Here is a 57,671-nt window from a genome sequence, read left to right as displayed (position 1 = left end):
GCTTCTCGCTGGAATCTTTCTTGTACTAATTGGTAAATTTGCGGATTATTTTGAATTGGTTTTAATTGTTTAACTACACATAAACGCTCTGAAGGCATATTTACATCTTTAGCGAGAAAGGTTTCCCCAAAACCACCAGATCCTAGAGTGCGGATAACTTGATAACGATTATTTAATAGCATTGTTTTGATAATTGATAAATAGTTTAGATGCTGCATTTAATTTAGCATACTAACAGATTTAGACCCCCGACTTTTTGAGGAAGTCGGGGATCTTTTGATAGTATATCTCACTGAATATTTTCTGATCAATCAGCCATTTTGTTGAAAAATGATCTCCTCTAATTTTTTTAATAATTCCTGTTCATTATAAGGTTTAGAAAAATAGGCTTTTGCTCCTAATTTCATTGCTAACTCTCTATGTTTACTACTACTACGAGAGGTTAACATAGCCACAGGAATATGTTGTAAATTACTATCAGCATTAACCCTTTCTAAGAAAGTATAACCATCAATTCGTGGCATTTCAATATCACAAATTACTGCTTGAATTGGGAGGCCACTGGCTAATTTTTCTAAAGCATCTTGTCCATCTTTTGCTTGTTCTACTTGATAACCTCCTTTTTCTAAAGTTAATGCTAAATAACGTCGCACATTAATAGAATCATCTACTACTAAAATTGTTCCTTTTTCTAAAGTTACTGGTTTGGGTTGGGGAGTTTTTTGTGGTTGTAAAAAAGCCGTTGTTAATCTTGCAGTTGCTAATTTATTACTAAGCTGTGGACGTTTACCTGTAGTTACCCACAACACTAAATCATTAGTATTAACTAAGGGTACAACTCGTCCATCTCCTAAAATTGTGCAACTATGTAAACCGCTAGGTAACGGAATATTTCCTTCCACTTGACGTACTGCAACTTCTTGTTCTCCCCAACAACGTTCTACTTCTACCGCTATTTTTTGCTGATCATTTTTAATAATTAAAACACTAGTATTATTAATAATTGGACTAGCTTCTAATTCTAAACGATGATATGCAGAACAATTAAATTGAAAATAACGATTTAACCTTAATAATGGTACATGATGATCTTGCCATTTAATCATTTCTTGACCATTTTCTGATAAAATTTCTTCCGGTTTTAATAAGAATATTTCCGCAACTACATCTGTAGAAAATGCTAAAAATAAGCGATCGCTTTCTATTAATAATACTCTCTCTACAGATAAGGTAAATGGTACAGTTAAAGTAAATGTTGTTCCTACCCCCAATTGAGTATCAACATTCACATCTCCCCCCACTAATTTTAACTTATTTCTGACAATATCCATACCCACACCACGACCGGATAAAGCTGTAACTTTTTCAGAAGTGCTAAACCCAGGCTCAAAAATTAATGATAATAATTCTTCTTCACTGACACTATCTAATAATCCCTGTTCTAAACCCATTTTTAAAGCTCGTTGATAGATTCTTTCTAAAGAAATTCCCCTACCATCATCCTCAATAGTAATAATAGTTCTATTACTATGATATGCAGCTTTAATACTAATTAAACCCTGTTCTGGTTTACCCACAGATAAACGAGTTGCAGGATCTTCTATTCCATGATCAAAAGCATTACGTAATAAATGCAATAATGGTTCATTAATAGCTTCTAAAATACTTCTTTCTATTAATGTATTACCCCCTTCAATTTTTAATTGGACATTTTTGCCATATTCTAAATTCAAATCGCGTATTGCTCTAGGAAATCTTTCTACTAAATCAGAAAATGGCCGCATTCTCACTTGTGTAATTTGTCTTTGTAACTGTTTGGAAGTTTTATTAAATTTACGTGCTATTTGCTCTGCATCATTCACACTTAATTCAATATCGCTAGTAACTTCTGCAACTTGGACAATAGTTTCCATAGCATCTTGAGATAATGAGTGAAATTTTTGCCCAATTTTTTCTAGCTCATGATGATCATTAATCATTTTACTATAAGCTGTTCGCATTTCTTCATGTTCTTGATCAAGGATTTGCACTCTTTGACTCAAACTAGCAGCTAATTTTCTTAATCTTTCTATTTGCACATTTAAACCATTTTTCTGCACAATAATTTCGCCAAATAAATCATTAATTTTCTCTAAATGTTTGCTAGGAACTCTCACAGTATTTTCCTGGTTATCTCGTTCTTTATATTGATAATTATTGGCATTTTTTTGTTCAATATATTCATTATTTATATCTTCTTCAGGAAAAATAATACTATCTAATATTACTGAACTGGGAAATTCTGTATGATCTTCTAAATAATTATCATATTTTGTTAATATATTAAGATCGGGATTTACTAATTGAATATCATCCTGATCAACAGATTCATCTATTTCAGTAATATTAATCTTATTGGGTAATTTATCCCATTGATTATTTAATACTAAATTGTGGGATAATTGCCATTTTTCTAAGGCTAATTTAGCAATTTCTACACTACGTTCATCTGCCACTTCTAAATGATAATGTACTGATTCACATAGTTGAGTAAAAGGAGTTAATTCCAGCATTTCTCCTAAATTAGCTAATTCTTTCGACATAATCATTAATTGCGATCGCACTAATGATTCATTCTCAGAATTAACTAATAAATTTTCTACCTTTTGTAAATATTCTTGTACCTCTGTTTGAAATAATAAATGAGCGGTGCTGTGAGCAAGCGTAGCTATCGCATGACTATCTTCCCCAGATACGAAAGTTGTAATATCTTCTGGAGTAGGATCACCTAAACGATCATATAATTGATCAAAAATTGGGCAACAAGCATTTTTTAACCAATTATTATCTAAACTTTTACCCTGAGAAAGTACCTCCACAATTTTTCTTAATCTATCCACACTTGCTAACAATAAACTCTGTAAATCTGTATCAATTACCAGAGAATTATTTTGATTTTTCAACACCTTAAAAGCATCTTCTAAACGATGGGAAAAATCACTTAAAACTCGAAAACCCATCATTGCTGCACCACCTTTAATAGAATGGGCAGCACGCATACCAGAATTAATCTGTTTAACATCAATCCGTTTATTAGGATCTACTTTTAACCATATTCCTTCTAAAACATTCAAATGATCATTAACTTCTTCTAAAAACTGCATCTTAATTTCTGTTTCTTTATCCTTACTCATTTGTTGATAATTCCTGATTTACTAATGATTAATTACCCAAAAATAACAAGACTAATTATTATTAATCAATTATAATCAAATCAATAAACAATGGTTTTTATTTTTTCATAGATTGCTAAAGTTTCTTCTAAAGATTGATGAATTTCCTCAGTGTTACATGATACTGTAGCCATTTCCTTGAGATTTATATCTAAAATTTGTGATGTTTGTAATTGATAGGTTTTAGTATTAAAAATGGATGTAATCACTGCATCTAACTGCTGTAATATATCCATAATTTCTTCTACATTATTCTTGCCATCATTGATTTTTAAATCACTAGCAACTAGCTGATTATTTGTGATATTCACTACTTCTAAAACTTCACTAATTCCTCCTTGTAATTTCCCTAAAATCTGTTCAATTTCTTGAGTTGTCGTAGCATTCCGTACTGCTAATTCTCCCATTTCTTCTGCTACTACCGCAAAACCTTCTCCATCTTCCCCAAATCTTGCAGCTTCAATACCTGCATTAATTGCTAACAAATTAGTTTGCATAGCAATTTGACTAATTGATGCAACCATCCTAGCAATTTGTTGAGCATATTCCCCTAAATACTTAATCTTTTTAGTGGTTATTGATAATGATTCTTCAATCACAACAGTATTTTCAATATCTTCTATTAATTTTCTACTCTTATTTCCTAGGCCATTAGCATCATTAATTAAACTTACTGCTAATTGCAATTTATCAAAGATAAATCGTATATTTTCTATTATTTCTCCACACATTTCTACATTTTTCATCATCTCCTCTGGTTTTAATAATGATATCATTCTCACTTTTTCTAATTTTTCTATAGATAGATGAATATCACTAATAACTAATTCTAAATCTTGATTAATATTGTCAATATTGTATGGTAAATCTCTAACTTTTATATCATTTTTATCAATATTACCAGTTAAATTACTTTTCATGTTCTGATTTTCTGCATCTGAAATTACAGACTTTGCTAAAACTTCCATTGTAATTAACTGAATTAACCAAGCAACCAATAATGTCATACATAATACCATTAATGGAGTAGCCATAATAATAAATATTAAAAATTCCCTTTGGTTTTGAAATGCAACACTCGCTGACTGTGTGACAATTAACCGTAAATTCATCTTTGCTAAATCATCTGGTACATCTGTGGTTAATGCTACATAACTAACTAATTCCTGGTTTTGACTATTTTGGGAAAATGTGCTAAAAGTCTCAATATTATTACTAGCTATTATCTGTGATAATTTGGGATAGATAGTTTGAGCATCTTTTCCTAATACATTATTACCTTGGGAATTTGTTGAAGAATTTGCGATAATTTTTCCTGCACTATCTAGTAAAAGATATTGTTTATTATTATCCAGATATCCAGTTAAACCTTGTTGTAAATTATTTATAGGTATGCGAGTTTTTACAATATTCACAATATTGTTATTTTCATCTTTAATTGGTGCAATTATATAAATTACCGTTCCTACATTTTCTACTTTTTCTAGAGGAGTAATTATAGGATAATTGTGCTGAATTACCTGGTTTAAATCTGTCAGATTTAGTTGTGTTTCTAAATATTCTCCTCCATATTTAATCAAGTTACCATTAATATCAAATACTGATACGCTATCATACATCTTACTGCTTTTAACTAAGTTATCTAATGATTGTTGTCCATTATAATTATTGGTATTGTTGGGGAAGTTGGCTAAATTAGATATAATTCCCATATCTCGATAACTATCTGCTATCAAACTTTTAACTTTGTTGCTTAAACCCATTACTTGAGTTTCTTGAAAATCTCTAATTTGCTTACTAATTAATTTATTACCAAAAGAATAAGTAAGACAACTAATAACTAATACTGGTAAAGTTCCAACCACTATTGATAAAATTGTATATTTTGTACTGAGGTTAAATTTATCTAAGAGTTTTACCCCATTTAACCAAGACTTATTTTTCTTAGTATTAGTCTTTTCTTGATGGCTTAGAAATAATGATGTTTGATTCTGGACATTATTATTATTTTGAGTATTGGTTTCATGGAACATTAGTTTTTATCCTTATATATAACCAGATTTTTTGCTGTTTGTTATGTCGAAATTCAAGCATTCTCAGAGATGAGAATATTAGATTCTAAAATGTTTTTAGCATCTAGTACTAACAATATTTCTTCTTGTTGCACTATACAACCACATAAATAAGGAACTAAACTAGATGCAACTTGTCCTAAAGGTGAACAAATATCATCTATATTAAGTTTAGTTGTACCTTTAATTTCTTGGACAACTAACCCTAAAATCATCGCCTCTATTTGTATAACAATAATATTGTATTGCCGCAACCGATGATCAAAACATTCTAAATTAAACATCTTAGGTAAATCAACTACCCAAATTATATGACTTCCCCAGTTCATTAACCCTAATATACAATTAGGCATATTTGGTATAGCTGTAACTGATGTTATAGGAATAGCGATCGCTTCTTGAATATGATTAATTGATAATAGCGCACCTGTTTGTTGATTTAACTTAAACTCCAGATAGCTATTTTCTCTGTTCTTAGATATACTTTGATTTTTAAGTGAATTATGCTGTTGATTCATGTCTAAATTTTAACAAAATATAATTTTTATCCACAGGATATCCCCAGAAATCAGGCTAAAAGCCTAATCTACTGTAATATAATTGTCATTATTGCATTAATCTTGGATAGCTATTGGCGATGTCTATTTTACCAGACAAGCTCGCTCTAACCGACTTTATGATTTACTAAATTAGTGAAGGGCGAACGATGGGACTTGAACCCACGAATGGTAGAACCACAATCTACTGCCTTAACCACTTGGCCACGCTCGCCATTTATCATTGATAAAACCACTATAACATCTTTTTCTAAAAAGATCAACTTTTTTCGGAAATTTAAATATTTTTCTTGTTAATCTTGGCAAATAAGGTTTTTAGTCATTTTGAGACAGATGTAAGGAAAGTGATCATGTTAAAAATTCAGGACTTACCCAATTGGAACATTGCTAGGGTGCGGTTCGCCAAGCTCACCAACCACGTCAAACTGCATAAATCCCACAAATAAACAAATTGTTCATATCTGACGCACAGTACAAAAGATTTTTGGTGTGACACTTGCTTAAGTCCTAAAATTAACAAAATTACAGATTTCTGGTAAGTTTTGTTGTCAGATATCTCTAAAACGTCTTTATTCTCACTTAAATCCTATTATCCCTAGAATTATGAAACCATTAACTGTTGTTGGACTTTTAGGATCTGCTAGTTTAGCTATTTTAGGAATAGTAATGTTTCAAACTAATCCTAAACAGGATAGTTATGAAAATTACACAATGCAACAATTGAATACATACTTAAAAACGGATGTTTGTCAAAAAACGCCTAATTTTCTGCAAAGTTTAGTTAAAGTTGATTGTAATGAGTTAATAACGCGATTCAATCCACAAATTAAGGATTTAATTACTTCTACTACAACAAGACAAGATTATATAATTTTTAGTGTATATCGTACAGAAATCAATGTTAGTTCTTGGATACCAGGGATACCAGGATATAAATTTGAAACTTTGGGAGCATTCAATCAATTTTATACTTACAGTGCTGTAAAACAATAATGTAGTCAGTATAGACCAAGCACTGCTAAGACCGTATGTGTACAGTTTTAGCAGTGCTTTTGGGAAAGTCCAAACCCAACCCATGCTTAGGATGCAGTACTCCTTGCACCTCACTTGAATGGCTATTATATTGGTTTTTAAAACTAATGCCAGGAACCAGACTTGAACTGGTGACACGAGGATTTTCAGTCCTCTGCTCTACCGACTGAGCTATCCCGGCATTTAACTGTCTTGGTGTTTTTTCTTCACCACGATTACTAACTTTAACAGAAGAAAAAAGATATGTCAAGGGGTTAACCAGGAATTTTTTGTGAATAATTTTTTCTGAATTAATTTATGTATGATATGTATGACTTCATGCAAGACTAATTTCTATGAAATAGAGCAAATATTTTTTGTACCCCTGATTTTACCCCTGCGAAAACTGTGATAAAGCCCAAAAACTGTACCAAAACAATACTAGGACCAGAGGGTAGGTTAAACAATCCAGAAACTATAATTCCTGTAATGCTACTAAGACAACCGATAATTACTGCTCCTAGCAAAAAGCGGCTAAAATGATGCGTGATAAGTTTAGCAGTGGACGCAGGAATTACTAAGAAAGCGTTAACAAGTAAAATACCTACTGCTTTAATTGCTACTGCGACGGATAAAGATAATAAAACGACAAATCCATAACGATATAATCGTACTGGTATACCTTGTACTTTTGCCACATCACTATTAAGAGTTAAAAGTATTTGTTGAGGTAGAGTTGATAGTAGAAAAATTCCACTACTAAATAAGATGAAAAGTGTCAAGACTAAATCTGTGTTATCTATGGCTAAAATATCACCAAATAACACACCCATTAAATTGCCATGATATCCTTGAATAAAACTAGTGAGGATAATACCGATCGCTAATGAACCAGATAAGACTATACTGAGAATACTATCACTAGCCAAATCGGTTTTATCAATAAAATAGAGGACAATTACTCCAAAAATCATGGTAAAAGCTAATAACATCCATCTGGGATTAGTGTTGAGTAATATACCTAATACTATTCCTACTAATGCAGCATGGCCAACAGCATGGCTGAAAAAAGATAACTGACGCAAAGTGACAAAACTACCTAATAAACCGCCCATAATTCCCATTAATACAGCGCCAATAATAGCACGCTGCATGAAAGGAAATTGAAATAAGTTGATCAAGTCATAATAGTTAGTAACTGCTAACGAGGTATCTTGATAAATGGGAACTAAGGACATCATAAACTTCTGTATTTTGTGTATTTTGTGTTTTTGCGTGATTTTTGTTGATAAATAAGTGGATATAACAATAACAATGATTCAGTCTACTCCCTTTCATAGTTTAGAAAATAGTTAGAGAATAAATCTTTGCAAATCTTATTATAAGATGCTTTAACTACAGAAAAAGCGCAACGGATGGCAGAGTTTTTTTAGTTTTTTAGGGGATCCTAATCCTTTACGTATTCTGTCACTTTTAGCAAATCAAGAATTATGTGTGGGAGATTTGGCAGGATTATTGGATATTAGTGAATCTGCGGTTTCTCATCAGTTGAGAAATTTAAGAACTATGTGATTAGTGACTTATAGAAGACAGGGAGGAAATATATTTTATCGTCTGCATGATTGTCATATTTTACATCTTTATCAATCTGTGGCTGAACATTTGGATGAGAAAAATTGAATTGAGTAATTATTTAGTAATCAAGCAATTACCGCCTACCTACCGTCAATTAATTATCAATTATGATGATGTTGATAACGACTAAAACTCGGACCGTATGTAGCTAATAAATTTTGTGGAGAAAGGGCAATTTCTGGTTGTCCAGAACAAACTAAGGTTTGATTAATACATAGCACGCGATCGCAATATTTACTCACCATATCAATATCATGAGAAACTTGTAAAATAGTCCAACCTTCTTCTTGTTTTAATCTACTTAATAACTGATGAAAGTCCGCAGCACCTTGCATATCTACTCCTGCAAAAGCCTCATCTAACACTAACAATTTTCGTGGTACTACTAAACAATAGGCTAATAAAACTCGCTTGAGTTGACCACCACTTAAAGTCCCAATAGCTTGATTTCTTAAATGATAAGCATCTGTACGTTGTAATGCTAGTTTGATCATGGTTGATTTTTCTCGGTTGTCTGGCAAAAATTGCAGCAAACCAGGTTTACTATGATCGCTAATTCCTAAAGCTACTAACTCACCGACAGAAATAGGAAAACTGCGATCAAAAATGAAGTTTTGTGGCATATATGCCAAATTTTTACGTAATTTTCCTAACCGAGAAATTGGTCTACCAAAAATCTCAACTTGTCCGCTATTTTTAGGAATTAAATCTAAAATAGCTTTTACCAATGTACTTTTACCAGCACCATTTGGACCGACTATGGCTGTATTTGTTCCTGGCAATAACTCAAAATTTACATCTCTAATAGCTAAATAATTACCTTGATAAACAGTTAAGTCTGCAACTTTTAGTGTTGGTAATATTGATGAAATATCTTCTGTTTTTTTGGTGTTCATAAAATTCAGGATTGGCAGATTTTCCAAGATATGATAACTTTAATAATATGAGTGACTTATTGACAATTATCAGCTAATGTTTTTAAATTTTTTTGCATTACTTTAAAATAGTAATCTGGATTAGTTTCACCATTTTCTAAAGAGTCTAAAGTATGCACAGTCAACTTCAAATCTTTAGCAATACTTTCTAGTAATTTATTATTGATTCCTGGTTCACTAAATAAAGCGTTAACTTGGTATTTTTTCACTGTTTTAATCACTTTTTGAATATCCGTTGGTGAAAGTTGCCTTTCGGGAATTGTAATTACTGCAACCTGTTTAAGATTATAGCGTTTAGCTAGATAGGGAAAAGCATCATGAAAGGTAATAAATGTGCAATTAGGTGTTTTTTTCAATGTTTCTTGAAACTGATTATTCAAATTATCTAATTTTTGAATATATGCAGCAGCATTACTTTCATATTTACTCTTGTTTTGCGGATCGGCAACTATTAAACCATCCCGAATATTTAATACTTGTTGTTTAGCTAAAACTGGATCTAACCATACATGAGGATTACCATTTTTGTGATTATGATTATGATCGTGTTCATCATCTCCTTTGCTAATATTATCTACAGGAGAAATGGCATTGATAGGTTTAATTCCTTTACTAGCATCAATTGTTAATAATTTAGCATTTTCAGAATTTTTAATAGTATTTTCCAAAAACTCCTCTAACCCTAAACCATTTTTTACTAATACATTTGCTGTAGCGATCGCTTTTACATTATCTGGTGTTCCTTGATATTCATGTACATCTGTTCCTGGTTTAACTAATATCTCTATATCAGCAATATCTTTAACTACTGCTTTCGTAAATAAATAAACTGGTAAAAACGTTGTTACTACTTTAGTTGTGGCTATTTGAGTTTTTTTCTCTGTCACTGGTGCTGTGGTTTCACTAACTATCTTTTGATTATTAGTGCCATTACAACTATATACAAACGATAGTAAAAACATCACTATTAGTACAAATTTGTTGCTTCTTTTCATGTATTTTTCTCCCCCACTTTTTCAGATGTTGTTGTATTATGATATCATAATGAGACTTATTCTCATATTTTTTTGACAACAAAAAAAACCTGTATTTGTAACTAAAGTTACATATATTTTCTCTATTTTGAGTAGTATTACTCTATGCTAGATTTTCTAGCATGACTTACGTAATTAGCACATTAGTAGGTTGCGTTAAAGAAGTTATGCTATCTGACGTAACCGACAACTAGGAGTAGATTAATAATCCTTAATAGTTATTAAGTCATACTCTTCTATAATCGTGTAAATGTTTCATAGGGGTGTAAGTGAAAATGCTGAAAAGTCTCAAAATTGCTAGTAGTTCTATACTGTTTTCTGCTATAGTATTAATGAATTGTGGAGTGTCAGCTGAAGAGTTATCACAACAAAACGTTGAATCAAAAAATACTAATGATTCTACTCAAGAAGAGTCAGTATCACAAGTTACGTCAGTATCTCAACTTTCTGATGTACAACCCAATGACTGGGCATTTCAAGCATTGCAATCACTAGTAGAACGTTATGGCTGTATTGCAGGATATCCTAATGGTATATTTCGTGGCAATAGAGCATTATCACGATATGAATTTGCAGCTGGTTTAAATACTTGTTTAGATCGAGTAAATGAACTAATTGCCACTGCTACAGGGGATCTACCTAAAAAAGAAGACGTAGCCACAATTCAGAAGTTATATGAAGAGTTTAGTGCAGAATTAGCTACTTTAAGAGGTAGAGTGGACGCATTAGAGGTGCGAACTGCTGAACTAGAGGCAAGTCAATTTTCAAATACTACTAAACTACAGGGACAAGTAGTAACGGTTGTCAGTGGTATTCTATCGAGTGATCAAGTTGATGGTGCGAGTATTACGGATAAGAATACTACATTAGGCGCAAGGGCGCGAGTGGAATTAGTAAGTAGTTTTACGGGTAAAGATACTTTATTCACCAGAATCCAAAGTAACAATATTAGCAGTCCTGGTTTCCTGAGTACCACAGAAGGTAACTTGTTTTTTCAGGGTAGTGGCAATGCCATCCTAGATGCTTTATGGTATAACTTTCCTCTAAGTAAAAATACTCAAGTAAAACTGATTGCTAATGCTGGTGCTGCGGATGATGTTACTAGTACCGTAAACCTTTTTGATGGTGATGGTGCTTTTGGTGCATTATCTACCTTTGGTACAAGAAATCCCATTTATGGACAATTAGGTGATAAAGGTATAGCAATTAACCATCAATTTAACAAAAAGCTAGGATTAAGTTTAGGTTATTTAGCAGGTACAGCCAATGATCCTCAGCCTGGTAATGGGTTATTTGATGGTAAGTATGGGGCTTTAGCACAGTTGAATTTAAAGCCAAGCGATCGCATTTCAGTAGGTTTAACTTACATCAACTCCTATAACCAACCATTACTAACAGGTAGTAATAACGCTACCACAAGTTTTGCAGGTGAAGCATTTTCTAGTAATTCCTACGGTGTGCAAACATCCATAGGTATTAGTGATCAATTGGTACTTGGTGGTTGGGCGGGATATACCAATAGTCAGGTATTAACTGGTACTAAAGGAGATGTGGATATTTGGAATTATGCTGTTACTTTAGGTTTTCCCGACTTGGGTAAAAAAGGTAACTTAGCTGGTGTGATCTTGGGTATGGAACCAAAGGTAACTAGTGCTACAGTAGGATTACCAGTAACAGCAGACCCCAATACATCCTATCACATAGAGGCATTTTATCAGTACAAAGTTAGCGATAACATCACTATTACACCCGGTTTAGTGTGGTTGACTGCACCAAATCATGACAATAATAATGATGATATAGTTATTGGTGCTTTGAGAACTACCTTTAGTTTTTAGGGTATAAGGGTATAAAAGTTGGGTTGCGATGCAGCTTAACCCAACCTACGGTTAATTAGTGGAGTTATTCACTGAAATTCTTTTTGTATTTTGGGGAATTACTCCACTGGTTAAACTGCGGAAATATAACGCACCAATAATAGTTAAAAACATTAAATATCCTATGGCTTGCACTAAGAAAATTTGATCTCTATAACCAAATAATGATTTAAAAATAATCCCTGGAAAATTATCATCAGGAAGTATTTTTTCTAAATTCCAAACTAATGGACCAAGAATACAAGAATGTACTTTACTAAAGTGTTGATAATAGAAACAAATATTTTCTGATGCACGACTACTAAGAGAAAAGTTAGCCATAGCTTCATCAAAATGATGTAATGAAGAAACTACTAAACCAGCCACAATTAAAATTAAGAAAATGCCCATAGTTTGGAAAAACTGGCGAATATTAATTTTCACACCCCATTTAAACAATAAAACACCAATTGCTGCGGCTGTAGCTAAACCCAATAAAGCCCCTATTGTGGGTAATAAACCTTGTTGAAAATTAGCAGCTATAAATAAAACTGTTTCAAAACCTTCACGAGTAACAGCAATTAATATCAAGGTAAAAACTCCCCAACCAGCATGACCATTTTTTGCTAATGCTTCATTAACTGCACCTTCAACTTGTGCTTTCATTAATTTGGCTTGTGTTGTCATCCAAATTAACATCCAACTCAGCATAATTATGGCTAATATACCAAATAAAGATTCTAGTGTTGGTTCAACTACAGGAGTATATTCTGGGTTAATATTGCCTAAGAATTTAATCAGAAATGTAAATAAAATGCCAATTAAAGCACTGACAAAAATACCCACAGCAACACCACCAAAAACCCAAGATTTTAGATGAGATTGTTTGGCTTTATGTAATAATGCTAATACAATTCCTACCACCAGGGCAGCTTCTACTCCTTCCCGGAGAGTAATGACAAAAGTAGGTAAAAGAGTACTAAAGTTCATAGTTTTTAATGATTTTCTGTTAGATGTAGATGTAGGGTGCGTCAGACAGCATAAATCACGCAAATAAACAGATTATTGATATCTGATGCACCATACTAATTTGTTAAAATTTGTCAGGGGATTATACACTTTTATAATTTAATCTTAGTAGGGGTTTAGCACTGCTAAACCCCTACTAATTTCTCATGATATACTAGCTAAAATCCCGTAGCATTTTCTTGAGTTCTAAGTTGTGCATTTCTTCTTGACCTATCATACCACGAGTAAATTCTTCTAGGTAAATACTGGCATCTGCCACAGTTTCTAGGAGACTTTTGTACATATCTAGGGCTTTTCTCTCGTGAGATAAACTTTCTTGCAAAATATCTTTAACTGTATGTTTGAAAGTTTCTTCCATTGGTGCAATTCTCAAGGTAGGATGGCCATCTAAACCTGTTAAAATTTCTCCTACTTGTTGTGCGTGTAATAAAGATTCACTGGCTTGGGCTTTGAAAAATGCGACAATAGGAATACGGTTAGGTCCTGTTACCATCAGGGAATAATGAGTATAACGTACTACTCCTGCTAATTCAAATTCCATGATAGCATTAAGGAGATCAATGGTTTTTTGGTGGTCGAGTTCTCGCATTTTTTGTTAAGTTTGGCAAATTACAATTTCAGGGGCTGTTTGAGAGAATTTTTGTGAGGTGTTATACCAATATTATCTATTGGTTTATCTATTGGCATCCTGGAGTTTTTTTGATGTTTAAGTTTTCACTATTTCCTCTCTTTTGATTTATTTTAAGCTGTTTTTTGTTGATTTCCAAGGGTGTGAGATGATTAATTTTGTACGTTGGTATTACTGTTATTCATTACTAACGTAAGTTGCCAGTTAGATGAAGTAAGGTGCGTCAGAATCTTAAAATTGGTAATTTTAACCCAAATTATTCTGTCTGACGCACCCTACACACTACAAAATATCCGAAAATTAATAACTAGCAACTTGGGTTACTATTAATTTCCTTTAATGATTTTTTGTGCGTTTTCTTCGATGGTTTTAATAATTTTACTCACTTGTTCGGGGGTTTTAACTGCTTGTGCTGGAGGTATAGCTGTTGGCCAAGTTTTCACTAGTTCTGCTAAGTTGGTTTCTATGGTTTTGTTGATTTCAGGATTTTTTTGATTGATTTGGGTAGCAATAGTTTTGTATAATTCTTGAGAATAAATTACAAAACCACGAGAGTCTTGATATTCTATGGGTTCGGTAATTTTGCCCTTGGCTATAGCTGCACCATATTCAGAATTAGCAGCATCTAATAAGCTATTTATTACTTGAAAAATAAATGTAGGTTTGCTGATTTCTTCTTTTGGCAATGAGGCGATCGCTTTATCTACTGCTACCATAGAATTACTAAACTCACTCTTAATTTTTTCACTCTTAGGGTTACTTTTCACTAATTCTTGTAATCTTACTAAATTACTCTTAAATTGTGTAACTTTTCTGTCATTTAACTGTTCTTCCACATCAATATATATTTCCTCTACTGGATGTCCTATATGGGGTTCAGCTTGTTTAGGTTCATTTTGGTCTAATAGTTCTTTGGCTACTAAAAGATGTCCTTTCATTAACCCTAATTTGGTCATGAAGTCTATATCTTTGGCTTCTCCTGTTAATACTATATCTTCCACTGTCACCATATCTTTAATTTGGTCAAATTGGCCTTGACTAATAACTTTTTTTGTGACTAAATCTTGAGCAGAACCATAAGGTCTACCAGCTTGAATTTTATTAGATAATGCGGGTACTCCTAATTTAGCTTCTAGTTTATCTAATTGGGATAAAATGGCATTATTAATATTGATTTTTGGTTTATTACTGTGGCCACTGTGGGCGCTTATTTCTGTCACTTGTGCTGTATTTGGTGTGGTTTTAATATCTGCTGTTGGTGTGCTGTTGGTGCAGGAACTCAGGGAAATAATGATACACGCACCAATAGATAGAAATATATAACGAGATTTAATCATTGTTGCTCCTGGATTGAAAATGGGATAAACAGTGTTTTCTGAATGTCTAGTGAAAAAAACTAATAAGTATTCGCAATAGATATTCATAAATATTTATCATAAATGAAAGTATTTATCAACTAATTTTTTGTGTTCTGGGTATAATTTAGATTTTTTTAGATTTTTTAAATTTATGTTCTCAATTCAAAGCATTAAAGCTTATAATTAGCACAGGTACTCATTCCCAGGTGGCCGCCTGGAAATGAGAAACTAAAATAAGAAAAACTAATTAGACTCCATTGCAGATACTTGTATCAAAAAAGCATGGGGTCTTTACTTTGCTAAACCCAAGTCATATTTGCCTTCAAAACTTAAAGACTTAACATGAAAGCCTTTAAACTTTTCCATCTGACTAACGCGCATCATAGATGTAGGATAAGTAACGGCTAAGAGAGAAAAAACACCAATTAATACCCAGACATATTTCTGTAATTCTCTATCTGATATTTTTTCTTTAGCTAAATTTTCTGTTCTTTGTATTTGCATAACTCACATCCTTGGTTGATTTATTATGTCAATGGTAAATAGGGGAATAAGGGGTGCCAACTCATTGCAGTAGCGGCAATCATTAAGGTGAACATCCAGAAAAATATGGTTCTGGACTTAATTTTTTTGTTTTTCCAAACTACCGAAAGAATAGCCCAGCTGACAAGCCAACCTATAAGTAACACTGTTTCTTTCCCAGAATAACTCCCAATATTACCCCAAACTTTACTAGGGTTATGACTACCTGGTATCCAACTGCCAAGTGACCAAAGCATTTTTTCAATGTTTTTATTCGTATCCGATAAATGGTGTGCCACCATCATTGTAAAACAGCCAATTGATGCACTAATCAAAGCTGCGGCTGCTGGTCCAGAAACAGTTGGTGGGTTATTTGAACCTTGATATAGAAACACAGGAAAGCCTTTTAATTTTTGCCAAAGGTGACTATAAAAAGGTTCTAATTCCGTGGTAACTTGAGATGACTTTGGGTATTCAGTCATAGAAATGATCCTCAAATATTTAATTACAAATTAATTACAAGGCATGGACTTTAGCAATACCAAGTCCAGTAACTAACCCGCCCATGGCATAAAACATCATTGCCATTAAAGCCACACAGGTAGCAGTAAGAACGGGGCGGTTTTGTTTTTCCAAAATTGAGTCACCATATTGCCATAAAATCCAGGTACAAGCTACCCCTAATGGCAAGGTAAATAAAACGCTAAATTCGTGGTACTCCATGAGTACATATTGAACTAAAGGGGAGTTTTCTTTAAGCCAAGCTCTTGCACCACCAAATTCGATTCCTGCACGGTAACGCATATAGACTAAATTACCTGTAGCGATGCCCAAAAATGCGATCGCACTTGACCAAAATGTTAAGGTACGCATTTGGGGTAATATTTTGCTTGATCCTCGCAGTAAGGGAAAAGCTAAATGTCCTGTATACACAGCAACAACCATTGCTAATAATGCTCCCACGCCATGAATTGTTCCTAGTGAACGCTGCCAGGGGCTAGGATGTAAAAGATTAAAAAATGGCAAAAATAAAAACATTCCTGCTGATAAGATGCTCAACCCATATACAGAAGTTTTAGCAATATCTAGCTGTTTAGGAAAAGTCCTCGAACCTGAATCAATACCTGAATCTACCATGATAGATACTCCTGCTTTGCAATTATATAAATTACATTTCCATGAAATAATCTAGCGATTTTTCCGAGAGGTTTGCACTCTTTTAATTGATCATAAAAATGTAATTTTTAGAACAATTAGCTAAATTTACTTGCGGTGAATAATTCCGCAAATAAATATTTTACTTTATTAACAGTGCCTGCTTGATGACAGCACTTATTAAATAATACATATTTTTAGTTAAAAAATAAACCTTAACTGAACTAAAGTTTTTATTTTTCGACTTAATGGTGATAACCATAACTTATGTTTCAAATTAAAAAATTGTATTTACTTTTGTAGAGAGAAATCTTTTTTATTTAACTCATTAGATTTTATTTGTTGATTGACATGATTAATAATATTCTTGACCTGTTGAATACTAATATTTTCCTGCTTACTGACTTGATCAATACTGGAACTATTAACTAAATAGCAAATCATCTCTTCATATCTTTTAGTGTAATTTCTCCGCCAATTAATAAATTCTAATTGTTCTGTTATGTAACGTTGACATAACCGACAATAAAACTGACGACGGGGTAAATTTAAGTAAACTTGTTGACCACAAGTGGGTAAATCTCTCACTAAAATTGGCCTAACTTGATGTAATTCTGCTGTATATTTATGGCAATAAGGACAGTCAATTCCCGACGCTAAAATGCTTAAATTGAAACAAAGAGAATGATCTGAATTATGCCAAGATTCTACTTGTACTTCTGGTAAATTAAGTAACTTAGTTAAATGTTCATCCATTGGCAAATATACCCCACTGATAATTAGCTAGTTAATTAATTGAGATTATCTAGTTATGGCTCCATAAAATAAATGATAAAAATTGTCAAAATTTAGTGAAACAATAATCTTAATAGCATATCAATACGTACAGTAAGTATGATTACGATTTCTTGACTAGATTTTGGTAGTCATTTGCAGCAATGACTTCAAACTGTCCCATACAGCCATTTTCGGCAATTACATCCTGATGCGGATGAAACATATACTTTCCTGGATACTTAAAAGCAAACTCTAAAATGTGTCGTTCTGCTACTCCCATGGTTAAAACATCCGTTTTTTCACTGGGAGTCATAGTCATTCCTGAACGGTAAACATCAAAAAAGTTAGCGTGAATATGAAACGTCACTGCGGGATCAAATTCAATAATGTTCAATACATGGACACGAATTAATTGATTCTGATAAATTTTGACAGGATTGTGCATAAGATAATGGGGAAGACCATTAAAAGCATAAAACTCATTTTTGTCATCATCATTTATGTCATATCCAGACATAATTAATACTATTTCATCGGCGGGAGGACGTGGTTTAGGTGGATCAATGATAAACATTCCATATAAACCTTTAGCAATGTGCCGGGTAACAGGTGCGACATGACAGTGATATAAATGAACGCCGTAGGGTTCAGCATCAAATTCATATATAGTCGCTTTACCGTTACTAACTGGTTTTACTCCATCCATTTCTGCGGTATGAATACCATGAAAATGTAATGAGTGAGAATGTCCAGCTTTATTGAGAAAAAGTATTCTTATTCTTTCCCCTTGCTTTGCCCGTAGGGTTGGTCCAGGAATACGTCCGTTTAAGTCCCAGATGTTATAAGACACAGCAGTATTAAGCTGTATTTGGGAAGTACCAGCAACTAACTGAAATTCTCGAATTATTCGCCCATTTTCCCGTTTAATTGTCCCGTATTCAAAATTTCTCAATACTTGAGTTGGGTTAGCAGCACCATGAGAATGTGGCATTTCTACTAAGGGAGGAATTTTTACGGTGTGATTATTTTTGGTTTTGAGAAGTTGCCAAATTCCTGCGGTAGTTGATATTACAGCACCAAATAAACCCATTTTTAAGAGTTCTCGACGCTGGATTTTATCTTTACTGATGGTAAAGTTATGAAACATGAAGTTACAAGGGAAATGATTGAACAAAAATTAGGAATAATGGACAAATAATGATAATTGTTTGCAATTAGTTGTATGTATCCTACAGGAGTTAAGAATTATTGTCAATAAGTTGAAAAAATAATTTTTTGTGGATGATCTTACGTGAAGTATGCAAAATATGTAGCTGTTTACTCAAGTATGGATTATAGATGCAAGCATCTTGCTTGCACTGCTTTAATTCTAGGTTTTTTGATTATACAATTTATTTACACATCAACTGAATCCGATTCCTAGCTAAATATCTTAATTTATATCACAACATATTTAAGCGAATTTACTGAAGTAGTTAAGAGAATCAGATTAATGGTATAATGATGGTAACACCCAAAATTTGCTGGAGGATCTCTAGCAACAATAGCTCAGTTGTGTAAGTCCTGAATTTTTATCAAGTGATCAGGTTTAATGAACCATAGAATTATTAAACTTCTGTAATTTTTCCTTTGACAGTTAAATAATCGTGCTACAAATCATGTTCCAGGGATATAAAAATCATCATTACTACCATTACTACTATGCGAGTTTTTCACTATTCTCCACCGGCTGAAGCACAGACACGCCAGCGTATCTTAGAAGCGGCTCAACATTTGTTTGCCGTGCATGGTTTTGATGGTACTACAACTCGTGACTTAGCGCAGTCTGCGGGTATTGCGGAGGGTACTTTATTTCGCTATTTTCCTAATAAAAAGGCGATTTTGGTGGAAGTGGCCACTAATGGTTGGGTAGAAATTCTTACAGATTTATTAACGGAATTAAGTGAAATGGGAAGTTATAAAGCTGTAGCCCAGGTGATGCGGAGACGGATGTGGAATTTGCGAAAAAACGCTGATATGATGCGTGTCTGTTTTATGGAGGTGCAATTTCATCCTGATTTGCGCGATCGCATCCAAACAGAAGTTATTGATAAAATGACTAATGTAGCGGAAGCGTTTTTTCAAACGGCTATGGATAAGGGTATTTATCGCCAAATGGATGCCAAACTGGTAGCCAAGGTATTTTTAGGAATGTTTGCTATTGCTGGCTTTTCTGATAATACTCTAATTAATGCTAATGCTTCTCCTGAAGAAATGAAAGAAATGGCTGAAGGTTTAGCGGATATTTTTCTGAATGGGGTATTAGCAAAAGAATAATTGATAATTGATAATTGACATACCTATCTATTGCCAATTATTTTCGCCTGATGACTCCATTGTTTCACTAATTCAATACTAGGAGATAAATCAGAACGTTGTAAAGTAGCTACTTGTAATTTGATAATTTGTTTGTGTAATTTATAGGTAGGAATTTCTGCTAATTGTTGTACAGAAATAACTCCAGAATGCAACAATAAACCACAATATTGTGTACCTACGGTGGGAATACGAGATAAATTTGCTAATGCTACCCATTTGTTAATATGTTGAATATTTATTTTCAATTGGTTAGCTAAATTTAATCTAGTTTCTGGTGTTTTTCCTTGTTGAAATAGGTTCATTGTGGTGTTAATTCCTATTTCTTGTAATTGGGTTTTTTCTGCTACACTTAAACCCGGTAATTCTGAAATTGGCCAATTAGACTGCATAAGATAATGGATAGTGGATAATTGATAGCTAATTACTGAATAATTCACCTTGCATCACGGTAACTGCTTGTCCAGATATTATCACGCGATCGCCTCCATTATATCTTACTTTTACCACTCCTCCCCGAGTTGATGCCTGATAGGCTAAAAACTCATCTTTCTTTAATTTATCCCGCCAAAATGGTGCTAAACAACAATGGGCTGCCCCTGTAACCGGATCCTCATCAATACCTAATTCTGGGGCAAAAAACCGAGATACAAAATCATAATCATGATAACAAATACTTGTCACTATCACATTACCAATGGTCAAATTTTTCATCTTCTGGAAATTGGGTTTAGTATTTGTTACTAAATCTGCTGATTTTAATTCTACCAAATAACCTAAAGAATTGATCGCCACTGATTGAATAGATGTCAATTCCACATCTAAAACCTCCGCAATTATTTCTGTAGAGTCTATAATTACTTGAGAATAATTCACAGGAAAATCTAATTCTATCCAATCATCTTGTAATTTAGCAATTAAAATACCACTTTTTGTGTAAAATTTTGCTATTTCATCTGGTTTTAAATATCCTTGTAGCCATAATACATGACTACTAGCTAAAGTTGCATGGCCACACAAAGGAACTTCTACCGATGGAGTAAACCAACGCAGTCTAAAACCATCATTTTCACGAAGTAAAAAAGCTGTTTCTGATAAGTTCATTTCCTGGGCAACTTTTTGCATCCAGTCATCAGTTTTGGCAGTATTTAATAGGCATACAGCCGCAGGATTTCCTTGAAATGGTATATTAGTAAAAGCATCTACTTGAGTTATTTTAATCATTTGATTCATAATTATTGATAATTTCTAAGATCGATATTATCATAGCGGTTTCCAGTCTAATGAAGTACAAAATCATCTGCGTTTATCTACGTTCAATTATTATGGAAATAGCTGTAGTATTTTATTAGCATTCATTCAGCATTCAGCTTTTTTTCAGTAAATTTAATTTTGTACCTGATAAAGAGTACATATCGCTATATTGTCTTTGAGAATAATGTCCTCAAATAATAGCTGAACGCTGATAACTGAATGCTGAATGCTGATAAACTTACTTAAAAGCCGCTTCTACCTGTGCTGGAACTGCGATTTTTTCTGTGGTTTGTAAACTAGAACCTTTTAACCACAATGTTACAGCAGGTATTACTCCTAAAAACACACCTAAGAGTACAGGAATAGAAAAACCCGCAGCTAAACTCATAACTGTAGCAAAACCGAAGTTACCTAAATACACTATCAAAGGTAAATTTAGGGGTAAATTTTCGATTTTAATGGGGTTTTTACTCCATAAGAAAGCTGATACAGTCATAAATATTGAACCTGTTCCCATCCAACCCGCAAAATTTTGATAAGGCATTCCAAAAAACGCACCTGGTTGATGCCAGTACCAAAAAGGCAAGGATGTTTGACTCATGGCTGGGTCCAATACAAAATCCCATGATGTTAATAATAATGCACCTAAAGCGATCGCTCCTGCATGACGCAATAATGTGGGTTTATTATCTACTTTTAAACCTACACGAGCCAATACATAAGCAACACATCCTAAATAAAACCAAGATAAGGGAATTGTAAAAGGTACTAAACCAGCAATTTTATAACCTAAACCACTTAGATAATTATAGTGACCAAAAGGAAATCCTGTGCTAGTTCCCAATAACTCACTACTCAGGGAAATTGACAAAGAAGGAATTAAAAATGCTAAGGCCTTTCCTAAACCTAAATGGCGATAAGCATAGATGAAAACTGCTAATGCACCCAGAATCATGTATACCACACCACCACCTGCCATACTCCACTGCATGACATTTTCACTAAATTCGGAAACACCGACAATTGCTTCAGCGTTAGGAATAACTATCAATATCCCTATCAGTCCAAATATCATAGATACAATGTGGCCGATAAGGGACACACGCTCAAAAATCGCAAGCTGTCTCATGATCAATCCTTAATAATATGCCAGATGGCTACTCAACTGCTAATAGTTTACAAATATTTATGAACTTATTTAACCAAATATTTAATTTTATTGCAAAATTTTTATAAATCATGTAATTAGGAATGAGAATACAGAAATTTATACCGACACTTCGTACTCAATAACTACTTTATTTAGCCGCAATACAGGGTAAAATAATTAATATACCGAATTGTCGGGAATGCCAAAATTATGATGATCCTGAAAAAAATACCTTGGTTTTCCCTATCACTAGTCCTACTAACTTACACTGCACTAGGTTGGGTAATTTCTGATACTAAGCCTCCTGTTTACATTTGGATTGTTACCGTAGTTTGTACTTTGATATTTGTTAGTTTCTTGACAAATGTATTTTCTAAGATAAGTAACTATACTAACGTTTTATTTAAGACAAACTTTAGAACATTTGGTGTGACAGTGTTAGCTGCTTTTCTGTTTTTTCTGATGATTGCTTGGTTTAAAGTATTTCTTGATACTTTATTAATTTTATCAGCTACAGTTTTAGCGAAAATAGATTTTCAAACAGCTAACTTAAATAAACAATATACCTTTTTATTAACGTCTTTAAGTTCTTTATTAGGTTTAGTATTAGGTATATTTATCCATTATCGTATTAGCAACGTTTAAAAACAAATAAAAAACAAATAAAATAGGAGATTGCAGGTTTAGCGACTAAATAATACTAAACCCGCTTTCCTACAAATTAATTGTTAATTATCCATTATCAACTAACTTTTTAGCTTGCAGCAGCAGCAACAACAGGATAAACGCTTACCTTCTTCTTGCTTTTACCTTTTCTTTCAAAAGAAACCACACCATCAACTAAAGCGAATAAAGTATCATCACTACCAATACCAACATTATTACCAGGATGTACTTTTGTGCCACGTTGACGTACTAAAATATTACCAGCGCGGACAGTTTGACCACCATAGCGTTTTACGCCTAAACGTTGAGCATTAGAATCACGACCGTTCCGTGTACTACCTGTACCTTTCTTATGAGCCATAATTTCCTCTTGTTATTGTAATTTTGCACTTTTGGGAATTTTAACTTATTCCACTGCTTTTACTTGTTACTAATAGTTTTAGGGTGTGTCAGATATTAATAATCCGTTTATTTGCGATTTTTATACAGTTTGATCCACCCTAAAAATATGCCAGTTGCGTCAGTCCTAGCTAAATTATTCCGCAGCCTGTTCTACTTCTTCCTCGACATATTCAACAATAGCACCAGAAAGATTAAGAGCAGATTCTTCGTAAGCTAGAACTTCATCATTGAGTTTAATGGAATTAATCAACAATCTAGTAATTTCTTGACGATGACCCCGTTTTTTGCGAGTTTTCTTTTTAGGCTTCATCTTATATACTAGGACTTTACGGCCTCTAAAGTGCCGCATCACAGTCCCTTCCACTATAGCACCATTTACTGTAGGTTGGCCGATGGAAACTGTGTCATTATGTTGAAGCAGTAATACTGAGTTAATGGTAACTTTATCATCAGGTTCGGCGTGTAGTAATTCAATATCGTAAAAGTGGCCTGCTTCTACTTTAATTTGTTTACCGCCAGTTTGAATAATTGCGTAGGTCATGATTTATGTTGATAGTGCCGTACAGGTAGCTGGTTTATGTCTAAATTTGATGTGATTTAGTGTTCCAGCTTTTTTGGTATGTCTACCTGATCCGAGCGGGATAAGAGACAGACAATCTACGATTATAGTATAGCGATCGCTCTTTTGTCAACCAAATCAAAAAAGATGGTTGACTTATTTTTTTTGATATTATCAAAAGAGGAAGATATCTGAATTTTAATTATCATAATTATTGGAGAAATATAAACAGTATGGTGCGTCAGACTAGATAGATTCTACCAATAAACAGATTGTTAATATCTGACGCACCCTACTAATAAGCTAATGTGCAGCACTCACTGTATAATTAAAAAACCTGAAGTTACAGTAGCACAAGCATCTTGCTTGTATTAATTATTCAATTTAAAGGCACAACAGCTTATGCCAATTATCTAATTTTAGATAATAATTAGAGAAATATGAAAAGAATTGAAGTTGAAAAAAGAGCGATTTTTATTGGTTTAGCAGGTAGTCATGGTTATGGATTAAATCGTCCTGATTCAGATTATGATTATCGTGGTGTATTTATCGCCCCTAAACGTTATTATTTAGGATTTGATAGCATTGAACAAAAAGATTCTGGTTGGGATGAACCGGGTATATTTCCCTTCATTGATAATAATCAAGATACGGTAATTTATGAGTTGCGAAAAGTTCTACATTTGTTAGCTGGTGCAAATCCTAATATTTTAGAACTGTTATGGTTAACTAATTATCCTTTTTTAACATATATTGGACAACATTTAATTAATCATAGGGAATTATTTTTGAGTAAAAAGGTTAAACATACCTATTCTGGATATGCTTTTGCCCAAATTAAAAAGATGGAAACCCATCGCAAATGGTTATTAAACCCTCCTACAAAAAAACCTATACCAGCAGATTTTGGTATTGTGGATGAAACCCCTTTAACCAAGGATGAATTAAATGCTTTTTTGGAATATTTATATATTTTAATTAGGGGTAAAATTGAATTTTTAGAGGAGTCAGAACAGTTATATCAATTGTTGACTGGAGATATTGATTTTAAAGGTATTTTAAAACAATATGCTTTAAATGATGATGCTTTAGAATATACGCAAAATTTAACTTATGGGCGAAAAGATTTTATTAGATTATTACAAAAAAGTCAAAGTTATCAAATTGCATTAAGAGAATGGAAAGCATATCTATCATGGCAGGAAAATAGAAATCCTACAAGGGCAGAAATGGAGAAAAAATCAGGTTATGATTTAAAACATGGAATGCACTGTATTAGGTTGTTGCGTAGCGGTTTGGAAATATTGAAAAATGGTACCATTGTTGTTGATAGAAGATTAGCTGGTGATGTTGATGATTTAAGGGCAATTTTAAGGGGTGATTTTAGTTATGATGAGTTGATGAAAATGGCGGAAGATTTGGTTAAGGAGATGGATATTGTTTATGAACAATCTACTTTACCACATCGTGCTGATTTAGAGAAAATTAATGGTTTGTGTATGGAGTTGGTAGAAATGCAGGGTTGGGATGAAGTTTAATATCAGTTAAATTAGATCCCCGACTTCTTAAAGAAGTCGGGGATCTTAATTAATTAACGAGGTTGTGTCATTCTCTCAAATACTATTAATTTTTTAACCCTACTTCAGCCCATACCACTGTATATGGAGAACCAGAAGAACTATCAACAAAAGAAGTTATATTAAGAATAACTAATTTTTGACCAACCAAAACTACACCCTTTTTATCTGGTAGTTTATAATTATTATACTTTTGTGGTGGGTTAATCCGCAAATTTACGTTATTCATAACTATTACTTGATCACCAATTCGAGGAACAACAGGAGGAGAAATAGTTACAGGTTGAGTAGTGGTAATAAGTGCTTCTCCAAGAGTCATCTTATCTGAATTATTATTAACAGCACCTAGTCTCATCCAACCTAGAGAAAAAGGTTGATTTCCTGTTGGTGGAATTATTACTGCTTCTGTTGGCTGGTTGAATACAATTGGTGTTGGTTCTATTTGATTAGATATAATTGGTGCTGTTGTTGGCTGATTGGATACAATTGGTGTTGGTGCTGGTTTATTCAGGGAAAAACCAATAATAATAGCAAGTCCAATTACACCACTACCAATTATAATTGGAAGAGTTATTCCTCCTTTACTAAAATTTAAGTTATTTTGATTATTTTGAATGTGTGGAATAGCAGGAATATTACCAGGAATATTAGCAGAAATAGGAGTTTGTAAAGCCATTAACATCTCTTTAGCAGTAGGATAGCGATCGCGTTGATGACAAGCAATAGACTTATCTAAAACATCACCAAAACTTACACTCAAATAGGGCGCACAATGTCGCCATAAAATATTTCCTGTAGTTGGTTCTGTGGGTAAATCTTGAGGGTATTTTCCAGTTAATAAAAAAATTGCAGTTAAACCCAAACTATAGATATCACTGGCAAAAACAGGTCTACCTACAGACTGTTCCATAGGCATAAATCCTGGTGTGCCAATGACAATTGATTGAGTAGGGTTTCCCGAAGGGCTCATTTCTGTATTCATAGTGACTTTTACCGCCCCAAAATCAATTAACACAGGTTTATTATCAGTTAATCGCCAAATAATATTATCTGGTTTAATATCTCGATGCACTATTCCTTTACTATGAACAAATTCCAAAATTTGTAAGATATTAATCACAATTTCTTTCACTGTAATTTCATTTAATACACCTTGCTGTTTGAATTTTTCTGTTAATGTTTGACCTTCGATATATTCTTGTACTAAATAAAATTCTCCGCCTTCAGAAAAATAGGCATATAATCTAGGAATTTGATAATTGCGATCGCCTAAATCTTCTAAAATAGCTGCTTCTTTTTGAAATCTTTCTTGTACCAATTGCTCCATTTGTGGATTATTTACTAATGGTCTCAGTTTTTTTATTACACACCTTTTATGAGAAGGCATTTGGGTATCTTGGGCTAAAAAAGTTTCCCCAAAACCTCCGCTACCCAATACCTGCAATACTTGATAACGATTATTCAATAATCTCACTGTCATAGAAGTTCACCTTTGTTTAAGCTTTACTTACTTTTTAGGGATTTAAGTAAAATCTCGCTTTATCTGCACTATACTATCACGTCTTAATACATCAATGTGCTGAATATTGGCTAAAAATACCATCAATTATGTTACTTTTTATTACAATGTAGCTAAAGATCCCGGACTTCTTAGAGAAGTCCGGGATCTGAAGACTACAGTGCTAAAGATCCCGGACTTCTTTAAGAAGTCCGGGATCTCAAGGCGGATCTCAATAAACCTAAGATGAATAAACTTCTGCTGCTACTTTTGCCAGTCTTTTCATAGCGATCGCAATTTCTTGATCACTACCAGTTAAACTAATTCTTAAACATTGGTTTTTATGCTCCCATTCTTCTTTTAAACCTGGGAAAAAAGTACTACCAGGAACAGCAATTACACCAACTTTTTTTAATTCTTGATAAAATTCCCAGTCAGTCATAGGCAAATCTCGCAACCATAACCAGGCAAATATTGCCCCTTCTCCTCGATGTAAAAACCAAGGTAAATTTTTTGGCATTGCTGCATCTAATGTACTTTCTAAAACGTCAAATTTATGTTGATAAAAAGGCCGAATTACTGTTTCTGCTATCTTTGCTAATTCACCTGATTTTATCGCACGAGCAGCGATCGCTTGTCCATATCTTGACGAATGAATTCCCACATTAGTCTGAAATGATTCTAACACTTGAATCAAGTTTTCATCACCAATCGCTACCCCAATTCTTTCCCCAGGTAGGCCAGCTTTTGATAAGCTCATACAATGAAGAATATTCTCCCCAAACACCGGAGTCATCTCTGTAAAATTCAAGGCCGGAAATGGTGGAGCATAAGCGGAATCAATTAACACTGGTACATGATAAGGTGCTGTTAAATCCGCTATCTTCTGCACTTCCTCATTAGTTAAAACATTACCCGTAGGATTACAGGGACGAGAGAAAATTACACAACCAGTATTTTCTGTAATTGTCAACTGACTAAAATCTGGACGATATTTAAAGCGATGTGCAACTTCATCAATATCTAAAGTAGGCTTATAGGCAATTAATGACTCTGGAAATAAACAAACACCGCCATAACCTGTATAATCTGGACTTAAAGGCAAAACAATGTCCTTGAATGTTCCATTACCCATATCGCCACCGAAAGCATTAGCAGCATAGAAATAGAGAGTTTGACTTCCGGCAGTAATAAGTACATTACTATCTGTTAAATTTAACTCATAGCGCTGGTTAAAATCATCAATAATTGCTGTGATTAATGGTGCATAGCCTTGACTAGAACCATAACGACAGACAACTTCACCATATTCAGGACTAGCTAATAAATCTGCTGTACAATCACGCCATAACTGTTCTACCTCTGGTAAAATCAGAGGGTTGCCGGCGCTTAAATTGTATAATTCCTGTCCCTTATTAGCTTTGAGGGTTTCGTTAATATCTTTCATAATTGCTCTCACGCCGGTTAAATTAGACATTTGAGAGCCAATTTTTGTAAGGGCAGGTTTCATCATGTTTGTTATAGACTGAATTAATTGTAAGATAGGGATAGTTGTTATTTAATTTAAACCAGATTTGCTATTTTAACAAAAACTGGGAGTAATTAAAAGTCAAATATGAGCTTTTTCTGAGGTGCTTCATCCTAAAAGTATCGGCATTATTCCAGTCTACAGGCTAACACGGTGAATCTGACCGATTCTTGACTGAAAAAGCGATCGCCTATCCTGTCCTTACTCAAAGATGGTATTCAAAGATGGTATAATTTAGCTGGGATGATAATTCATTCATCACAGAAACCTGTCTCACTATAAAATCATTACGCAATTCTTTAAAAATCGGCACTTATCGCACAAATAATAATCTATCAACAAAGCATACGGATGATCAATAAAATATTTATCAAATAACGCTAAAGTCAGATCCTCCACTTCTTAGAGAAGTCAGGGATATTATTATTGTAATATAAAGTACATAAAAAATTTAGATATCATAATTCTCAAAGGTTTTTAAAGTAATGTAGGATTAGTAATGAAGGTTTGGTTAAATAGTAGGATATTCCCAGGATATATTAAAAATGTTGTGGAAACTTTATGACCGAAAAATTTTACTAATAGTAATCTTATTTGTAGGATTTTGCTTATTTTTACAAATATTAGCTCATTTATCAGCAGAATTTTTCTGGTTTGATGAAGTTGGTTATATTAATGTCTGGTTATTAAAATCAATTACTCAAGGTATAACTTGTTTATTGGTGGGGGGTATCAGTATTATTTATTTATTAGTAAACCTGATTTTAGCTAGAGAATATCAATATAATAATTCTGAAATAAATATCAAGAATAATATTAATATCAGTCAAAGACTAACTAAATTTGTTACTCCCTATCATCTCCATCAAAATAATTATCGCAATGAAAATTTGCTAGTGGATAAATTACCCAATAAATCAGAAGGTATTAACTTCTTATGGTTATTGAGTATCACAACATTACTTAGTTTATTAATAGTGCTAATGGTTATTTTTTATGGTCAAATTTCTGTGAAGTATTGGCCAGAAATATTCAATCCAATGAATCAAGTTAGTTTAATTATCCCATCAATCTTTGAAATTAAGACAATTGGTAAATTAATTAAAGATATATATTCCCAGTTTTGGTATTTAGCAATAGTGGGATTGATGTCGGTAATGATATTGGTTTACTATCAGTTTCTATTAAAGGCGATCGCGGTGATTTTTAGTATTTCATTTGCTGTGGTAATTTGTCAATACTGGTCGAAAATTCTCCTGTATTTACATCCTACTAAATTTAATCTTAGCGATCCTTTATTTAATCAAGATATTGGCTTTTATATCTTCTCCCTACCAGTTTGGGAATTATTAGCATTTTGGTTAGTTGGATTATCTTTATATGGCTTAATCTCAGTATGTTTAACATATTTACTATCAGGAAACAGTCTAATTCAAGGTGTATTTGTAGGTTTTTCCTTATCCCAAAAACGCCATTTATTAGTTTTAGTTGGTGTTTTTATGTTAGTAGTTTCTTTGAGTTATTGGATTAGTTATCATCAACTACTTTATTCAGATCGTGGAGTGATTTATGGTGCAAGTTTTACTGATGTAAAAGTTTCTCTACCAGCAGATAAAATATTATGTTTATTAGCAGTGGGATTAGCTATTTATTACTTATGGCAAGGTATATTTTATGATGGTAAATTTTTAAATCATCGCTGGACAATTTATGGCATAATCATTTATTTAATATTAGCAATAATGGGAGATTATCTAGTTCCTAATGCAGTGCAATCTTTGATAGTGCAACCCAATGAATTGCAAAAAGAAGATGCTTATATTCAAAGAACAATTAAATTTACTCGTCAAGGATTTGATTTAGATAATATTGATTCTCAAATTTTTAACCCCCAAGGAAATTTAACTGAAGCTGATATTAAAGCTAATGATTTAACAATTAGAAATATTCGACTTTGGGATCAAGAACCACTATTAAAAACTAATCGAGAATTACAACAAATTCGCCCTTATTATCACTTTCATGATGCTGACATTGATAGATATGAAATTAAAAGAGATGTCACTAAGGAAAAACAACAGGTACTAATAGCAGCTAGAGAATTAGATTATAATGCTGTACCACCACAGGCAAAAACTTGGGTAAATCGTAATTTAATTTACACTCATGGTTATGGTTTTACCATGAGTCCAGTTAATACCGTTGCTAGTGGTGGACTTCCAGAATATTTTGTGAAAGATATTATTAATATTCATAAAAATAGTGATAGTTTCAATATTCCTCCTCTGGGTATTCAAGAAAGTATTCCCATAGGAGAACCACGAATTTATTATGGAGAAATTACTAATAATTATGCAATTGTTAAAACAAAGGTTAAAGAATTAGATTATCCCAGTGGTAGTGATAATGTTTATAATGTATATGATGGTTTAGGAGGAATAAATATAGGCAATTTATGGAAGAGATGCTTATTTTCCATTTACTTAAAAGATTGGAGAATGCTATTAACACGAGATTTTTTACCAGAAACAAAGGTATTGTTCCGCCGTAATATTAATGACAGAATTAAAGCGATCGCTCCTTTTTTACAATTTGATAGTGATCCTTATTTAGTAGTAGCTGATCTTGGCGAAAATCTGCAATTTCCTGGCACTAAAAATCACAATAAAAACTATCTGTATTGGTTAATAGATGCTTACACCATTAGTAATCATTATCCCTACTCTGATCCCTCTGAGACAAATAAAGATCAGATTAATTATATTCGTAATTCTGTGAAAATAGTCATAGATGCCTATCATGGTACAGTGAGATTTTATATAGCTGATCCTAGTGATCCACTAATTAATAGTTGGGCGAAAATTTTCCCGCAAATGTTTGAACCACTGGCAAATTTACCGACTGATCTTCGTAGTCACATTCGTTATCCCGTAGATTTTTTTAAAATACAATCTCAACAATTAATGAATTATCATATCACTGATTCTCAAGTTTTTTATAACCGGGAAGATCAATGGCAAATTCCCAATGAAATTTATGGTAATAAAACCCGTAAACTAGAACCATACTATGTAATTACTAGTCTTCCTAACTTACCTTTTGCTGAATTTATCTTATTATCACCCTATACTCCTAAAGATAGAACAAATTTAATTGCATGGTTAGCTGCAAGATCAGATGGCGAAAATTATGGTAAATTATTACTGTATAATTTCCCTAAAGAAAGATTAATTTATGGTACAGAACAAATAGAAGCTAGAATTAATCAAGATCCTCTCATTTCTCAACAAATTTCTCTATGGAATCGTCAAGGATCTAGTGTTATTCAAGGAAATCTTTTAGTTATACCTATTAACCAATCTTTGCTTTATGTCGAACCAATTTATTTGGAAGCAACACAAAATAGTATTCCTACATTAGTGAGAGTAATTGTAGCTTATGAAAATCGTATTATCATGGCACAAACTTTAGAAAAAGCATTAGAAGGAATATTTTTACCAGATATTATTCCACCTGATCCTATTATTCGTTCTCTTGAACAAACACCAAATTAATAATATCTTGTTTGCTCCCCCTGAAAACACCCTGCTACTTAGGTAGAGGTAATTCATGCATTACCCCTACCTTGGTTAAGTTTTGAGTAAGTCCTGTTTACACCAAGACCTAAGTTAAGCTGTTGTGCTTTTAATTGGATAATAGATCCTAGATCCCACATTGGGCACTCTCAACTGTCACACAACGAAAACCCGTCATTTAGAGATTGAGAATTGGCGAACTGCTTGCAGCAGTGCTTCGCTATCGCCACCTAAGATTTAGACTATGTTGTATCAAAACTATCCTCAGATGTATTCAAAAATCCGAAAAAACCCATTGTGACACCGGGCGTACTCAAAGTAGGATAGATGCAAGCAAGATGCTTGCACTACAGTAAATTTAGGTTTTTTAGTTATACAGTTTAGCTGTGGATCAGCTTATTAAAATTATGTTTTGCTAATATTTACTATACTTACATATAGTTACATTTAACTGTATCAATACCAGATATGGCATTTTGTATCTGATACCAAATATCCCTAACTTCTTGAAACAATAGGGGATCTACCGGGGATCTAGTTTTAAAATCAATTTAAGGCAAAATTGGGGTCGTTAAGTGCTAACCTAAAAGATGATATTCTTTGATCTCAGGTCTTAGATGACCTATTCTCACAAATAGCTTCAATCATTTTAGGCATAGCATGGTCACCACCGCAGAAAAAACCAACATAGGTTACATTACCCAAATCATCGGTCCGGTTGTAGACGTTAAATTCCCCGGCGGTAAATTACCCCAAATCTACAACGCTTTGACCATTCAAGGCACTAACGAGGCTGGACAATCTATCAACTTGACTGTTGAAGTACAGCAATTATTAGGCGATAACCAAGTCCGCGCTGTGGCTATGAGCAGCACTGACGGTTTAGTACGTGGCTTAGAAGTAGTTGATACTGGCGCACCTATTAGCGTTCCCGTAGGAAAGGCTACATTAGGACGTATTTTTAACGTTTTAGGCGAACCAGTAGATAATCAAGGTCCAGTAAATAACACCGAGACTTTACCTATTCACCGTGATGCCCCCAAATTAACAGATTTGGAAACCAAGCCTTCGGTATTTGAAACTGGTATTAAAGTTGTGGACTTGCTGACTCCCTACCGTCGTGGTGGTAAGATCGGTCTGTTCGGTGGTGCTGGTGTTGGTAAAACCGTTATTATGATGGAATTAATCAACAACATCGCTACTCAACACGGTGGCGTGTCTGTATTTGCGGGTGTAGGCGAACGCACACGGGAAGGTAATGACCTCTATAATGAAATGATTGAGTCTGGGGTTATTAATAAAGATAATCTCAATGAATCTAAAATTGCTCTGGTTTATGGGCAAATGAATGAACCACCCGGAGCAAGAATGCGGGTTGGTTTGTCTGGTTTAACCATGGCAGAATATTTCCGTGATGTCAACAAGCAAGACGTATTATTGTTTGTTGATAACATTTTCCGCTTTGTACAAGCTGGTTCTGAAGTATCCGCGCTTTTAGGTCGTATGCCTTCGGCGGTAGGATATCAGCCTACATTGGGTACTGATGTGGGTGCACTGCAAGAACGAATCACTTCCACAAATGTAGGTTCTATTACTTCTATTCAAGCTGTATATGTACCTGCTGACGACTTAACCGATCCTGCACCTGCTACCACCTTTGCTCACTTGGACGGTACAACAGTATTATCTCGTAGTTTGGCTGCTAAGGGTATTTACCCAGCGGTAGATCCTTTAGGTTCTACTTCTACTATGTTGCAACCTAACATTGTAGGTAAAGAACACTATGATACCGCTCGCGCTGTACAATCTACTTTACAACGTTACAAAGAGTTGCAAGATATTATTGCAATTCTCGGTTTAGACGAATTGTCAGAAGATGACCGTTTAACAGTAGCACGCGCTCGTAAAATTGAACGTTTCTTATCTCAGCCCTTCTTCGTAGCAGAAGTATTTACCGGTTCTCCTGGTAAGTATGTGAAGTTGGAAGATACTATTAAGGGTTTCCAAAAGATTCTTGCTGGTGAATTGGATGAGTTACCAGAACAAGCGTTCTACTTGGTAGGCGATATCAATGAAGCGATCGCTAAAGCTGAAAAGCTCAAAGGCTAATTAGGTAATGGGTAATGGGTAATAGGTGGTGGAATTTACTACCAATTACCAATTACCAATTACCAATCACCAACCATAAGTAGAATCTAAGAATATGACCCTCACTGTTCGTGTAATTTCCCCTGATAAAACTGTTTGGGATGCCCAAGCTGAAGAAGTAATTCTCCCTAGCACTACTGGCCAGTTGGGTATCTTAACCGGACACGCTCCTTTGTTATCTGCTTTAGATACAGGCGTAATGCGTGTTCGCGCTACTAAAAATTCTAGTTGGCAGGCGATCGCTCTTTTAGGTGGTTTTGCTGAAGTTGAAAACAACGAAGTAACCATTCTTGTTAATGGTGCAGAAACTGGCGACAAAATCAATTTAGAAGAAGCTCGCGCTGCTTACAATGAGGCTCAAACTCATTTAAGTCAAGTTCCCCCAGGTGAACGTCAAGCCCAAATTCAAGCTACACAAGTCTTTAAACGCGCTCGCGCTCGTTTTCAAGCTGCTGGTGGTTTGATCTAAAACCTGATCATGTTGCATGGTGGTTGTATCCATCATGCAAACTTTTTTAGGATTCTTCTGCTTTCATAAATGTTTACCTGCTACATAAAAACTAGACAAAACTAGATAACTAAGAATTTAGTTGACTGTCAATCCAGTAAACTTTACCTATCATCTATTTATGGCAACCAAGGGAACTCTCTAAAGTTGGGAGGACGTTTTTCCAAAAATGCTTGTTTTCCTTCTGCTCCCTCTTCTGTCATGTAATATAAGAGTGTAGCATTACCCGCAAGTTCTTGTAATCCTGCTTGTCCATCACAATCAGCATTAAAAGCCGCTTTTAAACATCTAATGGCGATCGGACTCTTTTCTAATATCTCCTGCGCCCATTTTATACCTTCATTTTCTAAGTCTGCCACAGGCACAACACAATTAACTAAACCCATTTCTAAGGCTTGAGTAGCATCATATTGACGGCATAAAAACCAGATTTCTCGCGCTTTTTTTTGCCCCACTATTCGCGCTAAATAACTTGCACCAAACCCTCCATCAAAACTACCTACTTTTGGTCCCGTTTGTCCAAAAATGGCGTTATCCGCAGCTATGGTTAAATCACAAATGAGGTGTAAAACATGACCACCACCAATAGCATATCCCGCAACTAAAGCAATGACTACTTTTGGCATGGAACGTATAAGACGTTGTAAATCAAGTACATTTAATCGCGGTATTCCTAAATCATCAACATATCCTGCTTCACCACGTACACTTTGATCGCCACCTGAACAAAAGGCATATTTACCATCTGTATGTGGTCCTGCACCTGTAAATAAAACTACACCAATGCTAGTATCTTCCTTAGCATCCCAAAATGCCTCGTATAATTCAAATACAGTTTTAGGACGGAATGCGTTACGTTTGTGGGGACGGTTAATGGTAATTTTAGCGATACCATCGCTTTTTTGGTAGATGATATCTTCGTAGGTTTTAACGGTTTTCCAGTCGGTTTGCATACTATTCTCAGGTAGGATTGAGAAATATTTTAATATAGCAGGGAATAGGAGTACTCTAGATCCCCAACTTCTTCAAGAAGTGGAGGATCTAAATCTGTACATATTTGCTATATATAACTACAGATTTTCCTGTCCTTGGTATCAAAACACCATTAAAATAACTTTTTTTGGAATTATCTATGCTATTAATTTTTTGATTACTGTATTTATTACCTCCAGTTATTGTTTGTTTTTTAGCGTTATTTATGATTTCAGAAATATCACTGATACCAAAATATGGACTATGGTAAAATTGACAATAACCTCCTACTAAATTCTCTGCCTGATCTGAATTGATATCTTCCAAAAATAACCTAATATCGTTGTTACAATTGATTATTTTAGTCATTGTTTTTAGCAAGGATAATCTTGATATACTAAATTTGGCAGAGTCTTTTGATAATTTTCATCTATCTATGAGATTATCATTTATGATATCAATTTATCATTTACTTATAAAATCGAAAATTAACATAAATTAATATTAAAAAATGTAAAATTATTTGCCCATAGTTATTTATTCAGATGTACGCTATACTCAACAGCTTTGAAACCATAAATACAACAAACAAATAAAACAAATATGGTACAAACAAAATTTCAGGCATACGCATCTTTAAAACCAGGAGAAAAACTCCAACAATGGGAATATGAACCCACTCCTTTAGGTCCCCATGATATTGAAATTCAAGTCACTCATAATGGCCTATGTCACACAGATATTCACATGAGAGATAATGATTGGAATGTGAGTAAATTTCCTCTGGTAGCTGGCCATGAAGTAGTAGGAAAAATTACCCAAATTGGCAATGATGTCAATTATTTTAACATAGGCGATCGCGTCGGAGTTGGTTGGATTCGTAACTCTTGTCGTCGTTGTTCTGCTTGTTTAAGAGGAGAAGAAAATGTCTGTCGGCAAGGTTATACTGGTTTAATTGTAGGCAATCATGGTGGATTTGCCAATAAACTGCGAACTACGGCTGATTTTGCCTATAAAATCCCTGATAACCTAGATTCTGCTAGTGCTGCTCCCTTATTGTGTGCTGGTATTACAGTGTATACTCCTCTCCGTACCTATATCAAAAATCCAGGGATGAAAGTGGGAGTTATCGGTATAGGGGGTTTAGGACATTTAGCCATCAAATTTGCTCGCGCTATGGGTGCAGAAGTAACCGCATTTTCCACATCTGTGAGTAAAGAAGCAGAAGCTAAATCTTTTGGAGCGCACCATTTTTATAATTGGAATGATGCAGAAAAAATGCAGCAAATTAGCGGAAGTCAAGACTTAATTTTAAGTGCAGGTTCTTCCGAAATAGACTGGGATAAAGCGTTTAAATTATTAGCAAATAATGGAGTTTTTTGTTTAGTAGGCCTTCCTGTATCTACTTTAAATATACCCCTACTTTCGTTAGTATTTGGGCAAAAATCTGTTGTTGGTAGTGTGGTAGGAGGACGCAGATTTATGAATGAAATGTTAGAATTTGCAGCCATAAATCAAATTATGCCAATGGTGGAAACTATGCCTTTATCTCACATTAATGCAGCAATGGATAAGGTAGCAAATAATCAAGCTCGTTATCGTATTGTGTTAGTTTCAGAATAACCTATTTCATCAATTTAGACATAATCTAATCCTTGTTTTTTCAGGCTAAAATTCTTTGTTCTGTATTCTGTTTCCTGACTCCTAGGGGTTTAGCAATGCTAAACCCCTACACTAAATAGGATGGCAAATTTTAGAAAATAGTTAGAAAATACTCATCTTTCCTAAAGTTTCTTGTCTCCATTGTGCGTCTTTTTTTCTATTAGTTTTAACTTCTAAAACTCTAATTCCTGTTTCTGGTAATATTTGTAATTTCTCCTTTAACTGTCCCCAAGAAGTAATTAATTCATATTCCACAGAATAGGTAGCACATAATTGGCAAAAATCTATATTTTGTGGAGTAGCAAAATATTCTTCAAATGGAGGATCAAATTTCGATATTGGTAACATTTCAAAAATGCCACCTCCATTATTATTGACTAAGACAATTGTTAAATGTCCGATAAATTTATTTCTGATCAAAAAGCCATTTGTATCATGTAATAAAGCTAAATCTCCTGTTAACATTACACTACTTTTGTGATGATGTGCTATTCCCAATGCAGTGGAAATTGTGCCATCAATGCCATTTGCACCCCGGTTAAAGTAAGGTTTAATTTTTGCATTATTTGGTTTCCAGAAATATTCCACATCCCGCACTGGCATACTATTATTAATAAATAAAGGAGTTTCTTGTGGTAATATTTGGGATATTAACCAAGGAATTTTACTCTCTATTATCTCCTCTATATTTTCTAAGTATTTATCAATGTTATTTCTGGTAATATTTTCTATTTTCTGCCATGTTTCTAAATATTCCATGTTCTGCTTATTTGTATCCATCGTTAAATCAAAATCAATAAATATATTTTCTATTGCTGTTCTAAGATGAGTAGTTTTACTATGTAAAGAATCGAGATTATCTGCTGTATTGTCAATGACAAATTTTCGACATTTGATATTACTCAACCAACTCCGTAATTCCTTACTAGTAGGCATTGCACCAACTTGAATTACTATTTTTGGTGTTAATATTTTACTGAATTTATTATTTCTTAAAATACTATTATATGTAGAAATTAAATGAGGGTTAATATCTTGATAATTCCTAATGGGAGAAAGTCCTTCTGCTAAAATTGGGAAATTTAAAGTTTTTGATAAATTAGCGATCGCTTGACAGTATTTTTCCGGGTTTTCTGGTTGTGCTACCCCCGCAATAATAATACCTTTTTCATAGTTATAAATAGGTAAACAATAACGGGTAATTGGTAATGGTTTATTACCAATTTCTGCAAAAAAATCTTCCACATCTAAAGTAAAATCTGTACCGTCAAAAATTGGAGTCAGAGGATCACGAAATGGTATATTTAAGTGAACACATCCCTTTTCAGGAAATTGGCAACGTTCCCAAGCATGAATTATAGTTTGTCTGAGATAAGCTAACATTTCCATATCTAAAGAAGGAGTTGCTAACTCAACTTGCCAATTGGGAAAATTACCATATAATCTTAATTGATCTATGGTCTGTCCTGAATGACACTCCCTTAATTCTGGAGGTCTATCAGTAGTTAAAATTAATAACGGTACATGACTTTCTTTTGCTTCAATAACTGCTGGATAAAAATTTGCTCCTGCTGTTCCCGAAGTACACAGTAATACAACAGGCTTACCACTTGCTTTAGCCCGTCCTAATGCAAAAAAAGCAGCCGAACGTTCATCTAAAATAGAAATGGCTTCTATATTAGGTACTTGTTGTACAAAAGAGACAGTCAACGGAGTAGATCGAGAACCAGGACAAATAACAGCACATTCTAACCCTAAACGCTTTAATGTTTCAGTTAATACGTAAGACCAAAGTTGATTCAGATTATTAAACTTCATGATCACCTAGTAGATTACCTAATAGTTCTATTACCTTATTTATCAGAATAGAGTGATATAAACAAAGTTAGTGACAAATTTTTGGTAAATTATTAGTAAATTTGTTGTCAGAATTGGATAAATTAAACGGTAATTAAAATTTAGGTCAGTTAAAATTGATCAGATCATCCTATTTACATTTTCATCCCCATAGAGGATGAATAAGTTAAACAGTAACCAAAATCCTTATATCTGCACTATATATGTCTAGTACAAATTTTAAGACTAAAGACCTACTGTGGAATCAAGATCAACAAAAACTACTGATGCAAGGTGAAATTTTAGTAGAAACCAGATCCTACCATCATTGGGGTGGTGCTGTCACTGCGTGGATGTACGTACCTTTGCTGCGTACCCAAGTATGGCAACAAATTACAGACTACCCTCGCTGGGTAAGTTATTTTCCTGACATCACCAAAAGCGAAATTATCACCAAAGGAGAGGTAAAACGTCTGTATCAAGCAGCACAAAAAGCCTTTTTCTTTTTTACAGCACAAGTAGAAATATATCTGAATGTAGTAGAAATCATTGGCCAAAAAGTCCAATTTCGCATGGAAAAAGGCACATTTGACGATTTTCACGCTGATTTAGAGTTAAAAGACATGGGTAATGGTACTCTTATTGCTTATACTGTGGAAGCAACCCCAAATATTCCCATTCCCTCAATTTTTATTGAACAAGCCATGAATTTGGAACTCCCCGCAAATATGCGGCAAATGCGCCAAGTTATTTGTAACAATAAATAATCAGCAATAGGAAATTACAGGTAATATATCTATCTTACAATAGTAAATATTTTATCACAATCTCCAAGATCCGTTTTGCCGCTTGGCCATCTCCAAAGGGGTTAATGGCGTTGGCCATTTGATCATAAATATCTGTACTACTTAGTAACTCACTTGCTGCTGTAAGTATATTATCTGTATTTGTACCAATGAGTTTAGCTGTACCTGCGGTTACTGCTTCTGGCCTTTCAGTGGTATCTCTCAGCACTAATACGGGTTTACCGAGACTAGGCGCTTCTTCTTGTAATCCGCCAGAGTCTGTTAAAATTAAATACGATTTATCAATTGCACTTACTAATTCTTTATAATCTAGGGGTTCTGTTAAAAAGATGCGGGGGTGATTACCTAATATTTGTTTTAATGGTTCTCTAACTGTAGGATTACGATGTAATGGCAATAATAAACCCACGTCAGGGAATTTATCCAGAATTTGTAGAAAACCCTGGGCGATATTTTGTAGTGGTTTTCCCCAATTTTCCCGACGGTGTACTGTGGCTAATATCATGCGATAATCTAACCAATTTAATCCTTTAATATCACATTCTGGCTGATTTTTAGCAACATTTAATAAAGCATCAATGACGGTATTTCCTGTTAAATAAATTTCGCCTAATACGCCAGCATTTTTGAGATTTTGTACAGCTAAGGTAGTGGGAGCAAAATGTAATTGTGTAATTTGCGAAATTAATCTTCTATTTGCTTCTTCTGGAAAGGGATTATAGATATTATCAGTTCTTAAACCAGCTTCCACATGGCCTACAGGAATTTTTTGATAAAATGCTGCTAAAGCAGCAGCAAAAGCGGTGGTTGTATCGCCTTGAACAATCACAAAATCTAACTTTTGGGATTGAAATAATGTTTCTAAACCCTCTAAACTACGACAGGTAATATCATTTAAAGATTGTTGCTTTTGCATGATCTCTAAATTATGATTTGCTTGAATATTAAACAAGTTCATAACTTGTTCTACCATTTCTCGATGTTGTCCTGTTAGAATTACTTGTACATCTAATTCTGGGCAAGTTTTAAAAACCTGAATTACGGGAGCTAATTTAATGGCTTCTGGGCGTGTTCCTAATATAATACCAATACGTTTTTTGGTCATAGTGTTGTTAATTGATTTTTACTTTTTAGCTATCAGCTTTCAGCTTAGAATAAAAACTGACTTCCTCTACGGGTTTAGCTGTGCTCATTGGTGTAAACTTAACGTCAAACCCATAGCCAGACTGGGAATGATAGCACAGCCTGGCATAAGCCATATTTCTGTGTGTCTAATAGCAAAAGTCATAAGCAAGATGACTAAAATAACTAGAAAATTTTTTAAATTATATAGCAGATAAATTACCCTAGATGGTATTTAATATAATCATCAATTATCTACGGGAGAGTGGCAAAATGAGTAACTCCAGTAATTCCAGTCAGATAAAGTTCGGCACTGATGGATGGAGAGGTATTATTGCCGATGATTTTACTTTCCCGAATGTGCGGAAAGTTACTAGGGCAATAGCTTGTTATTTACAAACAGCTTATAGTAAAGACAGACCTGTTTTAATCGCTTACGATACAAGATTTTTAGCTGAGAAGTTCGCTAGAGCATCTGCTGATGTTTTAGCAGATTTAGGATGGAATGTACAAATCACTGATAGAGATTGTCCTACTCCTGTAATTGCTTATAATGCCCGTCTTCTAAATTCGGCTGGGGCGTTAATGTTCACTGCTAGTCATAACCCTGCGCCTTATTGCGGTATTAAGTATATTCCTGATTATGCAGGTCCAGCTACTCCAGAAATTACTGATACTATTGTGGCCAATATAGAAACTGCTACGGATGAGTTACCTAGTAGTAACCCATCAGGCACAATTTCTACCTTTGACCCTAAGCCAGAATATCTGAGTTTTATCTACAGTTTGTTAGATGTGGAAAAAATTAAGAGCGCTAAGTTAAAGGTAAAATATGATGCCCTTTATTCTACCTCTCGCGGTTATTTAGATGAGGTTTTAGAGCATTGTGGCACAAATTTACAAAGTTTCCACACTTGGCGGGATGTGCTTTTTGGTGGTGGTATGCCTGAACCAAAAGGCGAACAACTGGTAGAATTGGTGGAAGCTGTGAAAGCAGATCAGGCTGATTTAGGTTTGGCTACGGATGGTGATAGCGATCGCTTTGGTATTGTAGATGAACAGGGTAATGTCTTAACTCCTAATACTGTACTTTTGGTTTTGGCTAGACATTTAATCAAAAACAAAGGTAAAAGCGGAGCAATTGTGCGTACTGTAGCCACTACCCACTTATTAGATAATTTTGCCGCTAAGTATAATTTGCCACTATACGAAACCGCAGTGGGTTTTAAGTATATTGGGGAAAAAATGCGGGAAACTGCTGTACTTATTGGTGGTGAAGAGTCGGGGGGTTTGAGTGTTATTGGACATATCCCAGAAAAAGATGGAATTTTAGCAGATATGTTGGTGGCTGAAGCTATTGCTTATGAAGGTAAACCTTTAAGTGTATTAGTAAAAGAAGCTATAGCTGAAGCTGATGGACCACTATATAACAAGCGTTTGGATTTACATTTAACAGAATCTCATAAAGATGCTGTAATTAATACTTATACTCAAAAGCCCCCGTCAGAATTGGCAGGAATTGGGGTGAAAGAGGTAGGTAGAAAGGACGGTATCAAACTCTATTTAGAAGAGGGTAGTTGGGTATTATTGCGCCCTTCTGGTACAGAACCTTTGGTAAGGGTGTACATGGAAACTAACTCTCAGGAAAAACTAGCTCAGATAGCTGCGACAATGGAAGCGGAAATTGCTAAGTTAGCGTAGAGGGGTGTAAGGAGCACAGGGTGCAGGGCAAAAATTCTGACTCCTGACTCCTGACTCCTGACTCCTGACTCCTGGATATTCTCACATAAAATTATGAAAATTCTCCTGAATTTATTGATATCTCTGATTTTAGCTGGTTGGATGTTGGCGATCGCGGTTATTTCTGTACAGAATGCCACACCAGTATCTTTGCATTTTTTAGCTTTTCAATCCATACAAATTCCTATGGGTTTAGTATTAGCTTTATGTGTGTCTCTAGGTTTAATAATAGTGCCTATTCTACAGCCTCTTTGGACTTTAGCAGCATCTTCTCGCGTTGATGAAGAGGCAGAGTTTTTTGTTGATGATCAAGATTTTTAACAGTTACTATTGTAACGATAAATAGCATCACACAGCACAGAATAAGCTAAATTACTACGATTCACAAATTGACTAACAACAAACAGATCCATAAGCAGCCTCAAGTAAAAATACTTGTTTTTTGATTCTTTTTGATTCTTGAGATATACTATAGTTAATTAAGAGTTACATATCTTTACAAAATTAGATAATTTCGGGGAAAAATTTTGCGTAAGCACAAACAGGAGAAAAGAGCATAGAACGCTGATAAATAGGCAATTTGGGGTAATCTCATCAGGTTAAGTGATCTCAAGTATTTATTAAATTGTTTAAAGTTATGTAGCCTTTTACTTACAGCTTATCAATGACTGCGGTAAACTATGCCTTGATTATGATTTTTTGCCTTCGCAGAGAAGAACACTTGAAAGGAGCAGTTTTTCAATGTCTCATACCGTAAAAATCTACGATACCTGTATCGGCTGCACACAATGCGTTCGCGCTTGTCCTACTGATGTATTGGAAATGGTGCCTTGGGATGGCTGTAAAGCTGCTCAAGTTGCTGCTTCCCCCCGTACAGAAGACTGTGTAGGTTGCAAACGTTGCGAAACTGCTTGCCCCACCGACTTTTTGAGCATCCGCGTTTATCTAGGTGCTGAAACAACTCGGAGCATGGGTCTAGCTTACTAAGAATTTTAATATTCTTACAAGTCAATTGCTGAAGACTAAAATAAGATTAATCGTCTTGTTTTAGTCTTCTTTTAGTTTTCAGGAGTCAGGAGTCACTCAGTCAAAAGAATATTGTACCAATCACCCATCATCATCCTTTACGCTACAATTGTAACGATAATTTTATATTTACTGCCAAACCTTGATTCAATCTGACACTTTAGAACTCTTAGAATGGCATCGTCTATGCCAACATCTTTCTACCTTTGCCTCTACTAAGCTGGGTTGTATCCTCTCGCGTAAATTACCTATTCCCCAAACTCAAGCAGAAAGTGAACAGCTATTAGCTCAAACAAAGGAAATTTATCAGCTAGAAAGCCGCTTATATCCCGGTTTATCCTTTGAAGGTATTCAAGATATTGGTGATTCCTTAGAAAGAGCAGCTTTACAAGGTATTTTATCAGGTGGCGAATTATTAGCGATCGCCACCACTGTTTCTGGTACAAGAAATTTACGCCGCATCATTGACAGTCAACCAGATTTACCTGTATTAACAAATTTAGTTACAGAATTACGCACTTATCCTGAATTAGAACAGGAAATACACCATTGTATTGATGATAGAGAACAAGTTACAGATCGTGCCAGTCAGAAATTAGGCGAAATTCGGGAGGACTTGCGAAAAATACGCGCACAAATTCACCAAAAACTGCAAAATATTATTCATGCTAAATCAAACGCTTTACAGGAACAATTAATTACTCAAAGAAGCGATCGCTATGTACTCCCTGTAAAAGCACCTCAAAAAGATGCCATAGCTGGAATAGTTCATGATACATCATCTAGCGGCGCAACACTTTATATTGAACCTAATAGCATTGTGCCATTAGGCAATCAATTACGACAAACTATTAAAAGAGAACAAGTAGAAGAAGAAGCAATACGTCGAGCTTTAACAGAAAAAGTAGCAGCCGTTAAACCAGACTTAGAAAAATTACTAGCCATTGTTACAGCTATAGACTTGGCCACCAGTAAATCTCGATACAGTCTATGGTTACAAGCTAACCCGCCACGCTTTATCCAAAGACAGGATCAGGAAATGATCACCCTACGGCAATTACGCCATCCCTTGTTAGTCTGGCAACAGCAACATGAACAAGGACATACCGTAGTACCTGTAGATTTACTCATACATCCAAAATTACGAGTAGTAGTCATTACCGGACCAAACACAGGCGGAAAAACAGTCACCTTAAAAACTTTGGGACTAGCTGCATTAATGGCAAAAGTAGGTTTATTTATTCCTGCCCGTGAACCTGTGGAAATCCCTTGGTTTGATCAAGTATTGGCAGATATTGGTGATGAACAATCCTTAGAACAAAGTTTATCCACATTTTCAGGTCACGTGCGCCGCATTAGTCGCATTTTAGACGCATTAACATCAAAAATAACAGAGTCAGGAAATGTAGAACCCAGTCCATCTTTAGTATTATTAGATGAAGTGGGAGCAGGAACAGATCCAGCAGAAGGAAGTTCATTAGCGATCGCTCTACTACAATACTTAGCAAATCATAACCAACTAACTATCGCCTCCACTCACTTTGGTGAACTTAAAGCCCTAAAATATCAAGACCCTCGTTTTGAGAACGCCTCCGTAGAATTTAACGAAAATACCCTTTCACCTACCTATCGGCTATTATGGGGTATTCCTGGACGTTCTAACGCCCTCAGCATTGCTTTAAGGTTGGGATTAAAACCCGAAGTTATAGCTGCTGCAAAAATGCAAATAGGCGAAACAACGGACGAAGTAAATCAAATCATTGCGGGATTAGAAGATCAACGTCGCAGTCAAGAAACCAAAGCAGCACAGGCACAAGAACTACTCAAACAAGCGGAGAAACTGTATCAACAAGTATCAGCTAAAGCCAACGCCTTAGAAGCCAGAGAGAGAGAATTAAAGATATCCCAAGAAATAGCGGTACAGAAAGCCATAACCGAAGCCAAAGGGGAAATAGCCCAAGTAATTCGCCAACTACAAAGAGGACAACAAACAGCCCAGGAAGCGCGTAAAGCCACCATAGCCCTAGAACAAATCACCGAAAAATATCAACCTCCAGCACCGCCCAAACCCAAATCAGGATTCATACCAAAACAAGGAGAGAGGATTCGTATACCCAAACTAGGACAGACAGCAGAAGTTATCAACGTTTCTGATCACAACGGAGACTTAACAGTGCGGTTTGGAATCATGAAAATGACAGTCAACCTAGAAGATATAGAATCATTAGATGGACAAAAACCCGAACCCATTAGCAAACCCAAACCAACACCCACACCCCTGGCCGTAGTAGCCCCAGCCCCAGCCCCAGCCATTCGTACATCTAAAAATACTATAGATTTACGCGGAAAAAGAGTTGGAGATGCAGAATATATCTTAGATAAAGCCATTTCCGAAGCTACAGGACCACTTTGGATTATTCATGGCCATGGCACTGGTAAACTCAAACAGGGAGTTCACAGTTTTTTAGAACAACATCCCAGAGTGAGTAGTCATGAACCAGCAGCACAAAACGATGGTGGTACTGGGGTAACAATTGCTTATATTTAAGCGGAGGGAGTAGGGAATAGGGAGAAAATTGTTTATTCTGACTCCTAACTCCTAACTCGATGACTCCTGTTACCAAAAATGTAACCACAAGATATTTCTGCCAATTTTTCAACTATGGTAAAAGTTATGTATTCCACCACTAGTTCCACTACCAGTAAATCTCAGTGGGATGATTTGCACCAAATCCCAAGTCCTCCTGCATTACAATGGGATAATATCAAAACACAGTTAGACCTACTTCTATTAGCTTTGGAAACCATTGCTGGTATTAGCTCAGATGCGATGATTTCTGCCGCAGTACATCTTAACTTAGATTCTAAAGTACCAGATCGCATAGCATTATGGCGGTTACGTCAATCTAACCCTATCCGTAAAAGTCAGGGAGGTAGAAAAAAGTTAGATGTGGAAGAAGCACAGGCATTAGTTTTGATTATTTGTTATCTGAGTAAGCAAAATCAGGAATTAATTCGTCGTGCAGTTGGTTCATTAGAAAAGATTACAGCTAATAAACAAAAACCTCATCAGGTCAGTTTATTGGGAGACTACATTGATGCTTTTTGCAATACCTACCAAGAACGTATGGAAGAAGAAGAAACTATTACTATGGATTTATTAACTAACTTAGCTTTAAAAATGTTAGTAAATTTACTCTTTTATAGTTCTAATGTTGGACATCGCCGTTTGTGGTTAGCATTAATAGATAAGTCCTAAAAATAATTCTCAATGCTACACATTGACTTTAACATTCTAGTTTAAAATTGCCTAATATTTTTTAGTTATTGATTATTTGAGATTTGCGGTTTTAGTCATCAACAAAAATCCAAAACCTATCCACTCACATTCTCCTTGTAAATTATTCTTATGTCCTCATCAAATTCCGTCATTAGACGTTATACACCTCCTACTTGTACCCTAGAAATTTGGGCCGAAGGTTCTCCTTTATCCCATTTAATGAAGAAAACAGTCCTGAATAATCTCCATTTTAGATTGCAATTTGACGATCCCCAATTACCAGAAGAGCGTAAAATTTGTATACGTGGTGATAAAGAACAATTAGAAATTCTATGTACTGTAATTACTAATTACGTCCAGCAAATTTTACAACAATCTGCGGAAGATTTTGGCAATACTTTATCTAACACTGAACCTACTAGTATTTCATCTGAACCAGACATTGAATCAGAAACCAAAGATGTTGTTGCACCAGGTTTTTATTCGCCAAATATTTCGTCTTTTAACACAAAAACTCCTGAAAACAGTCCTGAAAATCGAATTTATGTAGAACCAGGAGAAAATTTAACTCATCAATTGTTTTTAGGTCCTCTAGCAAATCAAACATCTGGTTTATCCATTGATTTAACATTACTACAATTATTTGATTTAGCCAGCGCTTTAGATGAATATTCATCGGATGTGATTACATTACCAACTCTTAACCATCAAAATTCCCGACGCAGTTTACCTACTTGGGCACCCATAGCTGCTGTGTTAGTTGTAGGAATTGGTTTAGTCCCTTTTACTTGGCAATATGCTAAAAATTTACAAGCAAATCAACAAGTAGCTAAAACTACTCCTAAAAATGCAGAAATACCTTTAACAAATTCACCACAACTCGATCCTAGTCTTTCTCAATATTCACCAAATCCCATTTTACCTAATAGTGTTAACCCATCTATTTTACCTACTAATGCACCTATTCCACCTATAGCAGTCTTACCACAAACAGGAGTCAATACATCCCCTAATTTACCTGGGAATAATTTACCTCCTAATACATCTACAACTAATAATGCCCCAGGGAAAAATTTACCTGGCAATAATAATGGCAATATACCTATTAATCCTCAATATCCATTAAGTACAACTATGCCTAATTCTCAACCACAGTCCACTATACCTTTGAGTCGTCAAAATACCACTTTATCTAGTAGTCTCAAAACCAAGAAAATTCCATCTTCTAATAATAAAAATTCTCCTAATTTTTCTACTTTACCTGGTTCTGTTGTTACTGTTCCTAATAGAAATTTCAGCACCTCTAATTTTAGCAAACTTCCTAATCCCATACCATCTTTTTCTCCCGGTATTTTACCCCAGGGAGATGTGGCAATAAATAATATTAATACATCTAATATACCTGTGGCTGAAAGTTCTCCAGGAGTGGAAAAAGCTGATAGTCAAAAAGCCTTAGTTGCCAAGTTAAGAGAAGCAAACAAAACCTCTGCTAATAGTGCCAATGTTAATAATAATCAGACATTATTTGATACACCACAAATAGCAGAAGCTAGAGAATTTTTACAGAAACGTTGGCAACCACCTGCTAATTTTTCTCAAACTTTGGAATATAGTTTAATCTTGGGTGTTGATGGTAAAATTGAGAGGATTTTACCCTTAAATCAGCCTGCTAGAGAATATATTGATAAAACTGGCATTCCTGAAATTGGCCAACCTTTTGTTTCTACTAATAAGTCAGGACAAAGTGTAAAACTGCGTGTAGTTTTAAGTGCTGATGGTAAAGTACAAACTTTCCCAGAATAGTAGTTTTAGATACCGGACTTCTTAAAGAAGTCCGGTATCTGTGAGTTATAATTCTTATAGTAGTATAGTATAATTATCCCTACATAAGATATACTTAGCTACTACCATGAGTCAATGTATTAACCCTAACTGCATTTACCCAAATCCTCCAGGTACTAAATTTTGTCAAAGTTGTGGAAATAAAATACTTCTGGACGATCGCTATCTTCCCATAAAATTCCTCGGTGAAGGAGGTTTTGGCAGAACTTTTCAAGCAATAGATGAAAAAAGATTCAATACTCCCTGTGTCATTAAACAGTTTTTACCTCAACAAGCAGGAAGTACAGCATTACAAAAAGCTACGGAATTATTTCAACAAGAAGGTAAAAGACTACAAGAACTAGGAAAACATTCCCAAATACCCGACTTATTCGCATTCTTTCCCCAGGATGGGAGACTATATTTAGTGCAAGAATTTATTGATGGTCAAAATTTACTGCAAGAATTAGAAACTCAAGGTAAATTAAAGGAAGCGCAAATTAGAAATATCTTAATAGAATTATTGCCAGTTTTGCAATTTATTCATGATAACAAAGTCATTCATCGAGATATCAAACCAGAAAATATTATTAGAAGCACCAATGGTACATTATTCTTAATTGATTTTGGCGTTTCTAAAGAAACCAGTGGCAGTATTTTAACAAAACTTGGAACTATTACCGGAACTCCTGGATATGCACCACCAGAACAGTTTCGTGGTATGGTTTATCCTAATAGTGATCTTTATAGTTTAGCTGTTACTTGCATCAGATTATTAACGGGACATTTTCCACAAAATGATGGTTCAGATCCTTTGTTTGATACTAGCAGAATGCAGTGGACATGGCAAAAATATGTTTCTTTAAGTCAGGAATTAACCAACATATTGGTAAAAATGTTACAGGATACTCCTGTAAACCGTTATCAATCTGCTAAGGATATTGTAAATGTTCTCGCAGCAGCAGAAAATCAGAAAAATGTGGTTATTTCTACTACCCAAACTCCACAAAAACCCGTTTATAATAATACTTTAAAACAAACATTCCAGTCAAACACAAATACAAATATCCCTCCTACATCATCATTTATACAAGATTTAGGAAATGGGGTATTTTTAGAAATGATAGCCATTCCTGGGGGAACTTTTATGATGGGTTCACCAAATAATGAAGCAGAAAGAAGTTCTGATGAAAGTCCACAGCATCAAGTGACTGTTCCTAGTTTCTTTATGGGTAAATATCCTTTGACACAGGCACAATATCAAGCTATTATAGGGAGTAACCCATCTTACTTTAAAGGCAATAACCGCCCTGTGGAAAATGTGAGTTGGGATGATGCTGTAGCATTTTGTCAAAAGTTAAGCCAGAAAACAGGTAAAAACTATCAGTTGCCCAGTGAAGCACAATGGGAGTATGCTTGTAGAGCAGGTACAACTACACCATTTTATTTTGGGGAAACTATTACCACTGATTTGGTAAACTATGATGGTAATTATCCATATCGTTCAGCACCAAAAGGTGAGTATCGCCAACAAACCACTGATGTAGGTTCTTTTCCCCCTAATGCTTTTGGTTTATACGATATGCACGGTAATGTATGGGAATGGTGTGCTGATGACTGGCATAAAAATTATATAAACGCGCCTGTAGATGGTAGAGCTTGGAATAGTGGAAGCAATTATAAGCTAATGCGATGTGGTTCTCAGATCACCCCCGCTGGGGATTGTCGCTCTGCCAATCGTGCTGGGAATTTGCACGATAATCGTAGCAAGAACATCGGTTTTCGTGTCCGTGTAACGCACCTGAAAATTACAAACTCATAATATAGCATTTTCACCAGATCACAGGTTTAGGAAGAATGTCAAGTAGTCAGATATGGCTAACGCCACGCTACGCGAACAGGATACCCTAACGAATTTTCGTCATTGTAGCCATTCCCCTTGACAAACGTATTCCGAAAAAGTACAATACCGGAGGTAAAGTTGTGGAACTAGTATATAAAAAATGCTCTTGTGAGACTCACAGATAAGAAAAATAGACAGATAATTTATAGTAATTGATGTTAAAATTAGAGAGTATGTTATCTTAGGAATTTAAGATATGACTACAAAAATACTGCCACTTATACAACATAGTCTTTATGAAGAAGACTATTATTTATGGATAGAAACAACACTGAAACAATTACAAAACCAAGATAGTGAAAATTTAGATTGGCAACATTTAACAGAAGAGATAGAAGCCTTGGGAATTGAACAAAGACGAAAAGTAGAAAGTTATCTTAAACAGTTATTGATTCATCTTTTACTTTATTGCTATTGGGAAAGTGAAAAAGAATTTTGTCAACGTGGTTGGAAAAATGAGATTGCTAATTTTCGAGATGAATTAGAATTTTCATTTCGATCTAAAACACTGTATAACTATTTTTTGGAATGTTTAGATTCAGTTTATATTAAAGCTAGAAAACAAGCAATTCAAAAAACAGGTTTACCTAGTGAAACTTTTCCTGAAAAATGTCCGTTTACTCCTGAAGATATCCTTAATAGTGATTATTTTCCTGAGTAAATTATCCAGAATTATCAAATAAGTAGTCATGCAAAATAAATTTTATATTTGACAGAGGGAACAGAGAACAGGAAATACTAAGCTAATGTGCAGCACTCACTGTATAATTAAAAACCCTGAAGTTACAGTAGCACAAGCATCTTGCTTGTATTAATTATTCAAGTTAAAGGCACAACAGCTTATCATAATTGATTCTTTCTATTGATTCATGACTCCTAAACTAACAAAAATTACATCACGGTTTCTGTCTTTGTTTATCTGGTGTAACTTCTATTTTTGATGGTAAATTGCTATATTTTCATTTCTTAATAATTCTTAATTATTCTTAATATTCCCCAAAATTTATTGAGAATCAGATTCAATAAATTAACGAAATTTGGTCATTTCAGCCATTCCCCTTGACAAACGTATTCCCAAAAAGTACAATACCGGAGGTAAAGTTGTGGAACTAGTATATAAAAAATTCTCTCTGAGACTCTGCGCCTCTGCGTAAGATACCCAAAAATCTTAATAATTATTAACAAATTCCAAAAATTATCGAAAATTATTAAGAAAAATATTCAATAAATCAACGAAATTTGGTCATTTCAGCCATTAGGCTTGACAAAGGTTTTCCAAATGGTACAATGCTAATGGTAGAATCTGGAGCATACTATAGGTTGTTATCAGATATTAGCTAATATTGTGTCTATCTCCTTTCGTGTCAAGACGCAAAAATTAACATAATTCAAAACCTAAATCAAATACGTTTAAGCGTCAAAAACTAGAATAATTATCAATTATCTAACTAGGTTTGACAATCACAATACCATAGGCTTGGGGGGATAAATATTTTTGTGCTGCGGTTAATAAATCCATAGCAGTTTGTGATTGAATATGTTCTGGATAATTAAAAGCAGGTTGTAAATCACCCACAAGAGATTGATAATAACCATACAAACTTGCGCGATCGCTAGGAGTTTCATTTCCAAAGATAAAGCGGTTAGCCACACGACGACGCACACGGTCAATTTCCGAAGTTTTCACCAATTCTGATTGTAGCTTAGTTAGGTGTTGGGCGATCGCTTGTTCTACAGCCTGTAAATTTTCCACATCACACTTAGCAGAAATAGAAAATACACCTTGTAAAAGATGGTTCATATTGCTTACAGACACAGAAGAAACTAATTCTCGTTCTTCTCGCAAATCATGTACTAACCTAGAAATGCGGCCATGGCCTAAAATACCAGCTATCACATCTAAAGCATAGGTATCATCTAGTTCCCTTAAACCAGGAACACGCCATAGCATAATTAACCGTGCTTGTTGTAAACTAGGATCAGTAAATTCCCGACGGACAATATCAGAAAAAGCAGGTTCAGGGTTTATTTGTAAAGGATAACTATTAATATTTGCAGGTTGATAATTATCATTAAAACCCTGTTGAATAATATTTATTAACTCATCCACAGGTAAATTACCCACAGCCACCGCAGTTATAGAAGATGGCCGATACCAAGTATCATGGAAATGGCGCATTTGCTCAGGAGTGACTTGAGAAATTACATCTTCAGGACCAAGTACCGGACGACGATAGGGTAAAATATCAAAAGCCATTTCCATCGTGTGACGGTAAATGCGTCTTCTGGGGTTATCTTCAGAACGTCTAATTTCTTCTAAAACCACTAATCTTTCCTTTTCAAAAGCCTCATCAGGAATAGTAGGATGACAAACCACATCTATTTGTAAAGGTGCCAATTGGGCAAAATCTTTAGGAGCAGTGGTAATATAGAAATGAGTGTAGTCTTGACTAGTAGCGGCATTAGTTACAGCACCTCGTTCTTCAATGCGACGTTCAAACTCACCAATAGCTAAACGTGGTGTACCCTTAAAAACGATATGTTCCAAAAAATGTGCCATACCATTAATATTATCTGATTCTTGAGCAGAACCAGTATTCACCCATATATTGAGATTAACAACATCAATAGGCATTTGTTCCGCAATAATAGTTAAACCATTAGGCAGATAATGTACTGTAGGAAAATGTAAACGTGGTCCTTGTAAAAGAGATGATGTCATAGGTAATTGGTGATTGGTGATTGGGTAAAATACAGCAGTTTCCATTATGATCAGGTACAGATATTAATGATAAAACCCTTGTAACACAGGCATCTTGCTGTGTTCATAGTGTACCTCATGTAGATGGAATGTGCTGTATAATTCTGGACAGATATATTTTTCTCAGTTATAAGCTGTAATAGTCAAAGAAATTGCTACCAATAGTCTAATTGTATCATTGTATAGTAAATAACCATAAATATCCATTATTTATGTCTAAATAGCAGTAAATCTTAACATAAACAATTAACCCTGTTGCCAAAACTGTGATAAAATTTCCCCTGGCCTTTTGTCCCAAGTATCAATATGCTCATAAATTAAACAATCCGTATTTAATTTATAAGTCGAATAACCATTAAACAACAACTTAGCACGCCAAGGAACACGCAAAACACCCCTAACCGTCCATCTGGCGATAATTGTATTAAGATCCGTTGCATAAACATCATGTAAGTCAAAAGCAATATTAGTAAAAAACAACCCTCCATGAAAACGTAAAGTCCAAAAGATGATCCGGTAATTTAACTTACCTTTAAACTTATTCACAGGATCAGCAAAATAGATATCATGAGTATAAATACTATAGGAAATATCCTGATTAAATAAAGTTGGCAAGTCTTGTTTTAAGGTAAAAATCACAGATTCTAGTTGTAATTGACGATTTATCATAAACTACTGCTTGTTTAATTTGGATCAAGGATGCAAGCAAGATGCTTACACTACTTTAATTTTATGATGGTATTGACTAAATAGACATCTTGTGGTAGAAATTGGACGTTCCATAAAACGTCCCTACAAGGGTTGTAAGTCACATATATAAGTCACATATATTTAATTTTCACAAGATGTTGAATGTTGAGCTATGAGTAATTATTTCTTTAATGGGTAATATAATTAAGATCATATTTTATGCTCCTGACTTAGTAACCAATAAATACTTAACACTTTTTAACTTTTCTAGCAACAAATCTTGAGAAAAAAGTAACAAAAAACTTGTGATTTATGTCAACACCATAAGTCAGATTAGTGAGATAATAAAGTTGTGAGGAAAAGAACGGATACTCCATTAGAGAGGGGAAACAATATGAAACTCCAACTAGTAGCGGCCATAGCATTAATCACTCCCCTGTTTCTAGCTAACACAGTACAAGCTGGAAACCAAAAAGACCTAGAAAAACTTTTGAACACCAGAGAATGTGTACAGTGTAACCTATCAGGAATGAACCTCAGTGGTGAACATTTAATTGGTGCTGACTTGAGAGGCGCAAATCTCCAAGGTGCTAACTTACAAGATGCTAACTTAGAAGGTGCAGACTTGACCGGTGCAAATCTACAAAATGCTAATCTCACATCAGCATTTCTTACCAATGTCAATTTTAAACAAGCTAATTTAAACGGGGTAAATCTTAGCCGCGCTACAATAAACGATTCTAACGTATATCAAGCATTAATGAACAATATGACCATTACTGATGCCCAAATATATCATACAGGTATTGGTATTGGTGGAGAAGACGCAGTTCTCATTCCTGACTGGAAGTAAGGTTATTAGCTTTCAGCTTTCAGCTAGGTTTGTCTTAAACAAAATAGACTGAACTTAGCTGCATTGCTGAACTCAGGTATGAAATTGAGAAATTCAAAATAGGACTTACACAAGTGTCACACTAAAAAATCTGTTGTTGGGTGCGTCAGATATCAACAATTTGGTTATTTACATGATTTATACCCCAATTCAACAACGCCAACTTAGCAAACTATGAACCTCCCCCTTTTGCGTGGTTATGATGGAGTAGATAAGCAAGAACTATCTCTATCGCATAAGCTAGACAAGTCGAAGATAAACTCACCGCAAATAGACATAGTTAATGAAATTACTTACTAATCTGATTTACCTCGCTTCTTGTCAGGAAGTTCCAAAAATACCTTTTCCCCAGCTTTTAAGCCTTCTAAAACTTGAATTTGACTATCAATATTTGCCCCAATAGTTATCGGACGAAATTCCGCCTTATTGTCTGCATTTGCTACCCAAACCCCTGTTTTTCCTGCTTTAGTAACAATCACCTCTTGTGGTATTAATAAGGCATTATTAATAGTATCACCAATGAAAATTACCTCACTCACATTCATTCCAGATTTTAATTTATCTTTATTACTTTCTAAAGATACTCGCACTTGAAAAGATGCGACATTCTGCTCTACAACTGCTTCAGGAGCAATTAATCTCACGTATCCATTAAACACTTCATCAGGATAAGCGTCAACAATAATTTCTACTTTTTGCCCTTGTTTAATATGTGATATATCTACTTCAGGAACATTGACTAAAACCTCTAAACCTCTGGCTAAAGCTACAATAGAAGTTGAAGTGGCTGAAGCATTACTAGAAGCGGAAATTGCTGGACTTACGTATCCTCCTAATGTGGCATATCTTTGAGTAATAATTCCATCAAAAGGAGCGCGAATAATGGTGTCTTCTAACTTTACTTGCTGCTGTTTTAATTGTGCTACTGCTGCTGCTACATTGGCTTTTAATCTAGCAATTTCTTCTGCACGAGTGCCATTTTTTAGTTTTCTCAATGCTTGTTTTTCTTGCATTACTACTGCTTCTTGTTTTTTAATATCTTCATTTCTATTACCACTTGTTGCTAAGGATAATCTTTTTTCTGCTTCTAATAAATTGGCTTTCGCTCTCCTATTTTCAGTGATATATTCTTCTAAACTATCGCTAGAAATAGCTCCTTCTTTTGCTAAATTTTGATATCTTTGTAATCTTGATGTTGTTAATTCTAAAGTTGCTTTTGCGGCCTCTACTTGAGCGCGTGCTTGATCAATTTCTTGGGTACGGTTTCCATTACGAATTATCTCTAATTGCGCTTGGGCTTGGGTTACACGGGCTTGGGCTTGGGCTATTTCTTCAGGACGAGAACCTGCTAAACTTTCTGCTAATAGTGCTTTAGCTTGATCTAAGTTAGCTTGATATTCAATTATTCGCATTTTTATTTCTGAATTATCCATTCTTCCTATTATTTGCCCTTTTTTGATATTTTGTCCCTGTTCTACATTTAATTCTGCTAGTAAACCTGCAGTTTTAGGACTAATATTTACACTTTGTACGGGTTGAATTTTCCCACTAGCGGAGATTCTCACAGTGATATTTTTTGCTTTTACGGGAACGGTTAATTTACTAATATCTATGGGTTTTTTTCCCTGTTCCATGATTTTTAATGTGCTGGTTGTACCAACAATTAAAACACCACTAGCTATTAAACCCATTAACCATCTCAACGGATATTTGATTTTTTGACGAATTACCGGAATGTAAATGTATAAGGTCATCTTTTTATGTCTTCCTAAAACTGATAATTTACAATATTATAAAATAACCACTCAGTAATAACATTCCAGCAATGGATGATTATACCTGATGTTTCAGATTGCTAGTGATATTGACGACAATGTATAACTATCTTAATAATTATCTTAACAAATATTATCATTTTTGCAATGGTCGGCGCACCATCAAGTGAATTTTTGCCATATCTTTGAGCTACGTTCTGTACTTCACAAAGTAGCATAATTAAACTACATTGATCATTATCAGATTATCAAATACCTAGGACTTACGCATTGACAGAATAAAAAAATAGTGCATTGATAAATAAGGGTCGTCTAGTAATCGGTATGGGAGAATGAGAGAAATTACTAAACTCTCGACAGCACAATGCAACATAGACATCTACA

48 protein-coding genes, 2 tRNA genes and 2 pseudogenes (1 of these 52 running past the window's edge) are annotated in these 57,671 nt (G+C 34.5%); 20 read left to right on the top strand and 32 right to left on the bottom strand.

Annotated features, from left to right (window positions below; translation table 11 throughout):
• The 5 genes from H6F32_RS06725 to H6F32_RS06705 form a co-directional block, all read right to left on the bottom strand.
• Positions 1-182 carry the start of a serine/threonine-protein kinase gene (locus H6F32_RS06725; RefSeq protein ID WP_190368564.1) on the bottom strand. It extends 1,357 nt beyond the left edge of the window, so only the first 182 of its 1,539 coding nucleotides appear in the window; its start codon is at positions 180-182; the stop codon falls past the left edge of the window.
• A gap of 129 nt (positions 183-311) precedes the next feature.
• Positions 312-3,173: a response regulator gene (locus tag H6F32_RS06720; RefSeq protein ID WP_190368563.1), complete on the bottom strand. Its 2,862-nt coding sequence runs from the start codon at positions 3,171-3,173 to the stop codon at positions 312-314.
• 80 nt (positions 3,174-3,253) lie between these two features.
• Positions 3,254-5,245 (bottom strand): methyl-accepting chemotaxis protein, encoded by a 1,992-nt coding sequence (locus tag H6F32_RS06715; RefSeq protein ID WP_190368562.1) that lies wholly within the window; start codon positions 5,243-5,245, stop codon positions 3,254-3,256.
• Between the two features lie 53 nt (positions 5,246-5,298).
• Positions 5,299-5,802 carry a chemotaxis protein CheW gene (locus H6F32_RS06710; RefSeq protein WP_190368561.1) on the bottom strand — a complete coding sequence of 168 codons (504 nt, stop codon included), beginning with the start codon at positions 5,800-5,802 and terminating at the stop codon, positions 5,299-5,301.
• 180 nt (positions 5,803-5,982) lie between these two features.
• Positions 5,983-6,055: transfer RNA gene (locus tag H6F32_RS06705), tRNA-His, on the bottom strand.
• A 389-nt stretch (positions 6,056-6,444) separates the two neighbouring features.
• On the opposite strand from H6F32_RS06705, the gene H6F32_RS06700 reads away from it, so the two are divergent.
• Positions 6,445-6,834: a DUF4359 domain-containing protein gene (locus H6F32_RS06700; protein WP_190368560.1), complete on the top strand. Its 390-nt coding sequence runs from the start codon at positions 6,445-6,447 to the stop codon at positions 6,832-6,834.
• Between the two features lie 147 nt (positions 6,835-6,981).
• On the opposite strand, the gene H6F32_RS06695 is transcribed toward H6F32_RS06700, so the two are convergent.
• A tRNA-Phe gene (locus tag H6F32_RS06695) sits at positions 6,982-7,054 on the bottom strand.
• A gap of 145 nt (positions 7,055-7,199) precedes the next feature.
• Positions 7,200-8,090, bottom strand: coding sequence for a metal ABC transporter permease (locus H6F32_RS06690; RefSeq protein WP_190368638.1), 891 nt, complete (start codon positions 8,088-8,090; stop codon positions 7,200-7,202).
• A 177-nt stretch (positions 8,091-8,267) separates the two neighbouring features.
• Here H6F32_RS06690 and H6F32_RS06685 point away from each other — a divergent pair.
• Positions 8,268-8,532: pseudogene (locus H6F32_RS06685) on the top strand (ArsR/SmtB family transcription factor).
• A 56-nt stretch (positions 8,533-8,588) separates the two neighbouring features.
• On the opposite strand, the gene H6F32_RS06680 reads toward H6F32_RS06685, so the two are convergent.
• Together H6F32_RS06680 and H6F32_RS06675 are read right to left on the bottom strand one after the other, a co-directional pair.
• Positions 8,589-9,383, bottom strand: coding sequence for a metal ABC transporter ATP-binding protein (locus H6F32_RS06680; protein WP_190368559.1), 795 nt, complete (start codon positions 9,381-9,383; stop codon positions 8,589-8,591).
• Between the two features lie 56 nt (positions 9,384-9,439).
• Entirely contained in the window at positions 9,440-10,384 is a 945-nt protein-coding gene (locus H6F32_RS06675; protein WP_242031066.1) for a metal ABC transporter solute-binding protein, Zn/Mn family, read from the bottom strand.
• Between the two features lie 347 nt (positions 10,385-10,731).
• On the opposite strand from H6F32_RS06675, the gene H6F32_RS06670 reads away from it, so the two are divergent.
• Entirely contained in the window at positions 10,732-12,294 is a 1,563-nt protein-coding gene (locus H6F32_RS06670) for an iron uptake porin (RefSeq protein ID WP_190368557.1), read from the top strand.
• Between the two features lie 51 nt (positions 12,295-12,345).
• Here the strand turns inward: H6F32_RS06670 and H6F32_RS06665 are convergent, their stop codons facing one another.
• From H6F32_RS06665 to H6F32_RS06630, 8 genes are all read right to left on the bottom strand, one after another.
• Complete coding sequence (locus H6F32_RS06665; RefSeq protein WP_190368556.1) at positions 12,346-13,302, bottom strand: FTR1 family protein; 957 nt, start codon at positions 13,300-13,302, stop codon at positions 12,346-12,348.
• Between the two features lie 193 nt (positions 13,303-13,495).
• On the bottom strand, positions 13,496-13,930 hold the full coding sequence (locus H6F32_RS06660; protein ID WP_190368555.1) for a bacterioferritin: 435 nt from the start codon (positions 13,928-13,930) through the stop codon (positions 13,496-13,498).
• Between the two features lie 365 nt (positions 13,931-14,295).
• Positions 14,296-15,306 (bottom strand): helix-hairpin-helix domain-containing protein, encoded by a 1,011-nt coding sequence (locus tag H6F32_RS06655; protein ID WP_190368554.1) that lies wholly within the window; start codon positions 15,304-15,306, stop codon positions 14,296-14,298.
• A 312-nt stretch (positions 15,307-15,618) separates the two neighbouring features.
• Entirely contained in the window at positions 15,619-15,831 is a 213-nt protein-coding gene (locus H6F32_RS06650) for a hypothetical protein (protein ID WP_190368553.1), read from the bottom strand.
• A 23-nt stretch (positions 15,832-15,854) separates the two neighbouring features.
• Positions 15,855-16,331 carry a hypothetical protein gene (locus H6F32_RS06645; RefSeq protein ID WP_190368552.1) on the bottom strand — a complete coding sequence of 159 codons (477 nt, stop codon included), beginning with the start codon at positions 16,329-16,331 and terminating at the stop codon, positions 15,855-15,857.
• 34 nt (positions 16,332-16,365) lie between these two features.
• Positions 16,366-16,986: a hypothetical protein gene (locus H6F32_RS06640; protein WP_190368551.1), complete on the bottom strand. Its 621-nt coding sequence runs from the start codon at positions 16,984-16,986 to the stop codon at positions 16,366-16,368.
• A gap of 309 nt (positions 16,987-17,295) precedes the next feature.
• Positions 17,296-17,760 (bottom strand): transposase family protein, encoded by a 465-nt coding sequence (locus tag H6F32_RS06635; protein WP_190368550.1) that lies wholly within the window; start codon positions 17,758-17,760, stop codon positions 17,296-17,298.
• Positions 17,761-17,902: 142 nt separating this feature from the next.
• Positions 17,903-18,928: a multicopper oxidase domain-containing protein gene (locus tag H6F32_RS06630; RefSeq protein ID WP_190368549.1), complete on the bottom strand. Its 1,026-nt coding sequence runs from the start codon at positions 18,926-18,928 to the stop codon at positions 17,903-17,905.
• 554 nt (positions 18,929-19,482) lie between these two features.
• On the opposite strand from H6F32_RS06630, the gene H6F32_RS06625 reads away from it, so the two are divergent.
• Positions 19,483-20,097 (top strand): TetR/AcrR family transcriptional regulator, encoded by a 615-nt coding sequence (locus H6F32_RS06625; protein ID WP_190368548.1) that lies wholly within the window; start codon positions 19,483-19,485, stop codon positions 20,095-20,097.
• Between the two features lie 23 nt (positions 20,098-20,120).
• On the opposite strand, the gene H6F32_RS06620 is transcribed toward H6F32_RS06625, so the two are convergent.
• From H6F32_RS06620 to cruF, 3 genes are all read right to left on the bottom strand, one after another.
• Positions 20,121-20,528 carry a DUF4332 domain-containing protein gene (locus H6F32_RS06620; RefSeq protein ID WP_190368547.1) on the bottom strand — a complete coding sequence of 136 codons (408 nt, stop codon included), beginning with the start codon at positions 20,526-20,528 and terminating at the stop codon, positions 20,121-20,123.
• 28 nt (positions 20,529-20,556) lie between these two features.
• Positions 20,557-21,369 (bottom strand): PhzF family phenazine biosynthesis protein, encoded by an 813-nt coding sequence (locus tag H6F32_RS06615; protein WP_190368546.1) that lies wholly within the window; start codon positions 21,367-21,369, stop codon positions 20,557-20,559.
• Between the two features lie 259 nt (positions 21,370-21,628).
• A complete protein-coding gene (gene cruF / locus H6F32_RS06610) occupies positions 21,629-22,519 on the bottom strand; it encodes a gamma-carotene 1'-hydroxylase CruF (protein ID WP_190368545.1) in 891 nt (296 codons plus the stop codon).
• Between the two features lie 231 nt (positions 22,520-22,750).
• Here cruF and H6F32_RS06605 point away from each other — a divergent pair, with 231 nt between their 5' ends.
• Positions 22,751-23,185 (top strand): hypothetical protein, encoded by a 435-nt coding sequence (locus H6F32_RS06605; protein ID WP_190368544.1) that lies wholly within the window; start codon positions 22,751-22,753, stop codon positions 23,183-23,185.
• A gap of 109 nt (positions 23,186-23,294) precedes the next feature.
• On the opposite strand, the gene rpmA is transcribed toward H6F32_RS06605, so the two are convergent.
• Both rpmA and rplU read right to left on the bottom strand, forming a co-directional pair.
• Complete coding sequence (gene rpmA / locus H6F32_RS06600; protein WP_190368543.1) at positions 23,295-23,567, bottom strand: 50S ribosomal protein L27; 273 nt, start codon at positions 23,565-23,567, stop codon at positions 23,295-23,297.
• Between the two features lie 174 nt (positions 23,568-23,741).
• A complete protein-coding gene (rplU, locus tag H6F32_RS06595) occupies positions 23,742-24,149 on the bottom strand; it encodes a 50S ribosomal protein L21 (protein ID WP_190368542.1) in 408 nt (135 codons plus the stop codon).
• A gap of 458 nt (positions 24,150-24,607) precedes the next feature.
• On the opposite strand from rplU, the gene H6F32_RS06590 reads away from it, so the two are divergent.
• Positions 24,608-25,705 (top strand): DNA polymerase beta superfamily protein, encoded by a 1,098-nt coding sequence (locus H6F32_RS06590; RefSeq protein ID WP_190368541.1) that lies wholly within the window; start codon positions 24,608-24,610, stop codon positions 25,703-25,705.
• An 85-nt stretch (positions 25,706-25,790) separates the two neighbouring features.
• On the opposite strand, the gene H6F32_RS06585 is transcribed toward H6F32_RS06590, so the two are convergent.
• From H6F32_RS06585 to H6F32_RS20455, 3 genes and pseudogenes are all read right to left on the bottom strand, one after another.
• A complete protein-coding gene (locus H6F32_RS06585; protein WP_190368540.1) occupies positions 25,791-27,224 on the bottom strand; it encodes a serine/threonine-protein kinase in 1,434 nt (477 codons plus the stop codon).
• A gap of 259 nt (positions 27,225-27,483) precedes the next feature.
• Complete coding sequence (locus tag H6F32_RS06580; RefSeq protein WP_190368637.1) at positions 27,484-28,752, bottom strand: valine--pyruvate transaminase; 1,269 nt, start codon at positions 28,750-28,752, stop codon at positions 27,484-27,486.
• A 238-nt stretch (positions 28,753-28,990) separates the two neighbouring features.
• Positions 28,991-29,083 (bottom strand): annotated as a pseudogene (locus tag H6F32_RS20455) (transcriptional regulator); the annotation flags it as partial.
• 232 nt (positions 29,084-29,315) lie between these two features.
• Here H6F32_RS20455 and H6F32_RS06575 point away from each other — a divergent pair.
• The 3 genes from H6F32_RS06575 to atpC all read left to right on the top strand — a co-directional run bounded on the left by H6F32_RS06575 (position 29,316) and on the right by atpC (position 34,962).
• Complete coding sequence (locus tag H6F32_RS06575) at positions 29,316-32,324, top strand: UPF0182 family protein (protein ID WP_190368539.1); 3,009 nt, start codon at positions 29,316-29,318, stop codon at positions 32,322-32,324.
• 681 nt (positions 32,325-33,005) lie between these two features.
• On the top strand, positions 33,006-34,454 hold the full coding sequence (gene atpD / locus H6F32_RS06570) for a F0F1 ATP synthase subunit beta (RefSeq protein ID WP_190368538.1): 1,449 nt from the start codon (positions 33,006-33,008) through the stop codon (positions 34,452-34,454).
• 94 nt (positions 34,455-34,548) lie between these two features.
• Positions 34,549-34,962, top strand: coding sequence for an ATP synthase F1 subunit epsilon (gene atpC / locus H6F32_RS06565; protein ID WP_190368537.1), 414 nt, complete (start codon positions 34,549-34,551; stop codon positions 34,960-34,962).
• A gap of 158 nt (positions 34,963-35,120) precedes the next feature.
• Here atpC and menB read toward each other — a convergent pair whose 3' ends face one another.
• Together menB and H6F32_RS06555 are read right to left on the bottom strand one after the other, a co-directional pair.
• Complete coding sequence (gene menB / locus H6F32_RS06560; RefSeq protein ID WP_190368536.1) at positions 35,121-35,954, bottom strand: 1,4-dihydroxy-2-naphthoyl-CoA synthase; 834 nt, start codon at positions 35,952-35,954, stop codon at positions 35,121-35,123.
• Positions 35,955-36,042: 88 nt separating this feature from the next.
• Positions 36,043-36,342 (bottom strand): hypothetical protein, encoded by a 300-nt coding sequence (locus tag H6F32_RS06555; protein WP_190368535.1) that lies wholly within the window; start codon positions 36,340-36,342, stop codon positions 36,043-36,045.
• Positions 36,343-36,576: 234 nt separating this feature from the next.
• On the opposite strand from H6F32_RS06555, the gene H6F32_RS06550 reads away from it, so the two are divergent.
• A complete protein-coding gene (locus H6F32_RS06550) occupies positions 36,577-37,596 on the top strand; it encodes an NAD(P)-dependent alcohol dehydrogenase (protein WP_190368534.1) in 1,020 nt (339 codons plus the stop codon).
• 141 nt (positions 37,597-37,737) lie between these two features.
• On the opposite strand, the gene menD is transcribed toward H6F32_RS06550, so the two are convergent.
• Positions 37,738-39,453, bottom strand: coding sequence for a 2-succinyl-5-enolpyruvyl-6-hydroxy-3-cyclohexene-1-carboxylic-acid synthase (gene menD / locus H6F32_RS06545; RefSeq protein WP_199294499.1), 1,716 nt, complete (start codon positions 39,451-39,453; stop codon positions 37,738-37,740).
• A gap of 242 nt (positions 39,454-39,695) precedes the next feature.
• On the opposite strand from menD, the gene H6F32_RS06540 reads away from it, so the two are divergent.
• Complete coding sequence (locus H6F32_RS06540; RefSeq protein WP_190368532.1) at positions 39,696-40,238, top strand: SRPBCC family protein; 543 nt, start codon at positions 39,696-39,698, stop codon at positions 40,236-40,238.
• 34 nt (positions 40,239-40,272) lie between these two features.
• On the opposite strand, the gene wecB is transcribed toward H6F32_RS06540, so the two are convergent.
• Positions 40,273-41,382 carry a non-hydrolyzing UDP-N-acetylglucosamine 2-epimerase gene (wecB, locus tag H6F32_RS06535; RefSeq protein ID WP_190368531.1) on the bottom strand — a complete coding sequence of 370 codons (1,110 nt, stop codon included), beginning with the start codon at positions 41,380-41,382 and terminating at the stop codon, positions 40,273-40,275.
• A gap of 290 nt (positions 41,383-41,672) precedes the next feature.
• Between wecB and H6F32_RS06530 the strand changes: the two genes are divergently transcribed.
• The 8 genes from H6F32_RS06530 (at position 41,673) to H6F32_RS06495 (ending at position 51,830) form a co-directional block, all read left to right on the top strand.
• Complete coding sequence (locus H6F32_RS06530) at positions 41,673-43,100, top strand: phosphoglucomutase/phosphomannomutase family protein (protein WP_190368530.1); 1,428 nt, start codon at positions 41,673-41,675, stop codon at positions 43,098-43,100.
• Between the two features lie 93 nt (positions 43,101-43,193).
• A complete protein-coding gene (locus H6F32_RS06525; protein WP_190368529.1) occupies positions 43,194-43,460 on the top strand; it encodes a LapA family protein in 267 nt (88 codons plus the stop codon).
• Between the two features lie 420 nt (positions 43,461-43,880).
• A complete protein-coding gene (psaC, locus tag H6F32_RS06520) occupies positions 43,881-44,126 on the top strand; it encodes a photosystem I iron-sulfur center protein PsaC (protein WP_015080270.1) in 246 nt (81 codons plus the stop codon).
• Between the two features lie 181 nt (positions 44,127-44,307).
• Positions 44,308-46,713 carry an endonuclease MutS2 gene (locus tag H6F32_RS06515; RefSeq protein ID WP_190368528.1) on the top strand — a complete coding sequence of 802 codons (2,406 nt, stop codon included), beginning with the start codon at positions 44,308-44,310 and terminating at the stop codon, positions 46,711-46,713.
• Between the two features lie 114 nt (positions 46,714-46,827).
• A complete protein-coding gene (locus tag H6F32_RS06510; RefSeq protein WP_190368527.1) occupies positions 46,828-47,424 on the top strand; it encodes a DUF3038 domain-containing protein in 597 nt (198 codons plus the stop codon).
• Positions 47,425-47,574: 150 nt separating this feature from the next.
• On the top strand, positions 47,575-49,248 hold the full coding sequence (locus H6F32_RS06505; RefSeq protein ID WP_190368526.1) for a DUF4335 domain-containing protein: 1,674 nt from the start codon (positions 47,575-47,577) through the stop codon (positions 49,246-49,248).
• A 106-nt stretch (positions 49,249-49,354) separates the two neighbouring features.
• On the top strand, positions 49,355-51,088 hold the full coding sequence (locus tag H6F32_RS06500) for a bifunctional serine/threonine-protein kinase/formylglycine-generating enzyme family protein (protein WP_190368525.1): 1,734 nt from the start codon (positions 49,355-49,357) through the stop codon (positions 51,086-51,088).
• Between the two features lie 277 nt (positions 51,089-51,365).
• Positions 51,366-51,830 carry a DUF29 domain-containing protein gene (locus H6F32_RS06495; RefSeq protein ID WP_190368524.1) on the top strand — a complete coding sequence of 155 codons (465 nt, stop codon included), beginning with the start codon at positions 51,366-51,368 and terminating at the stop codon, positions 51,828-51,830.
• Positions 51,831-52,613: 783 nt separating this feature from the next.
• On the opposite strand, the gene H6F32_RS06490 is transcribed toward H6F32_RS06495, so the two are convergent.
• The gene (locus H6F32_RS06490) at positions 52,614-53,891 is read right to left on the bottom strand and encodes a pitrilysin family protein (protein ID WP_190368523.1); all 1,278 of its coding nucleotides are present in this window, start codon (positions 53,889-53,891) and stop codon (positions 52,614-52,616) included.
• A 285-nt stretch (positions 53,892-54,176) separates the two neighbouring features.
• Positions 54,177-54,599, bottom strand: a complete 423-nt coding sequence (locus H6F32_RS06485) for a DUF2358 domain-containing protein (protein WP_190368522.1) — start codon at positions 54,597-54,599, stop codon at positions 54,177-54,179.
• A gap of 415 nt (positions 54,600-55,014) precedes the next feature.
• On the opposite strand from H6F32_RS06485, the gene H6F32_RS06480 reads away from it, so the two are divergent.
• The gene (locus tag H6F32_RS06480; RefSeq protein ID WP_190368521.1) at positions 55,015-55,473 is read left to right on the top strand and encodes a pentapeptide repeat-containing protein; all 459 of its coding nucleotides are present in this window, start codon (positions 55,015-55,017) and stop codon (positions 55,471-55,473) included.
• A 335-nt stretch (positions 55,474-55,808) separates the two neighbouring features.
• On the opposite strand, the gene H6F32_RS06475 is transcribed toward H6F32_RS06480, so the two are convergent.
• Positions 55,809-57,266, bottom strand: a complete 1,458-nt coding sequence (locus H6F32_RS06475; protein ID WP_190368520.1) for an efflux RND transporter periplasmic adaptor subunit — start codon at positions 57,264-57,266, stop codon at positions 55,809-55,811.
• Positions 57,267-57,671 lie beyond the last annotated feature (405 nt).

It is taken from the genome of Anabaena sp. FACHB-1237 (assembly GCF_014696225.1).
Lineage (GTDB): Bacteria > Cyanobacteriota > Cyanobacteriia > Cyanobacteriales > Nostocaceae > FACHB-1237.
Note: the sequence above shows the minus strand (reverse complement) of the source record. Positions and strands in the feature narration are given on the sequence as shown.

What these genes read in the sequence shown, in the direction of transcription:
- H6F32_RS06715 (WP_190368562.1), bottom strand. Translation starts at nt 5,245, where the DNA reads ATGTTCCATGAAACCAATACTCAAAATAATAATAATGTCCAGAATCAA.
- H6F32_RS06640 (WP_190368551.1), bottom strand. Translation starts at nt 16,986, where the DNA reads ATGGTAGATTCAGGTATTGATTCAGGTTCGAGGACTTTTCCTAAACAG.
- H6F32_RS06495 (WP_190368524.1), top strand. Translation starts at nt 51,366, where the DNA reads ATGACTACAAAAATACTGCCACTTATACAACATAGTCTTTATGAAGAA.
- H6F32_RS06650 (WP_190368553.1), bottom strand. Translation starts at nt 15,831, where the DNA reads ATGCAAATACAAAGAACAGAAAATTTAGCTAAAGAAAAAATATCAGAT.
- atpD (WP_190368538.1), top strand. Translation starts at nt 33,006, where the DNA reads ATGGTCACCACCGCAGAAAAAACCAACATAGGTTACATTACCCAAATC.
- H6F32_RS06635 (WP_190368550.1), bottom strand. Translation starts at nt 17,760, where the DNA reads ATGGATGAACATTTAACTAAGTTACTTAATTTACCAGAAGTACAAGTA.
- H6F32_RS06620 (WP_190368547.1), bottom strand. Translation starts at nt 20,528, where the DNA reads ATGCAGTCTAATTGGCCAATTTCAGAATTACCGGGTTTAAGTGTAGCA.
- H6F32_RS06580 (WP_190368637.1), bottom strand. Translation starts at nt 28,752, where the DNA reads ATGAAACCTGCCCTTACAAAAATTGGCTCTCAAATGTCTAATTTAACC.
- H6F32_RS06665 (WP_190368556.1), bottom strand. Translation starts at nt 13,302, where the DNA reads ATGAACTTTAGTACTCTTTTACCTACTTTTGTCATTACTCTCCGGGAA.
- rplU (WP_190368542.1), bottom strand. Translation starts at nt 24,149, where the DNA reads ATGACCTACGCAATTATTCAAACTGGCGGTAAACAAATTAAAGTAGAA.
- H6F32_RS06585 (WP_190368540.1), bottom strand. Translation starts at nt 27,224, where the DNA reads ATGACAGTGAGATTATTGAATAATCGTTATCAAGTATTGCAGGTATTG.
- menB (WP_190368536.1), bottom strand. Translation starts at nt 35,954, where the DNA reads ATGCAAACCGACTGGAAAACCGTTAAAACCTACGAAGATATCATCTAC.
- H6F32_RS06485 (WP_190368522.1), bottom strand. Translation starts at nt 54,599, where the DNA reads ATGATAAATCGTCAATTACAACTAGAATCTGTGATTTTTACCTTAAAA.
- H6F32_RS06555 (WP_190368535.1), bottom strand. Translation starts at nt 36,342, where the DNA reads ATGACTAAAATAATCAATTGTAACAACGATATTAGGTTATTTTTGGAA.
- atpC (WP_190368537.1), top strand. Translation starts at nt 34,549, where the DNA reads ATGACCCTCACTGTTCGTGTAATTTCCCCTGATAAAACTGTTTGGGAT.
- H6F32_RS06540 (WP_190368532.1), top strand. Translation starts at nt 39,696, where the DNA reads ATGTCTAGTACAAATTTTAAGACTAAAGACCTACTGTGGAATCAAGAT.
- cruF (WP_190368545.1), bottom strand. Translation starts at nt 22,519, where the DNA reads ATGAGACAGCTTGCGATTTTTGAGCGTGTGTCCCTTATCGGCCACATT.
- H6F32_RS06630 (WP_190368549.1), bottom strand. Translation starts at nt 18,928, where the DNA reads ATGTTTCATAACTTTACCATCAGTAAAGATAAAATCCAGCGTCGAGAA.
- H6F32_RS06530 (WP_190368530.1), top strand. Translation starts at nt 41,673, where the DNA reads ATGAGTAACTCCAGTAATTCCAGTCAGATAAAGTTCGGCACTGATGGA.
- H6F32_RS06480 (WP_190368521.1), top strand. Translation starts at nt 55,015, where the DNA reads ATGAAACTCCAACTAGTAGCGGCCATAGCATTAATCACTCCCCTGTTT.
- H6F32_RS06670 (WP_190368557.1), top strand. Translation starts at nt 10,732, where the DNA reads ATGCTGAAAAGTCTCAAAATTGCTAGTAGTTCTATACTGTTTTCTGCT.
- H6F32_RS06720 (WP_190368563.1), bottom strand. Translation starts at nt 3,173, where the DNA reads ATGAGTAAGGATAAAGAAACAGAAATTAAGATGCAGTTTTTAGAAGAA.
- wecB (WP_190368531.1), bottom strand. Translation starts at nt 41,382, where the DNA reads ATGACCAAAAAACGTATTGGTATTATATTAGGAACACGCCCAGAAGCC.
- H6F32_RS06710 (WP_190368561.1), bottom strand. Translation starts at nt 5,802, where the DNA reads ATGAATCAACAGCATAATTCACTTAAAAATCAAAGTATATCTAAGAAC.
- H6F32_RS06550 (WP_190368534.1), top strand. Translation starts at nt 36,577, where the DNA reads ATGGTACAAACAAAATTTCAGGCATACGCATCTTTAAAACCAGGAGAA.
- H6F32_RS06575 (WP_190368539.1), top strand. Translation starts at nt 29,316, where the DNA reads ATGTTGTGGAAACTTTATGACCGAAAAATTTTACTAATAGTAATCTTA.
- H6F32_RS06500 (WP_190368525.1), top strand. Translation starts at nt 49,355, where the DNA reads ATGAGTCAATGTATTAACCCTAACTGCATTTACCCAAATCCTCCAGGT.
- H6F32_RS06645 (WP_190368552.1), bottom strand. Translation starts at nt 16,331, where the DNA reads ATGACTGAATACCCAAAGTCATCTCAAGTTACCACGGAATTAGAACCT.
- H6F32_RS06590 (WP_190368541.1), top strand. Translation starts at nt 24,608, where the DNA reads ATGAAAAGAATTGAAGTTGAAAAAAGAGCGATTTTTATTGGTTTAGCA.
- H6F32_RS06660 (WP_190368555.1), bottom strand. Translation starts at nt 13,930, where the DNA reads ATGCGAGAACTCGACCACCAAAAAACCATTGATCTCCTTAATGCTATC.
- H6F32_RS06490 (WP_190368523.1), bottom strand. Translation starts at nt 53,891, where the DNA reads ATGACATCATCTCTTTTACAAGGACCACGTTTACATTTTCCTACAGTA.
- H6F32_RS06510 (WP_190368527.1), top strand. Translation starts at nt 46,828, where the DNA reads ATGGTAAAAGTTATGTATTCCACCACTAGTTCCACTACCAGTAAATCT.
- H6F32_RS06525 (WP_190368529.1), top strand. Translation starts at nt 43,194, where the DNA reads ATGAAAATTCTCCTGAATTTATTGATATCTCTGATTTTAGCTGGTTGG.
- H6F32_RS06690 (WP_190368638.1), bottom strand. Translation starts at nt 8,090, where the DNA reads ATGTCCTTAGTTCCCATTTATCAAGATACCTCGTTAGCAGTTACTAAC.
- H6F32_RS06680 (WP_190368559.1), bottom strand. Translation starts at nt 9,383, where the DNA reads ATGAACACCAAAAAAACAGAAGATATTTCATCAATATTACCAACACTA.
- H6F32_RS06700 (WP_190368560.1), top strand. Translation starts at nt 6,445, where the DNA reads ATGAAACCATTAACTGTTGTTGGACTTTTAGGATCTGCTAGTTTAGCT.
- menD (WP_199294499.1), bottom strand. Translation starts at nt 39,453, where the DNA reads ATGAAGTTTAATAATCTGAATCAACTTTGGTCTTACGTATTAACTGAA.
- H6F32_RS06625 (WP_190368548.1), top strand. Translation starts at nt 19,483, where the DNA reads ATGCGAGTTTTTCACTATTCTCCACCGGCTGAAGCACAGACACGCCAG.
- H6F32_RS06655 (WP_190368554.1), bottom strand. Translation starts at nt 15,306, where the DNA reads ATGATTAAATCTCGTTATATATTTCTATCTATTGGTGCGTGTATCATT.
- H6F32_RS06605 (WP_190368544.1), top strand. Translation starts at nt 22,751, where the DNA reads ATGATGATCCTGAAAAAAATACCTTGGTTTTCCCTATCACTAGTCCTA.
- H6F32_RS06615 (WP_190368546.1), bottom strand. Translation starts at nt 21,369, where the DNA reads ATGAATCAAATGATTAAAATAACTCAAGTAGATGCTTTTACTAATATA.
- psaC (WP_015080270.1), top strand. Translation starts at nt 43,881, where the DNA reads ATGTCTCATACCGTAAAAATCTACGATACCTGTATCGGCTGCACACAA.
- rpmA (WP_190368543.1), bottom strand. Translation starts at nt 23,567, where the DNA reads ATGGCTCATAAGAAAGGTACAGGTAGTACACGGAACGGTCGTGATTCT.
- H6F32_RS06505 (WP_190368526.1), top strand. Translation starts at nt 47,575, where the DNA reads ATGTCCTCATCAAATTCCGTCATTAGACGTTATACACCTCCTACTTGT.
- H6F32_RS06475 (WP_190368520.1), bottom strand. Translation starts at nt 57,266, where the DNA reads ATGACCTTATACATTTACATTCCGGTAATTCGTCAAAAAATCAAATAT.
- H6F32_RS06675 (WP_242031066.1), bottom strand. Translation starts at nt 10,384, where the DNA reads ATGTTTTTACTATCGTTTGTATATAGTTGTAATGGCACTAATAATCAA.